This is a genomic window from Dawidia soli (assembly GCF_018598185.1).
In the GTDB taxonomy this organism is placed as follows: domain Bacteria; phylum Bacteroidota; class Bacteroidia; order Cytophagales; family Cyclobacteriaceae; genus Ohtaekwangia; species Ohtaekwangia soli.
On record NZ_JAHESC010000004.1, the window covers coordinates 1 to 57,671 of the forward strand.

Consider the following 57,671-nt stretch of genomic DNA (forward strand, 5'->3'; position numbering starts at 1 on the left):
GCTGTAGTCCATGGCAATTTGTTTGCCGGGCGCGGATACGGAAATCGTGAGGCCGTTGTTCGTCTTGCTGTTCCAAAATTCGGAAGTGCTGCTGCGCACACCGTAGGTATCGCGCTTTTTGTTAAACAGGTAAAACCAGGCGAGTCCGCCGTAATCCTGGTAGGCGCCCTCCCAGGTGTTGATGCGGTCGAAGGTAAATACGGGCGAACCGATGTCTTCGGCCGTTACGGGCTTTGATGTTGTTCGGTCGATATCGAACCGGATATTGTCGTGGGTCACGGTGAACTTCCAGGTTTCCTGGATGGACAGGTCTTTGTCACCGTAGGCGATTCCATTCACGGTAACGGTATTGCCGGTCGTCGCCACGGAAGGTTCTGACGACAGTGACAACGTTGTGTACTGTGCGTTCCTTGTCCGAAGCATGGAGTAGACGCCGGCATTGTGCTGTATTACATGTTGCCCGTTGACGGTGAGCTGCGTCACAGTTGCCTTTTTATCATAGTCCAGCGTAAGGGAGAGTCTCCCGTTGCCAAACGTGACCTTCTTTGCAGCCGCGTCGTTCTTGATCGTGGGCTGTGCCAACACTGTACCACACACACCGATGCAGAACATCAACAGGATAAAACAACGCATCATCAAATTCCATTTTTTCATATACATATCCGATTTGTTACGCCCTTACAGGGCCTGCCTTCATTTTATACTACGGAACCCAGGCCTCCAGCCTGGGCTATTATATTACGCCCCATCAGGGCTATTCTGCATCTGGCGCGAGTCTCAGCCCCGCCTCGGGGCGAAGACTTGTGCCTATCACCGCGCCGGTCTCCAGACCGGCATATCACCCCAACCGATAACGCATGCACTACCCTACGGCTATACCATCCGCCATCCACACGCTAACAAACCTGGTTCACCTCAATATTGAGCAACGCCCCCAGCTTCTTTATTTTAGAGGCGATGTGCCCCACCCCCACCGCGCAATGATGCGCGGGACCATAATTATTCCAATCTTCCACAAACCTCCGGGCACCGATGGAAAATCGATAGCGACTATTGGTGTTGCCGATCTCCAAGATAGGACCCGGCACGGACTCCCCTTCTGCGCATAGCAGCATAAGGGTGCCGTCGGGTTTTTCCACCACCGACAGCAACGTAACCGCCCCGTGCTTTACCGACATCTCCACCGACAGGCCCTTGCCCACTTTGCCGTGGTATACATACAACGGTCGCACCTTGGTTTTACCCTCGGCGATCTGGATGTGACCGGGACCGTCATGGCCCATTAACACAATATCGTCGCGATAGTCCACGGCGTAATATTCCGTAAACGATCCGCCGACGTTAAACGAATCCATGATCTTCATGGCCTGCGCATTTTTCACTTCATACTCGCCGGCCACGGGAATGCCCCGCGCCGTAAGCAACGAATTGCCGAGAATGACCGAGCTCATGGTATCTTCGTTCGCGCCGTTGCCCGTGCCTTTGTGGTAATAGGCCATCGACCCGAGCTTATGTTTATCCACGAGTATATCCAGCGCAAGCGACGTCTTCGCGGCCCGCGCTAATTCTTCACCGGCACAATCGGCTTGCACGTCAAACGCTTCTTCAAAATACCGTACTCGTTCCGCAATCTGCGCGGCCGGCACATGCTCGCGTAGCGACGAAAGCTCATCTACCTCGATGATCTCGATGTGCCCGCCAAAGGTGGCGCAGTGCAGCGTCAGGTTGGAGTATATATCGAGCATACCACCATAATAATTTCCCATCAGCCCCAGGCGGTTATGGCTCATGATGTGTACCACGCGCGCGGCGTCTATCCAGTCGCCGATCTCGTTCCAGGCATGCGGATCGTCGTGCAGCATGCCGGTGACCTGGAAGAATAATATATCGGATCGCCGGAATACACTGGCAAGCTCCGGCACGGGACATGCCGAACAGTACGCCAGCCATTCGCCCGTCATCTTCGTCCGGTCTTTCAGGCCATTGAAGTGCTTGTAGTCGATCGATGCCTCCGGCGACAGGTTCAACACGATCACGGGCACTTTGGCCCGCTGCATGACCGGCAACACGGTGGACGACAGGGCATAGGTAGTGACGTATAAAAATATCACGTCGACATCTTCCCGCCTGAACCGGTGACCACAGGCTACAGCCTTCTCGGGCGTATCGACCAGGCCCAGGTTTACCACCTGCGCGCCATAGCCGGCCAGTTTGTTCTTTACAACGTCTACATAACCTTCCAGTCGCTCGCGCAGCCCCGGAAACTGGGACCAATAGGCTTCAAGCCCGATACCAAACAATCCCACTTTAAAGGGGTATTCCGTTTCTTCTATCATCTCAGCTTCAACTATTAAAAATGGTTTTGTTCCACCGTAACAGGCCCCAGCAGTCCGGACGTAAAAAGCGGGTCGTCTTTGCTATAATGCCTGAACGTACTGAAGGTATAGCGCCCGCTTGTCCTGTTCGTTTTGTTTACCAGCCACGCAGGCCATTGATCGTGCTGTATGCCATCGTCCGGCAGCTGCTCATCGCCGATCAGCCGGTTGGGCCACAGGTTCACGACGTCTATCGCCAGCGTGTTGCGTCCGTTTCGCACAACATCGCTGATGTCAACTTTCCACGGGGTTGTCCACACAGTCCCTACTTCCTTGCCATTCAGCCGAACCCGGGCCATGACGTGCACCTCCCCTAAGTTCAGAAACAATTTAGGGTCTTTATTCCATTTTGTGTTGACCGGCAGATCAAATGTTTTGGTATACACCGCAAGGCCTGAATAATACTTCACCCCCTTCTCCGGTCGCTGTGTCCAGTCCACCAACCGATCGAACTGCACCGCACCCGGCCCGCCCCACACCGTATCAAAGGAAACATGCCAGGGGCCTGAAAGCGTCGTGACAGCTGTTACCGTCGGAAAGTTCTTGCCCTTCGACACGCGTGTCGTGCTTCGCTTATCAAACACTATAAAATAACTCTGATAGGGTTCGAATTGCACCGGAACAAGGGTCTGATGTTCTTTTCGGGTATACTCCGGCAGGTCATAGGTCTTGCCGGTTACAGGATCCCACAAGGATGGCACACCGCTGTCTGTTCTGAACACAGCATCGGTCTGCACCCGTTTGTCGGTGCGGTTTGACACGAAGTAAATATCCCACGCTTCTGACGTACGGTGTGTATACCGTACGGCGTCGCCAGCGTTGAAATCCTCCGGTATACCCATCGCGTCTACGATCCGCGCGGTCACGTCATAGCGGGGGTACAGGTTGTCTGTTTCAGCATGTACGTTGCCACCCCAGACGATCTTTCCGTTGCCGTACCGGCGCTCGGTTTGTGTAGCGGGTATGGTGGTCGCGCCCCAAAGCTCCACCGCCAGGGATCTTACCGTGGCATCGCACTGCGGATAGCCCGATAACCCCGGCGCCCGGCGTGGCGGAGTTCCTACCACCGTCGCACCGGCTTCCACCAATGCCTTGATCTTTTGTAGCAACGCCGGGGTCATGGTTTCCCAGGCAGGAAGTACCAGCACGCGATAAGACGCGCCCCCGGGGAATATAACCTGATGATCTTTTACAACCGCACTGTAGAGTTGACCCGGCGAGCAGGCATCGAAATTATACCCCTTCCGATCGGGCATGAACGCATCGCCCGACAACGCCGACGCTGGCGCACGAAATACATGCGGTGCATTTTCGGGGGTGAGGTATAAAATATCTGCCACGGTCCTACCCTGCCGTAACATGTGCTGACAACGCGCCACGTACGTGTGATAGGCGTCGGCCAGTGGCCACCACGTTTGGTTCCGGTTCCACTGCACACCATATGGACCCATGGTCATGCCGGGCTTTAAGGTCTCCGCCAGGGGTTGGTGCTGAAAGGTATGGTAGTAGTATTTGTTGATGCCGGCAGCAAATGCCCAGTCGCCCTGGTTTTTCATGGACGCCGGATGTTGCCGCCAGCCATCCACCGCGGTAAAGGCTTCCGCCGCCACTACAGCCTGTCCGTTGACATGCGCCAGCGAGGCTGCCTGCAGGCAACTGAAGGCGGCGTTGTAGCCACCGGGACTCCAGAACTCGCACATGGGCACGTCCGCCACCGCGCCGAGCTCCAGGTCGGCTGTAGGATTCATATCATACGGCTCGATCGACAACCCCAGACCATGCCGGTGGCTATAGTGCTTCAGATGCTTCGCATGGTTCTCTACGATCAATTCCTGCGACGTTTGCCGCAGGTCCCACAAAAAGCGCTCGCTCACCTCCAGGCTCCCGACCACCTTGCCGGCATACACCGGGTAATATAACAACGGGTCATATCCGCGGCGTTTCTGAAACTCCGCCCGGAACCTGTCGCTCCAGTTCTGCGCGCCCATCTCCCAGCTGTCCATGTGCAGCATGGTCAATCCACCACGCGTGGACTTGCTTCGCGCACCGATCTTCTGCAGAAGCGCGCCGGTAAATGCCTGCAGGTGTTCATGGAGCGCCGTCGTGTCGAACTTGTCACACTCAAAGCCCAGCCCCGGCAAGGGTGCCGGGCGCGTAGCCGAGCCGTTATTGCGCCGGCCAAACCGCATCACCAGCCACTTGCCAGGCGGCGGCGTCCACGACAGTGTGCCGTCGGCCGCCATCTTGCCGGTAAGGTCTATGATCTGGCGCGTATCGATCGCCACACCGGCCGGCAGCATCGGGTACGTTGCCGGGGAGGACAGGTACTGTTTGACTCCTGCCTGCGAGGTATAGGGCGCACGATAATACAGAGCCTTTTCATCTACGTCTGCCAGCGTGTAGGCCGCCGGCGCCGGGAAGGCCAGCACGGCGACATCTTCATAAAAGTCCCGCCATTGCTTTTTCAATTCCGGTGTGAACACGTCTTCACCAAAAAACGGTCGCTTGGGCAGAGGTACCGGCAGTATGATCGGCTTCTTTGCGCTGCCGTCAACTTCCATGCTGCTGCTCACCAGGTGCTGCATAGACTGCGCTGGCGTTACCCAGGGCCCGCCACTGCCCGTCCAACCCGGACCGACACCCAACGTCATCTCGATGCCCAGGCGTTCGCATTCGTGCACCGCATGCGCAAACAAGGTCTTCCACTCCTCACTCAGAAAGTCGACCTTACCTCGCGGCACACCTACATTTACTTCCAGAAACAACACACTGCCGATGCCCTCCTGCTTCATCGACTCGAGGTCCGCCGTCATACCTTCTTTCGACAGGCTGCCGTCCATAAAATACCAGTATACACCCGGACGGGCATCGTCAGGCGGATGAAGGAACTGCGCACGCAACGTCTGTAGTGTTGTGGCCTGCTCCCGTGCATGAAACCCGAGCAGCAACACAACAAAAATAACAACAACGCCACCGGACAGGTAAAGCGACTTTTTATACGATGGTCGAATCATAGGTATACAGACACTGCTTACAATTCAACAACAGCCACTGAAAACGGCTCGAGTACAATTTTTCCACCTGTCACCTTCGCGCTGCCGGGGGGATTTTCGCCGGTGGTCACATCTACATAGCGGATCGTCGTCGCCGCCGTTGCTTGCGGCAGCGACATCTCCACACGCGTATTCTTCTTGTTGATCAGCAGCAAGCGTTTGCCATTTACACCGACGAACCCCTGTGCAGCAACACCCGGTACGTTTGAGTTCGTTTGCACCAGTTTGTCGCCCTTGTGGAAATGATCGATCAGCAGCTTTAATACCCAATACCGGGCATTCCCATTTCCATTTTCCCAGTTTACCATGCTCACATCCGGAAATTGCGTGGGATACCCCACCAACTGCGACTCGCCCACCACGTCGATGCCCATTTTTGTCAACTCCAGAAAAAGATGCGCATACAAGGCGCCGGCCAGGTTCCAGTAATGATTGTCGATCGGCCCCGACACTTCGGGACTACGCAAGATCACCCCCAGCTCGTTTATCATTGTAAAACACTGCGGCGCCAGCCGCTTGCGGATATTCTCAATATATCGCACACGGTCTAAAAAAGCATCTGCCTTTTCAAAGAATGTATACTGACACGCCTCCAGTGTTTGACCCTCGAACGAAGGCGACGAATAATGATGGTACGAGATTCCCTCTACGGTAACCCCGCGCGTATGGTTCCTGGCGTTCAGAAAATATTCAAAGTAAGCCGGGTTGCTGGTAGACGCCACCGATATACCGACAAACTTCGTTTCCGGAGAGATCTTTTTCAGCTCCGACACGATGGCATCGTACATGGCCGTATACAGCGGTGGCGGGATGTTGTGCTCCAGGTCCGGTTCGTTGAGCACCTCCCAGTACGGAATCTTGTAGTGATGTCCTGACCTGTGAACCTTTCCCAGCTCATCGGTAAACCCACCCTGGGTGTACCAGCGAAAAACCCGGCTATAGTAGTCCGTTAGTTCCTTCATGGAAGGGTCCCGAAGTTTTGTTCCCTGGTTGTAACGCCAGGTGGGCTTATAGGCATCTTGCGGATACGCTACTGGCTTATCGGTCTCCCACATCCAGGCGGGCGTTGTGCTGAAATTAATAACGACAGGATGCCCCTGGGTCGCCTCCATAACAGCATGCATCGTGCTGTCCAGGTACGTAAAGTCCCAGAACGTTTGTGTCTTCGTGGGCGGAGCCAGTTCGGCGACCGCCATTTTAGGATACGGAAACCACGGCACATACCGCAGGTAGTCAGCCTGCAAGTCTTTCAAGAGCGCAAATACTTGTTTGTGGATCGGCGAACCGGGCCGCACCATGGGGTTCTCCACCAGCTGTAGCGTGGGCGTCGTGTTGGACGTGAGCACGGTTTTGTCCCACGCGACGGTGACCGTAGGTTGTGCCTGGCTCACCACAGGCAGCAAAGCAATTGCCAGCAGTACCGGCAGCATAACGTTGTATGTTCTCATAACTTTTGGATTGATACCATGGGTACTAATTATAACCGGTATTTTGCGACAGCTTGGTATTAATCCGCCGCTCGTTGGCGGGAATCGGAAACAATACTTCGTAAGGACTAAACTGATAGTCGCCGGGTGTATAAGGTATACCTCCCCGATCCGTCGTGGGATTGCTTTTCTCAACCGCCGCATAGGCATTCAGAAACTCCGCCAGCGCCTCGGGCGTCTTCGTTCTTTTCAGGTCGAACCACCGGTGGTTTTCAAACGCAAGCTCTACCCGCCGCTCGTGCAGCACCGCCGCCCGGAACGACACTTCATCCAGCCCGCTCAGGTCGTCCAGGCCCGCGCGGTCGCGCACGGCGTTCAGGTAATCGTATGCCTCCTGCGTGGGGCCTTTTGCATCTTCGTTGATGGCTTCCGCCAGCATCAGCAGCACATCCGCGTAGCGCAACACAGGCCAGTTATCGTTCGTAACACCGCGAATGGTGTGCGGGTGATTGTATTTGTTGATAAACGGCACGGGTACCCATACGTCAGATTGATTATAGTATCCTTCTTTCAACGACGCATCTTTGCGTAGGTCGTCGGGCTCGTACGCCGCAATCATATCGCGCGACGGTATATTCCACCCGCCACCGTTTTGCCCGGGAAAATGGATGACCGATCCGTCCGAATACAACGGTGCAAACGTATAGATGAAATTGCTTCCCTCGCCTTGTGTATTGTCGCCCTGAAATTGTATCTCCCAGATCGACTCGGCATGGTTCTTATGTTGAGGATCAAAGACGTCAGCATAGTCCGTCAACAGTGAATAACCCAACGTCGTAACCCGGCGCAGCGTGGTAATCGCCGCACTGTACTCCTTGCGCGTCAGTTGTACCTTGCCCAGCAACGTCAGCGCCGCACCCTGGGTTGCCCGGCCTGCGCTGGCTGCATCATATGTCGCAGGCAGCGCGTCAATGGCAAAGCCGAGATCGCCGAGAACCAGCTCGTACACCTGATCGACCGGTTGCCGCTCGTATGCGTACGCTTCCGAAGGCGTCACCAACGGTTCGGTAATAATAATGACCTCGCCGAAATACTGCACCAGCAGAAAATAATAGTACGCGCGAATAAACCGCAGCTCGCCTTCGTATTGCTTTTTAAGCGCCGCATCAAAGGTTGCCGCCGGAAGCTTGGACAGTGTGGTATTGATATTTACCAGCGACAGGTAAATGCTGCTGTACAGGGTAGCGATGTTGAGTGTACCCGAGTTGACCTGCCAGAACTCCAGCGCCTCGGTATCGGGCCCCTGGCCGCGGTCGCCGGTATTAAAATGCAGCGTGGTGTTGTCCGTAATAAATTCGTTGTACAGCCACTGGCTGGAAATAATGCCCTGCAGCTGTCCGTAAACACCGTTTACGGCTTGCCGCGCCTGGGGTTCGGTTTTATAAAACCCTGACGCCACCAGCGTGGCCGGATCAGTCTTATTGAGAAAGTCGTCGCCGCATGCTACCAGGCAAAGCGTGACCACGATTACCACTATATTTTTCATATCGCTGAGATGGTTAGGTCATTGGAATTTGATGCTGGCCCCCACGGACAGCGTACGGGGCAAGGGATAGGCTTCTTCGTCAAACCCGGGTTGTGTACCTTCACGAATGTTTACCTCGGGGTTGCCACCGGGATAGTCGGAAATCAGGAACAGGTTGTCGGCATTCACAAACACGCGGATGCTGCTGAACACCGGGACTTTCGGAAGGGTATACCCGATGCTGACGCTCCGCACCCACAGGTGGCTGGCATCATGCACATAGCGTGAATTCGACTCACGCTCCCACTTCCAGGTGTTGGACGTGGGGCCGACTCCGTCGCCACGGTCGGTGTTGGAACGCCACCGGTTTACACCGGACTGCAGCACGTTAAACACACCGTCCATGTTCATGGTCGTGGACTCGATGTTGCGATACAGGTCGTAGTTTTGCGCGCCGGTAAAAAGGATGTTGACGTCAAAACCTTTGTAGTCGCCGCCCAGCGTCAGCCCCCAGGTGAAGTCCGGATTGGGGTTGCCGATCTCCACCATGTCGCGATCGTCCGATGCATAGGAGATCACCCCATCGTTATCCTTATCCAGGTACCGGTATACCCCGGGAATGGCACCATCTTGTGTCGGCGCCGCGGCAATCTCTTCTTCGGTATTAAAGATGCCCAGTACTTTATAGCCGGTAATGATACCAATCGGCCGCCCTACACGCGACACGCTGTGGCCATCGTAAAACCCTCCCTGCCAGATCGCATCGTTACCTCCGCGAATAGCGAGAACCTTATTCCGGTTAAACGAGATATTAAAACTGCCGCGCAGGTTGATTTCATTCACACGGGTCCGATAATCCAGTCCCAGCTCCAGGCCCTTATTTTCTACTTTACCAATGTTGGAGAATGCGTTGTTGAACCCGGCAATGGCAGGTATCTGCACCGACAACAGCATGTTGTCGGTGGTGCGATGGTAAAACTCGGCCAGCAACGTCAGCTTATTGTCAAATAACGACAGGTCCATGCCCACGTCGGTTTGCCGCGACTGCTCCCACCCCAGGTCGGCATTGGCAAACGACCCCAGTATCTTTCCGTTCGCCAGCGCATTGCCCAACACATAGTTGGAAGACACCATCGCGGCCAGGCTGGGGTAATTGCCGATGTTGTTGTTACCCGTCACACCAAAGCTTGCACGCAGCTTCAGGTCGGTAAGCCACGATAGCTTCGGCATAAACGATTCTTCGCTCACACGCCAGCCCACCGAAGCCGCCGGAAAGCTGCCCCACTTGCTGTTGATGCCAAAGCGCGAGCTGCCCTCACGACGAAAGGAACCCGAGAACAGATACTTGTCTTTATAGGAATAGTTCACCCGACCGAAGTACGCCAGCAAGCTCCAGCTGGCTTCGTCAGACGCTACGTCGCGTGTTTTGGCGGCATCGAGTATACGCACGATGTCGTCGGCAAAGGTATTGCCCGTACCTAGGATCGACTTCTCGGTATACTCCTGTGCGGTATACCCCGCCAGCACTTCCACAGAATGATCGCCCACGCGATGGGAATACGTCAACAGCTGGTCGGCCGCTACGTTGTTGGACTTGAAGTAGTCCTCCACCTTCGTGGCAGGCTGCGGCGGTGGCTGACTGAACCCGCCCCCTGCGAGCGTGGACGGCCTGAACTCCATGCGCTCGTTGTTGACAAGCGTGGCACTGACCGATGTCCTGAATTTAAAATGTTTCAGGAATGACAACTGCACATAGCCGTTCGTCAGGAGGTTGGTCTGTGTCAGGTGCCGGTCCATTTCATATAGCTCTTGCACCGGGTTGGCCGTGCCGAACACACCATTGGAGCCGCCGATATAGGCATTGAACGATCCGTCATCATTATATACCGGGTAGCGTGGGTCGGCCCACAATGCCCGGCCTACCAAGCCGTCGCGGTAGTTGGTGCTGGCATAACGCTCGGTAAAATTGGCGCCTGCAATGTTCCACCCCACGGAAATAAAGTCGTTGACGTTGCCTTCCATGTTGGCCCGCACGTTGTAACGCTTCAGGCCGGTCTTCAGAATAAGCCCTTCCTGGTTCAAATACCCCGCCGAGAGATAGGACCGGAACTTAGCCCCACCCACGGAAGCACCCATGGTATAGTTTTGAAACAGGGCGTTCTGGTTGGTAATCTCTTTCAGCCAGTTGGTAGAATACCGGGTCTGCTCGGGGTAGCGAAACGCTTCCGGAATTTCGGAGATATCGGGCTCGCGGTTCTCGTTGTAGCGGATCCGGTCGATAAAACTCTCCTTCTTGAATTGCGCGAACTCCACGCCGTTCATCATCTTGGTGCTGCGCGAGGCCGGCAGCGACTGGATGCCGGTGTTGATATCGAAGGTCAGGCTTACCTGGCCGGTCTTGGGCGACTTGGTGGTGATCAACACCACACCGTTCGAGCCACGGGCACCGTAGATGGCCGTAGACGCGGCGTCTTTCAGCACCGTAATACTTTCAATGTCGGAGGGATTGAGGCTTTGGCCGATGGCCGTGCCGACCGGAAAGCCATCGACCACATAAAGCGGCGCACTGCCGGCCCCCAGCGAGCCGACACCGCGAACGGTCACCTCCATTTCGGCACCCGGCCGCCCCTGCGTTTGCCGCACTTGTACACCGGGCGCCTGGCCCATCAGCAAACGTCCGGCATTGGCCGCCGGAGGATTGCCGAGTGTGCGCATGTCGATAACCGACACAGCCGACGTGATCTCTGCTTTGCGCGCGGTACCATACCCCACCACGACAACCTCTGTGAGCGTCTTCTCGTCTACCGGCAGACTAACGTCCAATACCGTTCTGCCGCCCACACGTACTTCGCGTGTAGCATAGCCGATGGCCGAAAAGACCAGCACGCTGTTGGCGTCTGGCACTTCAATCGCGTATTTGCCGTCGCTGTCGGTGGTGGCGCCGGCGGTAGTTCCTTTGATAATGATGTTGACACCGGGCATCGTCACAGCCGCGGTGGAGTCGCTCACGGTGCCGGTAACAATTACCTGCGCCTGGGCGGCAAACGGCAAATACAGCATCGCCGCCAGCATGAACGGCACACGGTGCTTCCATAGAATAGTCGGTAGAATTCTTATGTTCATAGGTAGATGGGTTTGTCCTTTTTGATTCCGACAATGCCGCTTTCGCCGGGCAGCGAAAAAGCATTACCGAAGCCGTTGCTACGAACGCCTTTTAGCATGCCGGATAATAAACATGCGGATGCTATGGTTTCAATCGTTATAAGTCTATAGCTTCATGCAATCGTTCGTAGTTTCACCTGTGTAAAGTGAGCGTAAAGCCGCCTTACAAAACATGAATATTTTGATTATCCATTTATCCTTTTTGCTTAACAGCCATGCCGGAGATTTACCGCAAATACCTGAACGACCCGGAAAACGGAACGGAAGACCAAAGCGATTGGGGCATTTCCGTGCTGACCGTGGGACACAACATTCACAAGGCTAATACACACTATCCCGACAAATCGCATCCGAATGCGTACTACTTCAATTGGGAGGAAGGTAGAACATTGAAAGAGTTTCAGCTGGTATATATCTCCAACGGGAATGGCGTTTTTGAATCGGCCTTGTCAGGCACAACCGTGGTGGAAGCCGGCACAGCCTTTCTCTTATTTCCGGGCGTATGGCATCGCTTTAAACCATCGGAAGAAACCGGGTGGGAAGAATTCTGGGTGGGCTACCGGGGCAGCTACGTGGACTATCTCATGGCACAACCGTGCTTCAAGCCCGCAGCCCCCTTCATTCAAATCGGCATGAGCGCTGAGCTGATGAGCGTATTCATCAAGCTCATCGAAACCGTAAAATACGAAGGCGTGGCCTACCGGCAGTTCTCATCGTGCCTCATCAGCCAGCTGCTCGCCATTGTATATGCATCGGCCATCAACAGCGACGCGCAACGCCAAAACCAAAACAAGATCATACACCAGGCACGCTTCCGGATACATGAAAACGTAGATAAGAATATCAACCTCGAACAGCTCGCCAAAGAGCTCGGCGTCAGCTATCCGTGGTTTAGACGGGTCTTCAAAGAAATCATGGGCGTATCGCCAGGCCAATACCACATCAACCTGCGCGTAGAGAAAGCCTGCACGCTTTTACTGGAAACGGATCTCACCGCCGCCGAAATCGCCTTCCACCTCGGCTTCGAATCGGAGTTTTATTTCTCCCGGATCTTCAAAAAGAAAGTCGGGCTCCCGCCCAAAAAGTATAAACTCAAATCAACAACACAAACACCCCCCAAGCCCTGAAAGGGCGCAACAAATCAGCCCAGGCTGAAGCGCCAGCGAAGGCCTGGGTAAACAACACAAACACCGCATCTGGCGCGAGTCTTCCGACCGAAGGGAGGGCGACTTGTGCCTACCACCGCGTCTGCCCCCTGGCGGATTACGCCGGTCTCCAGACCGGCATATCACCCCCACCCATGCTGAATGTCAAGCCCTTCGGCTATACTTGCCACTAAAACTCCCGCAACAACGCATGCGCCCTGCGCAGCTGTCCGATCAACCGTGCCGACTCTTCAAAGTCGAGTGTCTGCTGGCCGTCAGAAGCTGCCTTCTCGGGCTCCTGATGCGTTTCGTAGATCACACCATCCGCACCGGCCATAACCGTGGCCAACGCCACCGGTGCCACAAACTCGCGTATACCGATGCCGTGCGATGGGTCTGCCACCACGGGCAAATGTGTCTTTTCTTTCAGGATCGGAATAGCATTGATATCCATGGTATTTCGGCTCGCCTTCTCATACGTACGAATACCCCGCTCGCACAGGATCAGCTTCTCGTTACCGGCAGCAAATACATACTCAGCCGAATAGAGCAGCTCCTCAATAGTGCCCGATATACCGCGCTTGATCATGACGGCTTTGTCTACCTTACCCAACTCGTCCAACAAATTGAAGTTTTGGGTGTTGCGCGCACCGACCTGAAATACGTCTACATAGTCGTGCATCTCGGCAATCTGGCTTACCTGCATTACTTCGCTGATGATCTTGATGCCGGCCTTGCGCGCCTGCGCATACCACATCTTAAGCCCGTCTATACCCAGCCCCCGGAAAGCATACGGCGAGCTGCGCGGTTTAAATACACCACCGCGCATAATGCGCACACCGTTGCCGACCAGGTGCTCAATGACACCTTGCACTTGCGCTTCGTTTTCGATCGAGCATGGTCCGGCCATCACGGCAAGTGAACCGTCGCCGATCACTACGCCATCGCCCAGGTCGACGACCGTCTTCCCGACTTTCCACTTGCGTGACACGAGCTTATAGTCGTCGGACACGCGGTGGATGTCGGCAATGCCTTTCAGGTGGCCCAACCGACGGATGTCAAATTCGGCTTTTCCGATGCCAATGATATAGTGACCCCGTTGGGTGGTAACTTCAGTGTGTTTATAGCCCAGGTCCTTTACCTGCTGCAGAATGGTTTCCTTTTCGGGCGTGGTGACGGTGGATGTCAGTTGGATGATCATACGCGTGAGGGTTGTTTGATGCCTTCGATAAACTGGCGAATATCGGCTTGCAGGTTGGTTGACGACTTGAGCAAATTGATAAAGGCGCTGCCGATGATGGCCCCCGCGCCGTGCGCCGCCGCGCGGCTGAAGGTATCGCGGTTGGAAATACCAAAGCCGATCAGGAACGGATTGCTCAGCTTCATCTTATTGAGCTTATCGAAATAGGCCAGTTGATCGCTGGTAAAGTCGCTCTTAGCCCCGGTGGTGCTGGACGCCGCCACGGCATAGATAAAGCCTTCGGTAACAGCATCGATGCGGCGAATGCGCTCGTCGGACGTTGTAGGCGAAATAAGGAACGTGTTGCAAAGATTGTTCTGCTCGAACAGCGCTTTGTACTCCTCCTCATATTCATATACAGGCATGTCGGGCAGAATGAGTCCGTCGACACCCGCCTGGGCGGCATCGACGATAAACTTCTCGACACCGTATTGCATAACCGGGTTGAGATAGCCCATCAGGATAATGGGAATATTGACTCCCTTCCGGCGGATGGTCGCCACCTGCTCCAGCAGCAGCTTTACGTTCATGCCGTTGTCGAGCGCTACTTTGTTGCTTTGCTGGATCGTCGGCCCATCGGCTACCGGGTCGGAGAACGGTATACCGATCTCGATAATGTCGGTGCCGGCGGCAGCCAACGCTTCGGCAATGGGTACCGTGTCGTGCAGCGCCGGAAAGCCGGCGGTATAAAATACGTTGAGTATATCTTTTTTCGTGGTGGCGAACAGGGAGGTGATGCGGTTTTTCATGGTAGTGGTTGTGGTTGCGTTGGATGGAAGTGAAACATGGAGTGTACAGCGGGCACTAGTACTTACCCCATCGGATATAGGTCTCCAGATCTTTATCACCCCGTCCCGATAGGTTCACCACCACAACATCGTCGGAAGCAAACTCAAACTGCTTCAGGGCCGCCAGCGCGTGCGCCGACTCGATGGCCGGAATGATACCCTCCAGGCGGCCCAGCTCGATGCCGGCCTTCATCGCTTCGTCATCGGTCGCGCTGACAAACTTCACGCGGCCCACGTCAAACAAATGCGCATGCATAGGGCCGATGCCGGGATAGTCCAGACCGGCAGAGATGGAATACGGCTCGATAACCTGGCCGTCTTCGGTCTGCATCAGCAAGGTCTTGCTGCCATGCAATACACCGGGTTTGCCCAGCGCGGTCGTGGCCGCGGACTCACCGGAATGAATACCATGGCCCGCGGCCTCTACCGCCACCAGGTTTACATGCTCGTCGTTCAGGTAATGATAGAACGCCCCGGCGGCGTTAGAGCCACCGCCGACACAGGCGAACACATAGTCCGGAAATGGATTGCCCACAGCTTCCTCCAGCTGCTTGCGCATCTCTTCGCTGATGACGGACTGGAACCGGGCCACCATGTCCGGATACGGGTGCGGGCCTACCACCGAGCCGATGATATAGTGTGTGTCCGTGGGGTTATTGATCCAGTGACGCATGGCCTCGTTGGTGGCATCTTTCAACGTCTTGCTACCGCTGGTAGCAGGCACCACGGTGGCACCGAGAATACGCATGCGCTCTACGTTCGGACGCTGGCGTGCCATGTCCACCTCGCCCATGTATACAATACACTCCATGCCCATCAGGGCACATACCGTAGCGGTAGCCACACCGTGCTGACCGGCGCCGGTCTCGGCTATGATCTTTTGTTTGCCCAGGTGTTTCGCGACCAGGATCTGCCCGATAGTATTGTTTACCTTGTGCGCACCGGTGTGGCACAGGTCTTCGCGTTTGAGGTACACATGCGCGTTGCACGCTTCCGACAAGCGCTTGGCGTGGTAGAGCGGCGTGGGACGGCCCACGTAATTGCGCAGCAGGTCGTCGAACTCGCGGCGGAAGTCCTCCTGCTGCAGAATGTCCAGGTACCGGGTGCGCAGTTCCTCTACGTTGGGATAAAGCATTTCCGGAATATAGGCTCCGCCGAAGCGGCCGTAGTAACCGCGGTTGTCTACTGCATATTTCATAATCTGCTGTTTTTTTTCAGTTCTTGTATCAATCCAATATCCTTTTGGCCGGGCGCTGTTTCCACCCCGCTGTTTACATCCAGTGCATACAGGTTCAGGCCTTCCAGCGCCAGGGCCGCGCCCACATTCGCCGGCGTCAGACCACCGCTGAGAAAGAACGGCACCTGTTGATCATAGCGGCGCAGCACCGACCAGTCAAACGTCTGCGCGTTGCCACCGTATAGTTTCCCCTTCGTGTCGAAGAGGAAATAGTCGGCTGCCTCCCGGTAAGGACCGGTGCTGGTGAAATCAAAGTCGTCGCCGACGGAAAACACTTTGATCACTTCCAGGCCCGCGGCCCGCACTTGCCGGCATACCTCCACCGACTCGTGCCCATGCAGTTGCAGCGCATTCAACCCCACCCGCGCGGCAGTTGCCAGCATCGTCTCGGCAGTGGCATTCACAAACACGCCTACCTTCTTAATCTCCGCCGGAAAACCCGCGGGTAATACAAACCCCTCTCCGACAAAGCGCGGCGACTTCTCGTAAAAGATAAACCCCATGTAGGCTGGGCAAAGGGCCGCCACCTGCAGGATGTTATCGGCATCGCGCATGCCACATACCTTGAGTTGTGTGGTCGGGCTCATGGTGTTCAGGCGCGGGCCGTTAATTGTTCTATAAATTCCAGCGCCGCCTTTTCGGGCCGGCTGTGTTTCATAAAGTTCTCGCCCATCAGAAAGCCTTCATACCCCACTTCCCGCAGAATGCTGATCGTCTCCGGCGAGGAGATGCCACTCTCCGACACCTTCACCACCGACGAGGGGATCATCGGCGCCAGGCGCCGGGAGACTTCAATACTTACCTCGAACGTTTTGAGGTTACGGTTGTTGACACCGATCATGTCTGCGCCTACCTCCAGGTTTTGCTGCAGCTCGGCCTCGTCGTGCACTTCCAGCAACACCTCCAGGCCCAGCGAGTGGGCCAGGTCTGCGAATGCTTTCGACTGCAACGGCGTCAGCACGGCGGCGATGAGCAGAATAGCATCGGCTCCGATCGACTTGGCTTCGAGGATCTGATACTCGTCTATCGTAAAGTCTTTGCGGATGATGGGACAGAAGTTAAACCGACGGGCCAGCGTCAGGTCTTCGTTCGCCCCACCGAAGAAGGGTTTATCGGTCAACACCGACAACGCCGAGGCTCCCGCCTGCATATAACCGATCGTAGTACGCTCTACCGGTGCATGGGCATTGATAACGCCCTTGGACGGCGACTTGCGTTTAAACTCGGCAATGATGCCCGACAGGTCGGGACGCTGTATATACTTGCGCATCGACACCGGCGTAGAACCAAAGTACAGGCTCTTTTCCAACAGCCGCACGGGATACAGCTCCTTACGCTCGGCTACTTCGAGTCGCTTTTCGGCGATGATCTTATCGAGAATATTCGGGGTACTCATAGTATTCGCGGTCGTTACGGGGTTACTAATTTTTTAAAAGACGCCAGGGCTTTGCCCGACTTCAACGCTTCGGCTGCACGGTCCAGTGCTGCGGGCAGACCTGCTGCCTGGTTCGCGGCATAGAGTGCCATGCCGGCGTTGGCCGTCACCACCGCATGCTGCGCAGCGGTGCCCTTGCCTTCCAGCACACGCATAAATACCTGCGCGGCTTCTTCTACCGTGTCGCCCCCTTTCAGGTCGGCAACCGTTAAGCGTGGCAAACCTAAGTCCGCCGGCGACCCTACACGCTCGCCACGGTTGGAGAAGTATTTGAAGTCGCCGGTAAGCGAGATCTCATCATACCCATCCAGCGAATGCAGGATCACAAACTGCTTGTCGGTGTTCTGATACAGGTACCCATACTGGCGTGCCAGCTCGAGACTAAACACACCCACCAGCTGACGCGTCGGGAACGCCGGGTTGACCATCGGGCCGAGCATATTGAAGAAGGTCTTCACGCCAAGCTCCTTGCGTATGGGCGCCACGTTCTTCATGGCCGGGTGGAACAGCGGCGCGTGCATGAAGCAGATATTGGCGCGGTCCAGGCTTTGTTTGAGTGTATCGATGTCGTTGGTGAACTTGTAACCGAAGTACTCCAGCAGGTTCGATGAACCGCTGACCGACGACACGCCGTAGTTGCCGTGCTTGGCCACGGGCTGCCCCGCCGCCGCGACCACAAACGACGACAGGGTCGAGATATTAAAGGTGTTCTTGCTATCGCCGCCGGTGCCGCAGACGTCGATCACCGGTGCGTCGAATTTCACCGGCAGGCAAAGCTCCAGCATGGCGTCGCGAAAACCCTGCAGCTCGTCTACGGTAATGTTGCGCATCATATATACCGTCATAAAGGCAGCGATCTGGCTGAGGTTATACTGGCCCGACGTCAGGTCTATCAGCACCTGGTGGGCGGTTTCCCGGGTAAGCGACCGGTGGTCGATCAGTTCGGTAAGGATATGTTTCATCGCTGTCGGGATTAATGTTTTAACCAGTTTTCGATCATCTTCGGTCCCTCCGGGGTCATGATCGACTCGGGGTGGAATTGTACCCCGCGCACGTCGTAGCGCGCGTGGCGCAACGCCATGACCAGGCCTTCGTTGTTCACGGCGGTGATCTTCAGGTCGGGCGTAAAGCTTTCGGGCATGACCGCCCACGAGTGATAGTGCGTGGCCTGGAAGACCGGCGACACACCGCGGAACATATACTCGTCCGTTTCCTTCACTTCCACCTGCGAGGTGACGCCGTGCAGTACGCGGGGTATGTTGTACAGGTGGGCGCCATAGACTTCGCCGATGCCCTGGTGGCCGAGGCATACGCCCAGGATACTTTTCGAACGGCCGTATTCGCGGATGACATCTTTCATAATGCCGGCTTCGTCGGGTATACCCGGACCGGGCGACAACAGGATCTTGTCATACTGTTTGACCGCCTCTACCGAGATCTTGTCATTGCGTACGATGTCGACCGCATACTTCAGCTCGCGAATGATGTGTACGAGGTTGTACGTGAACGAGTCGTAATTATCGAGTACCAGTAATTTCATTTCCGTAATTTCTTAGCGTGTTACATCATATCTTTTCAGCCATCAGCACAGCTTTGCGCAGGGCCGTCAGTTTATTGTTTACCTCTTGTAATTCGCTTTCCGCCTGCGACTTCGACACCACACCGGCGCCAGCCTGGTAGATCAGGTTGTTGTCCTGGCTCAGGAACGTGCGGATCATGATGGCGTGGTTGAACGAACCGTCAAAGCCCATAAAACCAATGGCCCCGCCGTAATAGCCGCGGTTGCCGTGCTCATATTGGTTGATCAGCGACATGGCCATGTGCTTGGGCGCTCCCGACAGGGTACCGGCCGGAAAGGTGTCCGCCGCCATACGGATGATCGACGCGCCGGGCGCCAGCGTACCCGTTACTTTCGACACCAGGTGTATGACGTGCGAGTAATATTGGATCTCTTTGAACACCTCCACCGTTACCTGCGAAGCGTTGCGGCTCATGTCGTTGCGGGCCAGGTCAACGAGCATGACGTGCTCGGCATTTTCTTTTTCGTCGGCCGCCAGGCGCTCGGCAATGGCCGCATCTTCCTGGTCGTTGCCCGAACGGCGGAAGGTACCGGCGATGGGGTATATATGGGCTTTGCCCGACTTTACCTGCAGCTGCGCCTCGGGCGATGAGCCCATCAGCTTAAAGTTGCCGTAGTCGAAGTAAAACAGGTACGGCGACGGGTTGATGGAACGCAGCGCGCGGTATACGTTAAACTCATCGCCTTTAAACCCGCACTGGAAGCGGCGCGACAGCACGATCTGGAATACATCGCCGCGGTAGCAGTGCTCCTTTCCCTTCTCCACTACTTTCAGGAATTCTTCATCGGTGAAGTTGGATTCCTCCCCGTTGACCAGCGAGAACTTATAGGTAGAGAAGCGGCTGCTGAAGATGATCTGCTCGATGCGGTCAAGCGTCGAGCTGGGTTGCTGATACGCGTGCTCGAAGAGGCTGAGCTCGTTGGAGAAGTGATCGACGACGATGATATACCGGTAGAATTTATACAGGATATCCGGAATCGTACGGGCTTCGTCGCGGCCTACGTGGATGTCTTCATAGAATCGCACGGCATCGTATGCCATATACCCGAAGAGGCCCGCGTTGGGATACTTGGTGCTGACAGACGGGTCTACATCGAAGGTGTTGCGGAATTCCTCCAGCTGTTGAATGACATTGTCGCGGCCGGCATCGTGTTGTTTGACGGTGCCGTCCGGGTATTGCACCTGGATGCGGCCCTGGTGTACCTGGAAGGAAGCGATGGGGTCGCAGCAGATGAACGATAGGCTGTTCTCGTGCCCGTGGTAATCGGAGCTTTCGAGCAGGATGCTGCCGGCGAACACATCGCGCAGCTTGAGGTAAATGTTTACCGGCGTGAGCGTGTCGGCCAGTAATTTCTTTGCGTACGTAGTGAGGTTATATTTCATAATCGGCAGAAAAAAAAGAAGGCCTGCTGTGTGAACAGCAGGCCTTCGGCGTTATGGTATCTACATAGTTTGGCTGCTCACATATCGTGTTTAGATATATGCCACCACCAAGCTATGTTGTTAAATTTCTTCATGTTATTCTATAGGCAATCCTATTCCGCTTTTTTCTTGGCGGCAGTTCTTTTAGGTTTTGCAGCAGCGTCAGACGCCACAGCGGCCGATTTTTTAGAAGCGACTCTTTTGATACGCGCTTTGATGGCTTCCTTGTTTCTGGAAACACCAAAGGAACCCTTTGTACGTTTACCTTTTGCAGTTTTTTTATCTCCTCTTCCCATTATTGTGAGCTTGTTTGGCTTATTTGGTCGGCAATGATAATAAAGTCCGACAGGATTCCAAAATGGAAGAAGGATTTTTGAATTATTCTTTGTCCTCGTCCTCAATTTTGAGGAGGGAATCGATCAGGCGGTTCACCGAGTCCTGGAAGTCATTCACACCGGTCTCGGGCACCTTGTTCGCAGGGCCGCCTTTTTCGGGTGCCCGCTCGATCATCCGGTCGATCTGTGCCTCCGGCACCGACATGACCGTCGCCCCCGGATAGAAGTTCCGGAGCCGCACCAGGATCTCAAACCCCTTGATCTCGGCCTCCGAAAAGATGATCAGGTCGGGCTGGTCATCGGTCAGAGAGAACTCTTCCGTATGAAAGCCGCGCACTACATAACCCTCCATTTCCAGGTTACTTTTGATATCCTGGTTCTGAAGTTTTTTGCCCACTAACCAAACCGTTTTTGTTACCGTTTCCATGTGCTTTATTCTTTGAACTACCGGCATATACGGCAAACGACATGCCACCGGTTTTGAAATCTCTTGACTTTTAACTAAATGCCTCTTTACGGATTAAAAAAACGATTGTTGGGCCTTAGCCATTTTAAGATGTTTTTAAGGTCGTGTGTCCGCAAACGGGGGTGCAAATGCATATTTACGGATGGATCAGCGTCCGGGCTTCGGGCTAAAAGAGGGCTTTCAGGGGGATTACCCGTATCATACCCGTATCAAAGCCCTACATTACCCGTATCAAAGCCCTATCAAAGCCGTACCGAAGCTGTGCTTAAGTGTTGAAAACGCTATTTTGGAAGGGGATTTCCACTTCCCGATTTGAGAAAACTTCCCTTTAAAGCACGACAGTCTTAGAGCGCATTTGTTGATGCTGGGCTGGTTCTGGCGCCGGTCTTTAGCCCGCTTCGGGCGGAGACCGGTGCCACGTATGGTGCCGGTCTCCTGACCGGCGGGCCAGGTGCGGGCACTATCTATGCTTCGCAACTTTTTCAATAAGGTATCCCTGGCTTTGCTATAAGGATGGATATATATGCCTATAAGTACGTTATCGCTTTGGGATAAAGTTTAAAATAAGAACCCCAACCGCAGATACACCATATTCCCATCCTTGCTGAACGCCATCTCCGTAGACAACACCGCCAGGTTGAACGGCGTGAACCAGATCCCGCCGCCGGCGCCCTTATGCCATACAGACGAAGTGCCGTCGGTCGTGCTGGGATCCTTGCCGGTGGAATCTTTATACCACACGCGGCCGATGTCGTAGAAGCCGTTGATCCCGAACGACGCGGGGAACAGGTAGGAACGGAAGCTGGCCAGCTTCAGGCGCACCTCGTTGTTACTGTAAAAGTCGCGATCGCCGTAGAAACGGGTCTTGCGATAACCGCGCAGCTCCGTGCGACCGTCAAGGATCTGCGCCTGGTAGATCTCGTAGTTGCCGGTGTTGATCCCCCCTCCTACACGCAACGCGAACGTAACACGGGCCGGGATGCGGAAGGACTGATAGAACGACAGCGTAGCATTGTGCGACGTGAAGTTGTGCGCGTTCGCTTCGATGCCTTTCATAAACACCGACGACTCCGTCAGCAATACACCCCGCGTAGTCACCACCGGGTTGTCGCGTTTATCGATGCCCCACTGCACACGCCCGCCGACAAACTGCTTATCTACTTCAAACAGCGGCTCGTCCAGTGTCTTGGCATATTCGCTGATAAAACGCGGAGTCTGTTTGGGGGCTTCGATCTCCGTACGCTGATACGCCGGGCCGATGCGAAAGTAGCCGATCGATCCCAACGGCCGCGTGAGCAGGGCCTGGAGCTCGACTTGCTGCAAGCGGAGGCGATAAAAATCGATCGGGTTGTTCAGATCCTGATCCGCCACGATGGGGTTGTCGTCGATGTCGTCGTCGTAAACGGACTCGTTACCCCAGCCAAAGAAGTTGTTGACAAAGTTCGGGGCCTTCACGTCAAAGTCCAGCGCGATACCCCACTTGCCGAACACTTGCTGAAAACGCCCGTCATACCGGAAGTTATAGGAGCCCGTAAGGGGCGCATAGCTCGCCAGGAAGATGTGCTGGCTGGCATACGGCAGCTTGCGGAAGCCATGCGTGGTGAACAGGAAACCACCCCCGATAAACAACCCGTCGTCATAGTTATAGTTACCCGTCACAAGCGGCGCCAGGCGCGGATAACGAAAAGCCTTACGATCATACAGGTTCACGGCCGGGTTATACGACCGCGCATCGTCCAGGTCCTTACGCGCGCCAAAGGTCATGCCCGACACCAGGTCGTAGGCCTTGTGTGCTTTCAGCAACCCGCCGACCGAAGCGGTGCTCGTCACAGAGTCCTGACCGTCGCCGCCGATGATCCGGACCAGTATACCGCCCTTGCCCTCGCCGCGCAGGTCGAACACATCGTCGCCGCCCTGACCAAAGAGCCTTACTTCCTTGGTCTCGCCCCGCAGGAAGAGGCGGTCGTAGAGTTTATCCGTACGCTCGCCATCCTTGTTGATCTTATACACGTTCACCTGCACGTCGCCGTCGGGCCGGTGCTCCACATCAAAGTACTCGCGCTTGTCGGAGCCGGCCACGTCTACTTCCTTCGCCAGGAATTTATAGTGCGCCAGCGCATACTCCGGCAAGCGATCGCGACGCGCCTTCATCTTGCGCGCGATCTCCACGCCGTGCAGTGCATAGATCGAGGGCGGGAATTGTTTCACCGCTGAGTCGATCACCGCGTCGGTCAGCTGCTGCTGCAGCTTCCGGGCTTCCGCGATCCACTCGGCCGAAGTAGTCTCATTCAAAAAGCTCCGGTCGAAATAGCGGCCGTTGAACATAAAGCCCGGCACCCAGTTTACTTCTTCGCGGAAGCCTTCAAATTTCGGCAACGCCCAGCGGCGGCTCCAGACCTTCGCCAGCGCACCGTCGCTGGCAAAGAAAGCCTGGTCGCGGTCGCGGGGTATAGGGCGGTAGATCTCCGCCTTCTTCTCCTTGAACTGCGCCCAGCGCCATTGGTCGTCGTGACGGTCCCAGTCGCCGATGACAAGGTCGAACAGACGCGAGTGCATCACAAATTCCTGGTCCACCACGTTGTCGTTGTCTTTGGCCAGGCGGCCCAACAGCTTGTCGTAGCTGATGATCTTATCGGCGTTACCGAAATGTGGCTTGTCTTTAGCCTCTCCTTCCGGGCGTTCTTCAAACAGTGCCAGCGTGTTGGCGAATTCCTTGCGGTATATCCCCAGGCGAGGGTCGTCGGGTATATAGACCAGCTCGGGATGGGTATGGTATACGCCGGCGGCCCTGGCCAGCGGTGCAATGATGAGCGCACCATACGGGTGCGAGGCTGAGATCTGATCTTGTACCAGGTCCTGCGCAAATGTGTTCTGCAGCATTTCGGGCACGGCCTTCGCCGGGAATTTCTCCACCGAGCGCAATGTATATTGTTCGCCTTTCGAATTCTCCAGGCGCAGGGAAAGCGTTTGCATGCCGCCACCCTTTTGTACGATCGTCAGGCCACCGGCCTTGGTGCCGATGTCGAACACGGGCACGTCGAGGTCTTGCTTCCATTCGGCACGGTAGTTCTCGCCGAGCATCTTTTTCTTGAACCTGCCGGCCTCGTACTGATCGCTGGCATGTACCCGTACCGTTTTAGAGAAGTCGGGCAGGTTGCCGGCGTCCGCTGTGAGTGCCGCCGGAGGGGCAGGCACATCGATGTGGTATACCGGGGCCTGCTGGCCGGTCTGGTAATAGTCTACCGCGGCCGCGCCGTTGTCGAGGACGTCGACCTTGACAAAGCCCAGGTGGGGAGAGACAAATTGAGCGTAGCCCTTCTTTTTAACATTAGTAGCCTTGGAGCCGGCACCGCTCACAATATAATGCACGCTGTCTTTCCGGCTATACTGTAAATTGTGGTCGTGGCCGCTGACATACAGCGTGTTCGGATACTTTTCCAGCAACGCCGACAGCAGGCGGACGTAGCGTTTGTAATAGGGGTGCGCAGTGTCCTGGATGTTGCCGAACACCTTGCGGTACAGCGGGTACAACGATCCCACCACCGGCATAGGTATATACAGGCTGTGGTTCAGATCGTACAGGGGAAACAGGTGGTCTTTCCAGGTAAAGACACCGCCGTGCTCGCCATAGGTATACAACGGGTGGTGCGCTGCTACTAGGATACGTTTGTGCTGGTTTCGTAAAAATATGTCTTCCAGGCTGACCAGTACCTCTTCCGGGCGTTTGGCGGCGCAGGGACTGTCGTCGCCGGAAGGCTTATCCCAGGGGTGGAGGAACCACTGCGAGTCGATGATGACCAGCGTTACCCGGTCGTTGATCGCTATTTCCACGGGCCCGGGGCAGCCGTCCTGGGGGACGAAATGCACGGCCGGGTTATGCAGAGAGTCGATCCAGGCTTGCTGGTGCAGGAGCTGCTCCCAGCCGGCGCTGCGACCGCGCTTCCAGTCGTGGTTGCCGGGTATGAAGTACATCGTCGCGTTGAAACCGTCCAGCAGGCCGATCTGGTCGCGCAGGATCTTTTCGGCTCTTTCGCGGGCGCCGTCGTTTACATCCGGCATGCCTTTGGGATATACATTGTCGCCCAGGAAAATGGCTGTGGCGGGTACCGAGGGGTCATGGTGCGTTTGTAGCAGTTCCTGCAGGCCGTTGCCGGAAATGGTCGGCTCGCCGGCATCGCCGATAAGGTAAAAGCTTGCCTTTTTTTGCTGGGCAAACGCGCCCGGAAGCAAGGAGAGCGATAGAATGGAAAAAAGAAGGAGACGTTTTATCATAAACTATACAAATCGTGCGTTGAATTGTACGTGGTATACCTGCCGGGTTTCGATTATCATCGCCCTTATCGTGCTGATAATCTGATATTTTTCAGGCATCAAACTAAACACAAATTTTCTTAGTTTTAAGTTTAATCTACCGAATTAGTTGTAGGTTTAATGCATTGAAAAGAGCATGGTTGAGACAGAATTGGTACGCAAAGCCCGGGAATATGCGGAGGGAGTGCTCGGTGAAAAGCTTCCGGCGCACTTCGTGTTCCACAACCTGCGGCACACCCGCGAGGTCGCTGCCGCCGCGTACGAGATCGGGCGGGCTTCCAACCTGACGGACGATCAGCTCGAAACCGTGCAGGTGGCCGCCTGGATGCACGACATCGGCTACCTGTATGGCTGCGAGCACCACGAACGCGACTCGGCCAGCACGGCCGTCAAATTCCTGCGCGACTGGGGCGCCTCCGACGAAAAGACCGAAGCCGTACAACGCACCATCCTGGCTACGCGCATGCCCCAAAACCCGCAGGACCTGCTGGGCCAGGTACTCTGCGATGCAGACCTGCAGCACCTGGCCAAAGGTGACATCGCCGAGCGCGGCCAGTGCCTGCGCCAGGAGATCGCCATTGTAAAAGACATACACTTCAACTCCGACAAACAGTGGCTGGAGTATAATCTCAGCTTCCTGAAAAATCACGAGTATTTTACCGAATACGGCAAGACGGTATTACAACCGCTGAAGAAGAAGAATATTAAACGCTTGAAAAAGGAATTGCACCCCGAAACCGAAGAAGGAAAAAACAACGACAAGGATAAGGACAAGGACCTGGAACGCGAAATCGCCAAGCTGCGCAAAAAGCTCGAAAAACGCGAACGTCCCGACCGCGGTATTGAAACGATGTTCCGCACCACGTCGGAAAACCACGTGACGCTGAGCGGCATGGCCGACACCAAGGCCAACATCATGATCTCGATCAATACCATCATCCTGTCGATCGTCGTGAGCGTCTTGCTGCGCAAGCTCGAAGACTTCCCCCACCTGCTCGTGCCCACGCTGATGCTGGTCTTTACCTGTCTCATCACCATTGTACTCGCGATCATCTCCACCCGGCCCAACATCGCCAAAGGCGAGTTCACCCGCGAAGACATCCACAATAAAAAAACCAACCTGCTGTTCTTTGGAAACTTTCACAGCATGTCGCTGCCCGACTACGAGTGGGGTATGCGCGAAATGATGAAAGATTACGACTACCTGTATGGCAGCATGATCAAAGATATCTATTTCCTGGGCAAGGTGCTGGCGCGCAAGTATAAGTTCCTGCGCCTGTCGTACACCGTGTTTATGTTCGGGTTTGTCGCGTCGAACATTACGTTCCTGCTCGCGACGATGCTATACTATCAGCCCTATTCTATCCGCGATCTGCTGACGCCGTAGGCATAAACACAAAAGCCACACAGTCCTTGGGTTTGTTACCCTGGTTGGGAAACCGCATCCATTGCCGCAGTACCCCCTCCTCTTTCAGACCCGCCTTGCGCAGCACCTGCAACGATGCGCCGTTCTCCGTATCGACATAGGTGCCGAGGCGGAACACACCGGGTTGGGCAGAGAGCCGGGGCATCATCTCGCGGCAAACTTCCGTGGCGTAGCCCTGGTTCCAGTAATGCGCGCTGAAGATATAACCGAACTGCAGCTTGCCGTCGTCGTTCATCGCCCCAAAGCTGCCGATCAGTCTATGATCCGAGCGCAGGCGAATGGAATACGAATAGTCGATGCCTTCATACCAGCCCGACACCGCGTACCGCAGAAAGGCCCGCGTATCTTCCACCGATTGATGCGTGGGCCACGACATATATTTGGTCACGTCGGGTTTGCTGGCGTAGGTATAGAATATTTCTTCCGCATCTTCGTACCTTAGCCGTTGCAGGACAAGCCGGCTGGTAAGGATACGTTCGGGCAAGTCCAGTCGAATCATAGCTCAAAGAAAAACAGAATGGCCAAAGGCAGCAATATCGTACACCAGTATTTCCGGAAAGAAATGGAGGGCCTCACGATCCTCGTGCGCGTGAACCCGATCCAATATACGGGCACGGAAATCACGATCCAGGAAGGGGGAAACGAAATGCGCGAGCTGGAATTTGACGAAGAGATCTTCGAAGACCTGAAAGCCGACGGGTTTACGGCGTCCAGCGCACTGGAGTTCAACTTATACCTGAACGGACTGGTATAGATCCGTCAGTTGGCGGATCCTAGCCGGCATAAGCCGTGCGGATGCGCTCCGCCACCTCGGCCAGTTGCTCCTGGGTAGGCTTCAGTTTTTCGCGTGAGAAATTAACATCGCCCATGGTGTTCATGGGGATGAGGTGTACGTGGGTATGCGGCACTTCCAGGCCCACCACGGCTATGCCGATGCGCAGGCACGGCACCGCACGCTCGATGGCAGCGGCAACCTTTTTGGAAAAGAGGTGCAGCCCGGTAAAGGTCTTGTCGTCGAGCTCGAAGATATAGTCCACTTCCTTCTTCGGCACCACCAGCGTATGGCCCATGACCAACGGGTTGATGTCGAGGAACGCGATATAACCGTCGTCCTCAGCCACAATGTGGCCGGGTATCTCACGGTTGATGATGCGGGTAAAGATGGATGCCATGCGCGACGACCGTTGTTATGCGGAAATGTCAGTCACTTCAAACTCGATCTCGCCGGCGGGCGTCTTGATCTTGGCAGTCTCGCCTTTCTTCTTTCCCAGCAGACCTTTACCGATGGGTGACATCGTCGAGATCTTACCGGCTTTCAGGTCAGCTTCTTCTTCGGATACCAATGTATAGGTCACGGTCGCACCGTTCTTGCGGTTCTTGATCGTTACCTTCGACAGGATCGACACCTTGGATGTATCGATATTATTTTCATCGAGCAGGCGCGCATTGCCTACAAGGTCTTCCATCTGGGCGATCTTCGCCTCCAGGTGGCCTTGTGCATCTTTCGCGGCGTCGTACTCGGCGTTTTCACTCAAGTCTCCTTTGTCCCGGGCTTCGGCGATCTGACGGGCTATATCCGCCCGGCCTTTCGACTTCAGCTCGCTCAGCTCATTCCTCAACTTGTCGAGGCCCTCTTTCGTGTAGTAGGAAATTTTCTTGCTCATGGCATGAAATAATTCGTGGTCACTATAGAAAAAAAGAAAACAACGACCCCGTCTCCGGGACCGTTGCTGATGCAAAGGTAATACTTTATTGTTGGTATCCAACTATCCGTTTGGATCAGGCTCCGACCAATTGCGGAAGATTTACTTTGATTTGCTCTAAAATGTCGTCGTCAAACTTGGCCAGGTACAGGGTTTTGGCCTTGGATAATTGCTCGAGCGTAAGCCCCTTGGCCCCGCGCAGATCGGCTTTATAAAGACTGGCGTTCTCAAAGTCCGCGCCCATCACATAACAATTCTTCAGGTCCGCCTCCATTAAGAAGGCATTGTTAAAATTCGCCTTGATCAGAAAGGCATTTTCAAAGTGCGCCTTGATCAGGAAGGCATCTTTAAAATTCGCACCGCTGGCATACGCTCCGCGCAGAATGGCCTGGTTGAGGTTGGAGTTCTCAAAGTTCGTTTGATTCAACCGCGCGTTCTCCAGGTTCGACTCGATCAACGATGATTGCGATATATTCGCCGAGTTCATGTTCGACGAAGCCAGGTTTACATAGTTCAGGTTGGTGCGCGGCAGGTAACAGTTCACCAGGTTGATCTCGTGTATCTTGTGGCGGTTGAGACGCTTGATATTACCCACCGTTCGGAACGCCGCTTCTTCCGACTCCCACAAACGAAAGTCGTCGATCTCGTCTTTATAGGTGCGGATGCGCTGGCGGATCTCGCCGTTCTGGTTCAACCAGAAGATCAGGATACCGATCACCGCGATGTCGAAGATCATACCGTGTGCTTCGGCAAGCACTTGCTGAATAAAGGTGTCGAAGTCGCGGATATAGTATTGAAGACTGAGGCTGATCACGATGATCGTCACAGATACGAGTACGAGCGCAGAGGTCAGCAACGGCTTTTCAATAATGGAATTGAAAAACTCGCTCAACTTCTTCGTTCTTTTCTCCAGAAAACGCATCGAGAGTGGCTCTAGTAAGAATTTAAAATAGCGATTAAAAATTAATGCGCCAATTTCAGCGCCGCTATTTTCTGTACCAAAGCTACGTTAATTTTTACGTGCGACTCATACGTCCAGCCTGCAATGTGGGGGGTGAATATTACATTCGTTTTTCCTATAAGTGTATCGAACGCCTGTTGCTGGGTGGGTGTGAGCGTGGAGAGCTTTTCGTTCTCCAGCACATCGAGCACCGCACCGCGCACCTTTCCTGTTTCCAGGGATGTGACCAGGTCTGTAAGCGATACGATTTCGCCGCGGGCTGCATTTACCAGGATGATCTTCTTTTTAAAACGGTCGATATAGGCGCGCGACACCAGGCCCTTTGTCTCACGCGTCAGCGGTATGTGCAAGCTCAGGATGTCGGCCTCGTCCACAATCGCTTGCTCCGTAACTTCCTGGCAAACGGCGTCGGAAAATCCTGTTTTATACTTATCGTACGCCAAAACATTACATCCGAAGCCGGCCAGCCGGCGCGCAAACGCCTGGCCCATGTTGCCGTAGCCGATGATGCCCACCGTCTTGCCCATGATCTCTTCGCCTCGATTGCCTTCGCGGTCCCACACCTTGTTCCGCACCTGCTGGTCGGCCCGCGGAATGTTGCGCATCAGCGCCAGCAAAGCACCGACAGTATATTCGCCTACGGCATCGCGATTTCCTTCTGATGCATGCAGGATATGTATACCTTTTTCCGTAAGGTAGTCCACATCGAGGTTATCGATGCCCGCACCCGCGCGGCCGATGAAACGGATACTGGGGTTTTCCCCTAAAAGATCGCGATCGATCGTCGTTTTGCTGCGTACGATCAGTCCGTCGTAACCTCCCTGTTTCAGTTTCAGGTTGATCTCGTCGCGTGTGATCGCGGGTTGGTAGTCTATGTCCCAGCCGATTTCCGCCAGCATCGGAAACAGGCTTTCATGCATAGAATCTACGACAAGGCATGTAGGAGCGGCCATTAGAGCATGAGGTGTACCGTAAAGAAATAAACTGTTAATCCCAGCAGGTCGTTGGTAGTCGTGATAAAAGGGCCCGCCGCCAATGCCGGGTTGAATCCAAAGCGATTTAATATCAGGGGTGTAACGGTACCGATAAACGACGCAAAAAGCACCACGCTGAAGAGCGCAATCGACACCACGGTGGAAAGTCTGTATTCACCAAAGAGCAGCACGTTGGCGCCGAGTACCAACAACGACAGGACTACCCCGTTGAGCAGGGCCACAAAGAACATTTTGATGAGACGCTTCCACAATCCTTCGTCCACAAAGTCGGGGTTGGCAAGGCTTTGCACCACCAGCGACGAGGACTGGATGCCCACGTTACCGCCCGTGGCCTGGATCAGCGGCGTAAAGAATGCAATGGCCGTGACGCGCGACAGCTCGGCTTCGAAGAGTCCCATGAACTTGGCATTCATCAACCCGCCAAAGATCCCGATGAGCAACCACGGCAAACGCGCCCGCGTATTGCGCCAGATGCTGTCGTCCTCTTCAACGTACTCGCTGATACCCGACATGATCTGACGTTCCTCTTCCGCCTGTTCGGTAATAACGTCCACTACGTCGTCGATCGTGATGCGCCCGACGAGGTGGCCTTGTACGTTGACCACCGGTACCGATTCGAGATCATACTTCTTCATCACCTCCGCTACTTCCCAGTCTTCCATGTAGGTTTCGACCGAGATGATATCTTCCTCGTAGATGTCGGCGACAAGCTTGCGCGCGTCCGAGATGATCAGATCTTGTAACGCTACTTTACCCAGCAGCTTTTCGTGATCGTCCACCACATAGACGGCATAGAACCGCGATACGTTTTCGGCCTGTTTCCGGATCTCGTCCACGCATTGCACAACCGTCCAGTTGACATACGCACGGATCAGCTCTTTCGCCATGAGGCCCCCGGCGACGTTCTCTTCATACCGCAGCAGGTCGGTTACCTGCATGCGCAGCTCGGCGTCGAGGAACGTGATGACTTCTTCGCGCTCTTTTACCGGCAGCTCGTGCAGAATGTCGGCCGTGTCGTCGGACAGCAGTTGGTTGAGGAAGACGGCCAGCTCTTTGGGCTGGTATACCTTGAGATATTGCTTGCGGATGTCGGGGTCGAGTCCGCGGATGATCTCCGCCTGCAGGTCGATGGAGACCAGGTCGATGATGTATTTGGAATCTTCGGGCTGGAATTCGTACAGCAGGGCCGTTATGTCTTCGGCCTTCACACCGTCCAGCACTTTGCGGATAAAGGGGTCGTCGTGTTCATCCAGCGCCAGCTGCACGCGATCACGAAACTCCTTTGTCAGCTCAAATTCCAGTACTTGCTGCTCCACGGCTTTGCCCGATTAATTGAGTGAGATGTACAAACTCTTCCACGGAGAGTTGTTCGGCGCGTTTGTCGAGTATCTCCAGGGCCGAAATTTCGGCAGGCAAAGCTAGAGGTTTTAGGGCGTTGCGCAAGGTCTTGCGGCGGTTATTGAACCCCTGCTTGACCACCTGCACAAACAGCTTTTCATCACACGCCAACGCCTGTGTCTGGTTTCGCTCCAGCCGTATCACGGCCGACATCACTTTCGGCGGCGGCGTAAAAACCCCGGGTGGAACTTTGAACAGGTAGGTGATGGTATAATACGCTTGCAGCAGCACGCTGAGGATGCCATAGGTCTTACTGCCGGGCTTCTCGGCAATGCGGTCGGCCACTTCCTTTTGCAACATGCACACTACCTGCCGCACGCGTTGCCGCTCGGCAAGCACACGAAAGAAGATCTGCGACGAGATGTTATAGGGAAAGTTACCGATGATCGAGAACGACCCCGGAAAGATGGTGCGCAGATCGGTCTCCAGAAAATCGCCCGACACAATACGGCCGCGTAACGACGGGTAATGCTCGCCCAGGTATTGCACCGAGTCGCGGTCGATCTCGATCACCTTTAAGTCGATCGCGGCATTCTCCTGCAGGTATTGGGTCAGCACCCCCATGCCCGGCCCGATCTCCAGAACGGCCTCGCCCGGGGTGGTCTGTAAAGCGTCAACAATGCGTTTGGCAATGCCCTGGTCGTGTAAAAAATGCTGGCCCAGGAACTTCTTCGGCCGGACCTTATTCGTCGGTGTACGTTGCATGCAGGGGTAAAGGTACGGGGTTACCGCGGCTTGGCCGGTTAGCGGATAACGGATTTTTTTCATTAAATCGCAAAGAATTGATTTTTTTACTGCATGAGTACAGCGCAAAAACCCCGTATCGGAATTACCCTGGGCGACCTGAACGGTATCGGCCCGGAGGTCGTGATCAAAGCTTTAGGTGACAACCGGCTGCTGAACCTGGTCACGCCCGTGATCTACGGCTCGGCCCGGGTCATTACCTTTTACAAGAAGCTGCTGAACATCGAGGAATTCAACTATACGCAGGTGCGCAACAAGGGGCAATTTGCCCCCAAAAGTATCAACGTGGTGAACTGCTGGGAGGACACGATAGAAGTCAACCCCGGCAAGGCCACTCCCGAAACGGGCAAGGCATCGCTCACGGCCTTACAGCAAGCCTGCGAGGAGCTGAAGGAAGGGCTGATCGATGCGCTGGTCACCGCGCCCATCGACAAACACTCCGTACACAGCGAAGCCTTTCCCTTTAAGGGCCATACCGAATATTTGACCCAGTTCTTTGGCGCGCAGGAAAGCCTCATGTTTATGGTGAGCGACAGCCTGCGTGTAGGGCTGGTGACCGAGCATATCCCGGTAAAGGACGTAGCCGCGGCCATCACCAAAGAGCGGATCGAAGCCAAGCTGCGGCTGATGGAGCAGTCGCTGCGCAAGGACTTTGGCATTACCAAGCCGCGCATTGCCGTGCTCGGCCTCAACCCGCACGCCGGCGACGGCGGCCTGCTGGGGCAGGAAGAAGAGAAGATCATCAAGCCGGTAGTGACCGAGCAAAAGAATAAAGGCAAGCTGGTGTACGGCCCCTACCCCGCCGACGGTTTCTTTGCCGCCGGCAGCCACAGCAAGTACGACGCAGTGCTGGCCATGTACCACGACCAGGGCCTGGTACCGTTCAAAACCCTCGCCTTTGAGCAGGGCGTCAACTTTACCGCAGGATTATCAATTGTCCGCACGTCGCCCGATCATGGCACGGCATACGCCCTGGCCGGTAAAAATCACGCCGACGAAAGCTCCCTGCGGCATGCCATTTACCAGGCCCACGATATTTTTAAACACCGAAATGAACCGTCCACAGAAAAATAAGATTACTCGAGTCGGCGTTTCAAACATTTGACCGACCGGCCCGGCATTATTTTTAATATTAACTATATTTGATCTTCAAGTATTAGTTGAGATGGATATTGTCACTAAAAAGCAACTGAACATACTTATTCAACTGGCTGAGGCCGACAAGCATTTCGCCAAAATTGAACGGGAACTGATCTTCAAGATCGCCCGGGAACGCAAATTCCCCGAAGAGGTCGTGCTGGAGCTGATCCGCAACCCGGAGCCCATCGACTCCCTGGGGGCGTTGTCCATGGAGCAAAAATTCGACTATCTCATGTCGGCGGTACAACTGGTCTTTGTGGACCAGAACGTATTTGAAAGCGAGATCATTTTCAGCAAAAACATCGCCATCAAGCTGGGCTTTAAGAAAGGCGTCATCGACTACTTCATCGAGCATTACGATACCAAGACACGCGAAGAGTTTCGCGAGATTGCGATCCGCGACTTCCTGAGCTAACCTTTTTTGTGCCCAAATACCGCCCTGACGGCCTCAAAACCGCCCTTTCTGCACCTTTTCTGAAATTGTCTACCCCCTGCGGTGCAGATTATAATTAATTATCCTAAATTTGCCGACTAATTTTTAAAACGCCATTTAGGCCTTGTTTTGGGAATTTACAGTGTCAATATCATTGGCCTGAGTAACACAAAACACCTTTTCGAATACGAGATCGGTGATGCGTTCTTCAGGGAATACGGAACAGAGCAGGTTTCGCAGGGACATTTCCATGCGGAAGTGACACTGGACAAACACGAGACGTTCATCGCCGCGGAGTTTGTTTTGAAAGGTGCGGCCAACCTGGTGTGCGACCGCAGCCTCGAGCCCTTTGAGTTTCCAATTGAAAGCCGTCAGTCGATCGTTTTCAAGTTGGGGGACCGCGACGAGGAGATGAGCGATGAGATCATGATGATCCACCGGGATACGGCAACACTCGAGTTGGGCCAGTACCTGTACGAGTTTATCGCCCTGGCGATACCGATGAAAAAGCTCCACCCGAAGTTTCAACAGGAAGAAGCGACGGACGAGGATGAAGATGAAGCGGAAGGAAAGATCGTCTATACGTCAGAGACCAAAAGCGATGACGACGAGACCGACAACGACAATAACGACGGCGATGCCATCGACCCCCGCTGGGACATATTAAAGAAATTAAAATAAACTGTTTTAGACTATGCCGAATCCGAAGCGAAAAACCTCGAAAACCCGCCGGGATAAGAGAAGAACACATTATAAGGCTACTGCCAAGCAGTTGGCCGTGTGTCCTACCACGGGAGAAAATCACCTTCCTCACCGTGCTTACTGGCACGAAGGCAAGCTTTACTACAACGGTAGAGTGGTGATGGAAAAAGAAGTTCTGGCGTAATTGCATGAACGGGCCGATACTCGGAAAACATCCGTTCGTCCACCTTCGGGCGACGTGTGTCATGCCGGGTAAGGGTCTGTGCTATGCACCCTTCTCAGGAGATTACTAACGAATATAATCCAATGCTCGATGCCCCCGGCACCGGGCTTTTTCTTTTTTAACGTATTTCTATGACAAGAATAAGAGCAGCGATCACCGGCGTAGGCGGATATGTTCCCGAATATATCCTCACCAACCAGGAACTGGAAACCATGGTCGACACCAGCGACGAGTGGATCACCACCCGCACCGGTATTAAAGAGCGGCGCATCTTGAAAGGCGAAAACCAGGGCGTTTCGGTACTCGGCATTGCCGCTGTGAAAGACATGCTGGCAAAAACAGGAACAGACCCCAAGGAGATCGACTGCGTCATCTTTGCAACCGTAACCGCGGACATGACGTTCCCCGCGACGGCCAACATCGTGGCCTCGGCGGTCGGTGCGACAAATGCTTTTAGCTTTGACATGGGCGCTGCCTGCTCCGGCTTTCTCTACGGCCTCTCGGCAGGCGCAAGCTATATCCAATCGGGTATGTATAAGAAAGTCGTGGTGATCGGCGGCGACAAGATGTCGGCCATCATGGACTACTCCGACCGTACCACCTGTATCATCTTCGGCGACGGCGCAGGGTGCGTACTGCTCGAGCCTACTACCGAAGAGGTAGGTGTCATGGACTCGATCCTCAAAAGCGACGGCGCCGGCGAAGCATACCTCCACATGAAAGCCGGAGGTAGCCGCATGCCCGCGTCACACGAGACGGTAGACAAGCGTCAGCACTTTGTATACCAGGAAGGCTCGGCGGTATTTAAGTTTGCCGTGACCAACATGGCCGATGTCTCCGCACAACTGGCCACCCGCAACAACCTCAACGCCGACAATATCAATTGGCTGGTGCCGCACCAGGCCAACAAACGCATCATCGACGCCACCGCGCAGCGTGTAGGCATTACGGAAGACAAGGTGATGATGAACATCGAACGTTATGGCAACACCACGGCCGGCACGATCCCGCTGCTGCTGTGGGACTACGAAAAGCAACTCAAAAAAGGTGACAACCTGTTGCTGGCAGCCTTCGGCGGAGGCTTTACGTGGGGCGCCGTCTATGTAAAATGGGCCTATAACAGCTAAAACACTTGCAGGCTGCAACACGCGGCGTACTCCCGCTCCGGCGGGCGCCGCGTGTCGCAACTTGCATTTACTCAATGTATTTGTAACTTAACGACCTAATTTTTTTTTATGGCAACTGTATCAGACCTGAGCAAAGGAAATTTCATGCGCTATAATGGCGAAGTGGTGCAGGTGGAAGAGCTCCAACACCGCACGCCAGGCAACCTCCGCGCATTTTACCAGATCAAGATGCGCAACGTGCGCAATGGTAAAGTGGCAGAGAACCGTTTCCGCCCGGGCGACGAGGTAGAGATCCTGCGGGTCGAGACCAAAGAATATCAATACCTGTATGCCGACGGCGAAAGCCTGGTATGCATGGATAAAGAAACGTTCGATCAGATCTACCTGGATAAAGCGCTGCTGGGCGACTCAGTAAAATTCATCAAAGAAGAAGTGACTTTGCTGATCGCGTTTGAGAACGGCGAGACGGCTATTACCGCCGAAGCCCCCGCACACGTGGTGATGGAAGTTCAATATACCGAACCCGGTATGCAAGGTGATACCGCCACGCGCACGCTGAAACCTGCCACATTGGAAAACGGCGCAGAGATCCGTGTTCCGCTTTTTGTAAACACTGGTGACAAGATCAAGATCGAGACTGCCACTGGTGCCTATGTAGAACGAGTAAAAGAATAATTGGAGCCATGAGCAAAACCCGTGCAACCAAAACCCCTGCAAAGTCAGCCGCTAAACCCCAGCCTGTGCGTGCAGAATCCGGTTCATCGAACCAAACCATGCAGACATCTGAGATCCGGGACCTGATCGACTTTATATCTAAGACAGGCCTCAACGAAGTCAACATCGAAACCAAAGAGCTGAAGCTCCACGTAAAACGTGAGCCCGATCAGAAGGTATTTAAATCTACCCCGGTGATCGCTCCTACGGTAGCGGCAGCGCCCGCTACGGCGCCGGTTTCACAGCCCGCGGTGGCCCCCGTATCGGCGCCGCGCGCAGAGAAGGCAGAAGCCCCTGCCGCCAGCGGCAAAAACACCATCGACATCAAGTCGCCAATGATCGGTACGTTCTACCGCTCGTCCAACCCGGAAACACCTCCTTTTGTTTCGGTCGGCGACAAAGTATCAAAAGGACAGACCGTCTGCATCATCGAAGCGATGAAGCTGTTCAACGAGATCGAGTCCGAAGTATCCGGTACCATTGTAAAAGTGATGGTGGAAAACTCCTCGCCGGTAGAATACGACCAGGTTCTCTTCGTAGTAGAGCCGGATTAATTCAGTTGACTGAATCAAGGTTCAAAGCCAACGCCACACTTCTTGTGCCGTGCGTGACGCTTTGAACCTTGCATTTTTAACCTAGAACGCAGTAGAATACTATGTTTAAAAAAATTCTGATAGCAAACCGCGGCGAGATTGCCCTGCGCGTTATCCGTACCTGCAAGGAAATGGGTATCAAAACGGTGGCGGTATACTCTACGGCCGACCGTGAAAGCCTCCACGTTCGCTTTGCCGACGAAGCGGTTTGTATAGGTGATGCCCCCAGCAAAGATTCATACCTCAACATACCGCGGATCATTTCCGCTGCCGAGATCACCAACGCCGACGCGATCCACCCGGGCTACGGCTTCCTGTCGGAGCGCGCCGAGTTCTCGGCCATCTGCCACGAATACGGCATCAAGTTCATCGGCCCCACGCCGGCCATGATCAACGCCATGGGCGATAAGTCTACGGCAAAAGATACGATGAAGCGTGCAGGGGTACCGACCATTCCCGGTTCGGACGGTCTGCTGGAGTCCGTCGAAGAAGGGATGCGCCTCTCGAAAGAGATGGGCTACCCGGTCATCGTCAAGGCTACTGCCGGTGGCGGTGGCAAAGGTATGCGGATCATCAACAACGAGTCGGAATTCCAGAAGGCCTGGGACGACGCGAAACGCGAAGCCGCCGCCTCCTTTGGCAACGACGGCCTGTACCTCGAGAAATTTGTAGAAGAACCCCGTCACATCGAGATCCAGGTGATGGGCGACCAATACGGTAAAGTATGCCACTTGTCCGAACGCGACTGCTCGGTACAACGCCGTCACCAGAAGCTCGTGGAAGAAACTCCTTCGCCCATTATCAGCCAGGAGCTGCGCGAGCGCATGGGGGAAGCCGCCATCCGCGGCGCCAAGGCCATCAACTACGAAGGTGCCGGTACGATCGAGTTCCTCGTGGACAAGCACGGTAACTTCTACTTCATGGAAATGAACACGCGGATCCAGGTAGAGCACCCGATCACCGAAGAAGTGACCGACTACGACCTGATCAAAGAACAGATCAAGTCCGCGGCAGGTGTGCCGATCTCGGGTACGAACTACTACCCAAACCTGTTTGCAATGGAGTGCCGCATCAACGCCGAAGATCCGGCCAACGGCTTCCGTCCTTCACCAGGCAAGATTACCAACCTGCATATACCGGGTGGCCACGGCATTCGCGTGGACAGCCACGTGTACGCTGGCTATACCATTCCGCCCAACTACGACTCGATGATCGCCAAGCTGATCGTGAGCGGCCAGTCACGCGAGGATGTGATCACCCGCATGAAACGCGCCTTGAGCGAGTTCGTGATCGAGGGCGTTAAAACCACGATCCCCTTCCACCTGGCGCTGATGGACAACCCTACCTTCCGGTCGGGCAAGTTCACCACCAAATTCCTGGAAACATCGTTTGATTTCTCTGTGCTGAAGTAACCGTCAGCATCCTTTGAAATAATGCCCGGAAGACGGCCACACGCTGTTTTCCGGGCATATTTTTTTTATCCTCCCTCCCTCACAGTATTCACCAATCCCTGTATCCCTGCAGGATCACATTCCGTTAACGTCCGGGAACAGCGGCGAATCGGATTAATCCGTATTTTTACATGTCTATAGTTCGTTTTACCATGCAATCCTCAGAAGAAACCCTCTCCGGCTGGGGCAACATCCCGCACGTTGCCAGCCAGGTATTTTACCCCCAAACCGCGCGCGACATCCGTACGGCCCTGGATGCCGGCAAGATCCTGCCGCGGGGCCTCGGCCGCAGCTATGCCGACCAGGCCACCAACCGCGCGCATCACATCCTGAAAATGGAGAAGATGAACCACTTCCTCGCCTTCGACGCCGAAAAGGGCGTGCTGCAATGCGAAGCCGGCGTAAGCCTGGAAGAGATCATCGACCATTTCGCCCCACGCGGCTGGTTCCCCCTCATTACACCGGGCACCAAGTTCATCACGATCGGCGGCGCCATCGCCAACGACGTACACGGCAAGGCGCACCACGCCGACGGCTCGTTCGTAAACTGTGTGTATGACTTCACGATCCTGCTGGCCAACGGGGAGATCGTACGCGCCAGCCGCGACGAAAACGCCGACCTGTTCTGGGCCAACTTCGGCGGCCTGGGCCTGCTCGGCACGATCCTGACGGCCACCCTCCAGCTGCGCAAGATCGAAACCACCTACTTCGTACAAAAGGCCGTCGCCGCCCGCAACCTCGACGAGATGCTGGCCGCCATCGACGTGAGCGAGCAAACCTATACGTCATCCGTCGCCTGGATCGACTCCATGGCCAAAGGCAAAAACCTCGGTCGCGGCGTCTTAACCATGGGCAACCACGCCCTGCTCAAAGACCTGCCGCCCAAGCTGCGCACCAACCCCCTGAAGCTCGGCAAGAAAGCCAAGCTCTCGGTGCCTTTCTACCTGCCCAGCTTTACCTTGAACACACTCACGGTAAAGATCCTGAACACCGCCCTCTACATCATGCAGAAGAACGGCGCGCCGATCGCGCACTATGACAAATTCTTCTACCCGCTGGATATGATCAACAACTGGAACCGTGGCTACGGCAAGCGCGGGTTTATTCAATACCAGTTTGTATTACCGATGGAGCGTGGCCCCGAAAACATCCGGAAGATCCTGACCGAGATCACACAAAGCGGCTGCGTACCCTTCCTGAACGTGCTGAAGAAGTTCGGCAAAGGCCAGGGTGGCTTGCTGTCGTTTCCGTTTGAAGGCTACACATTTGCCATCGACTTCCCCATTACAAAACAGCTAAAGCCATTCACCCAAAAGATGGACAAAATGGTGCTGGACATGGGCGGACGGATTTACCTGGGCAAAGATGCCTACCTGGACGAACCTACGTTCAAGGCCATGTATCCACAACACAAAGACTGGCTGGACATCAAAAAGAAATACGACCCTCGGGATGTGTTCAGCTCGGATTTATCGCGAAGGCTGGGCCTGGCGCAAGTCTGAGCGAAGCGGTGACTTGTGCCTAAACGGCAGGCAGTTTGCAACTGCCGGGGGGAGATAAAGGCAGGTTGTCATAGACTTATCATAGTGATATCATAGACTTGTCATAGTGATGACATAGTACTAAAGACTGGAATATGACCCTGTCGGTGCTTGCTTTAGACCCGGCAAAAGCAGGATCACCAGAACTACTGCTAGCGACGGTCTCACGACCGTCTTCGCCCGCAGGGCGTATTCAGCCCCATGCTACCAAAGACTAACCATTACATTTGATAAAACCAGTATGGATGTGTAAAGTAAAAGACGGTCGGCAGACCGTCACCATACACAGCACCGGTGATACGCCTGCGCTCCGCAGGGCGCAACACCAGCCCCAGCAATGCAAAAAGCCCGACAACGTCGGGCCTTTTATTATTTCTTAGCCTTCTTCTCTTCCTTCGGCCGCTCCTCCACCGCCTGCTCCAGTTCACTATACCACTGCTCGCCGTACTTCCGGATCAGCGGCGCTTTCAAAAATTTATACACGGGAACTTGCAGCTCTTTGCCCAGCGCGCAGGCCGGCGAGCAGATATGCCACTTATGATAATTCAGCGCCTCGAAGTTCTTCTTCGCCGTAATGCGAATAGGATACAGGTGACACGAGATCGGCTTCTTCCACGAGATCTTCCCATCCAGGTAAGCCTGCTCGATGCCGCATTTCAAAATTCCCTGCTTATCGTAGATCGCATAAACGCACTCGCGGCCGTCAATTACGGGCGTACACAAGTCACCGTCGTCGTCGGTGGTGTGTGTGCCCAGCTTTTCAATGACGCGGATGGCGTCTTTGGTCAGGTAGGGTTTCACGACGGGGTAGATCTCTTCCAGGATCGGAAGCTCATCGGCATCCAGGGGGGCGCCGAAGTCGCCCTCCACGCAGCACGCACCTTTGCATTTGTCCAGGTTGCAGACAAACTCTTTTTCCACGACATCGTCGGAAACCAATACTTCGCCAATCTTGATCATGACGCAAAGATACTGAAAATCAGTTTACCTGCCGAAGGCAGGCCAGCCACTAAAACAGCTCGGTCTGGTCGCTGCTGTACACGCTGTGCTGGATCACTTTCGTGGAATACTTGCGGGAAAAGAACCCGACGTAGTACGCCGGCACCTGCATCAGCAGCGAGCCTTGCCTGCCGTCAGGCAGGCCGACCGGGTGTGCGGACAGGGCCGTGTTGAGGCCGAGCATCAGCATGTTGGTCTGGTACAGGCGCACAATGTGTTTGTAGAACTGGGCGTTGCTGCTAGTGGTGGCCAATCGGTGCAGGTCGCCTACGCCGAGAAATCGTTTGAGGGTGGCGGCGTGCTCGTCGTTGTAGTAGGAATAATTCATACGATCGTTCAGCGGCCAGATGAAGGGCATGATGAAACTAAAATTCAGCGCGGCGAGTTTATCTATTGTCGCAAACGGTACACGGAACGAAAACGGATCGACCAGGCACACGACAGCCACTTTGCCCCCACGGATATTTTTCGGAAGCACCGCCTGCAGGGCCTCCACCGCCTCGGTGGGGTCGCAGTCCAGCACGGTTGTGTTCCGGTCGCGGAAGCGGCCCGCCAGGCGGCTGCGCAGCGCATGCGCCTGTGTGGGGTCCGGTTCACAGAAGATCCATTGCGAGATAGGCCATTGTTCGGCCATCAACGTAAAGGCAGCGCCGGGAAAAACCTCTTTCTGATGGCCGTGCGAGTACAGGCCGCTGCCCGCACACAGGTCGACGACGATGATCTCGCCGGCGCGGCCGGCAACATGCCCGATGAATGATTGGACGTAACGTGTGATAACCTGAACCTTTACTTTAAACCAAGGCTCGGCAGCGGTGATACTCAATCCGTCTTTATACTCCACACATTGCGTGTTTTTTTCAAAAATACAGAAGGACGAATTTCCTTAAAAGGATGTCCGTCTTTAATGTTTAATTTGCGCTTTGAAATTATGAACGAATACCTAGATACCCTCAACGAACCTCAACGCGAAGGCGTGCTCACCACCGAAGGCCCCGTCATGCTCATTGCCGGCGCCGGCTCCGGCAAGACCCGGGTGCTGACCTTTCGCATCGCATACCTCATTCAGGAAAAAAATGTTGATCCGTTCAGCATCATGGCGTTGACCTTTACCAACAAGGCTGCGAAAGAAATGCGCGAGCGTATTGAAAAGGTCGTCGGCAGCGATGCCCGCAGCCTCATGATGGGTACCTTTCACTCGGTGTTCTCGCGCATTCTTCGCGCAGAGGCACACCACCTGGGGTATCCCAACAACTTTACGATCTACGATACCGACGATGCCAAGCAATTGCTGCGCACTATCATCAAGGAAAAAGGCCTGGACGATGCGATCTATAAAGTCAACACCGTGTTGAGCCGCATCTCGGCGGCCAAGAACCGGTTGATCAGCGCGGAAGAGTACCTGCGAAATGCAGAGCTGATGGGGGATGACGCAGCCAACATGCGGCCCGAGATCGGCGCCATCTACAAAATATATACCATGCGGCTCTTCAAATCGGGCGCCATGGACTTTGACGACCTGTTGTTCAACACCGACAAGCTTTTCAAAGAACACCTTGACGTGCTGAACAAATACCAGCAACGCATTCAATATCTGATGGTGGACGAGTTTCAGGATACTAACCTCTGCCAGTATTATATCATTCGTAAACTCGCCGCCGTGCGGGAGAACGTTTGCGTGGTGGGCGACGATGCGCAAAGTATCTACGCCTTCCGCGGAGCCGACATTACCAACATCCTGAACTTCGAACGCGACTACTCCGACCTGAAGGTGATCAAACTGGAGCAGAATTACCGCTCGACCAGCAATATTGTACAGGCCGCCAACTCGGTCATTAAGCGCAACCGCGCGCAGCTGCCCAAGAATGTGTGGACCGCCAACGAAGAGGGCAAGCTCATCGAGCTGATCAAAGCCGTATCCGACAACGAAGAAGGCCGTCTCGTGGCGACGTCGATCTTCCAGGAGCGCATGCAGCACCAGATGAAGTACAGCGATTTTGCGATCTTATACCGCACCAACAGCCAGTCGCGCGCCCTGGAAGAATCGCTGCGGCGCATGAACATCCCCTACCGCATGGTGGGCGGCCTGTCGTTCTACCAGCGCAAAGAGATCAAAGACCTGCTGGCCTACCTGCGTTTCACCATGAACCAGCAGGACGAGGCTTCGTTCCGACGCATCATCAACCTGCCCAAGCGCGGTATTGGTGACGCCACGGTCGATAAGATCGTGGTGGCCGCCAACGACCACGGCGCGCCCCTGTGGGACATCGTGCAGAACGTTACGCCCTTTGTGGGCGGGCGTGTGGCCGGGCCGATCGACGACTTTGTGGCCATGATCAAACGCTTCGCGCTGGAGATCGAACGCAAGGATGCATACGATGCTGCCTTCGAGATTGCGAAGGGCTCGGGCCTGTTGCGCGAACTGTACGAAGACAAGACCGTAGAGGGCCTGAGCCGCTACGAGAACGTGCAGGAATTGCTGAACGCCATCAAGGAATTTACCGACGACCCGGAGCGCCAGGACAAGAGCCTGGGCGCCTTCCTACAAGAAGTATCGTTGCTGACGGGACAGGACGAAGAGAAGGATAAGGATCCGGACAAGGTCACGCTCATGACCATCCACATGGCCAAGGGGTTGGAGTTTAAATATGTCTACATGGTGGGCATGGAAGAAGACCTCTTCCCCTCGCAGATGATGATCAACAGCCGCGCCGACCTGGAAGAAGAGCGCCGCCTGTTCTACGTGGCCATTACGCGGGCGGAGAAACGCCTGTTCCTCTCGTATGCGCTGTCGCGCTACCGCTTTGGCCGCCTGAAGAACTCCGAGCCCAGCCGCTTCCTGGACGACATCGACCCGGCCTTTATCAAGGTCAGCAGCAAGTTCAGCAGCGTGGTGGAGTCTACCCCACCCCCCAGCCAGTATGCCAAAAAGCTGGTGTCGGGCATTAGGAAAACCGTCACATCCGCGCCGCCGACGCGCCCGGTGACCTACAAGCCACCGGCAGACTTTGTACCCGGCGATACGTCTAAGCTGCAGGTAGGCATGCGGGTGGAACACCCCAAATTCGGCCTTGGCACGGTTTTACAAATGGATACCTCCGGCGCAGACCGCAAAGCCAGGATCGGCTTTAAGGACATCGGCGAGAAGACCCTGCTGCTGAGCTTTGCCAAGCTGCGCATTATCGAGAATTAGCCGGCAAGCCTACCGCAGGTAGGCCCTGGAAAGAGCCCAGGCCCAGGTATTTTACTTTTGTGAAATATCCGTTACCTTGCGGTTAAAATATAATTTACCTGAAGGGACCGGATCCATTGCCATTTAACTTTTACCGGACACCCTGAGCAATCGGCGCCTGATCTCATTAATTAAATTTTGGTAACCCCGCCCGGCCCCTGCCGGCGGAAGCATAGATAAAAAAAACTGTATGATAGGAGAATATAACACTTCCCGTCCCCACATCATTTTGAAAGAATACGGCCGCAACGTACAAAAGCTTGTGGAGTACATCCGCCGTCAACCCGATAAGCAAAAACGTACCGAGCTTTCGTATACCCTGATCGAGCTCATCAAACAACTCACGCCCTCCATCAAGGAGCAGGGCGAAGATCCGCAGCGTATGTGGGACGACCTCTATATCATCGCCGACTTCGATCTCGACGTAAACAACCCATACCCGGTGCCTGACCGCGAGACGGTGTTCAAGAAGCCGCTGCGTGTAGAGTATCCGAAGAACAACGTGCGGTTCAAGCACTATGGCTCCAACATCGAGAAGCTGGTAAAAGAAGCCCTGAAGAAAGAAGACCCGCAGGAACGCGAAGACGCGATCATCTACCTGGGCAAGCTCATGAAGACCTTCTATGCCAACTGGAACAAAGAACCCCTGGATGACTCGGTGATCCTGCGCGACATCCAGATGATGTCGGGCGGTGCGTTGAACATGACCATCGACAAAGTACGCGAAGACAACCTCTTCGAGAAACTATACAAGGAACGCAAAAAGGTTCGCCCGCAGGGTGGCAGCAGTGGTAACCAGAACCACCCGGGCCATCAAAGCCATAACCGTCAGGGTGGCGGCGGTCACAACCGTCCCTTCAACAAGAACCGTGGCAATAACAACAACAATTTCAAGCGCAGAAGAGACCAATAGCCAATAGACCAGAGCGTATTCCATGAGCATTTTCAAGATACGGGGTGGAAAAAAACTGAAAGGTGAGATCACTCCCCAGGGTGCTAAAAACGAAGCACTGCAGATCCTGAGCGCCGTCCTCCTGTCGCCGGAGCCTATCACGATCCACAACATTCCTGATATTGTCGATGTTAACAAGCTGATCGAACTGATCGGCGACCTCGGCTGCAAGGTCGAACGCCTCGGCAACGGCTCCTGCCGCTTTACTTCCAATAACATCAACACGGCTTTTTTAGAGACCGACGAATACCGCAAAAAGGCGGCCGCCCTGCGCGGGTCCGTCATGCTGCTCGGCCCGATCCTGGCCCGCTTTGGCAAGGCCAGCCTGCCCAAACCGGGCGGCGATAAGATCGGCCGTCGCCGCCTCGATACGCACTTCCTGGGCTTCCAGAAACTGGGCGCCAAGTTCAACTTCGACGCCAGCGAGCACCTCTTCCACATCGACGCCAGCGAGCTCCGCGGCTGCTACATGCTGCTGGACGAAGCCTCTGTCACCGGCACGGCCAACATCGTGATGGCAGCAGTACTGGCCAAAGGCACCACCACGATCTACAACGCGGCATGCGAACCCTACCTGCAACAGCTTTGCCTCATGCTCAACCGCATGGGCGCGAAGATCGGCGGTGTAGGCTCTAACCTGCTGACCATTGAAGGTGTCGGCAAGCTCGGAGGCACCGAACATACCATGCTGCCCGACATGATCGAGATCGGCAGCTTTATCGGCCTGGCGGCCATGACCCAATCGGAGATCACCATCAAGAATTGCCGCATCGACATGCTCGGCATCATCCCGGACATTTTCCGGCGCCTGGGCATCAAGCTCGAATTCCGCGGAGACGATATCTATATCCCTTCCCAGGAGCGCTACGAGATCGAGACGTTCATCGACGGCTCTATCCTGACCGTAGCCGACTCGCCGTGGCCGGGCTTTACGCCCGACCTGATCAGCATCGTGCTGGTGGTTGCCACGCAAGCCAAAGGCACCGTGCTCATTCACCAGAAGATGTTTGAAAGCCGCCTGTTCTTTGTCGACAAGCTGATCGACATGGGCGCCCAGATCATCCTCTGCGATCCGCACCGCGCCAACGTCATCGGCCTGGATCGTAAGCAGGCGCTTAAGGGCATCAAGATGTCGTCGCCCGATATCCGTGCCGGTGTGGCCCTGCTCATCGCCGCGCTGTCGGCGCCGGGTACGAGCGAGATCTCGAACATCGAGCAGATCGACCGGGGCTACCAAAACATCGAAGGCCGCCTGCGCGCCATCGGCGCGGACATCGAGCGTGTCGGCGGTAACTAAGAAGTCTTATTTTTCGCGGCATTATAAGTCTATGCGGATGCCTACCGGGCAGTGGTCCGAGCCCAGATATTCATTGTAGATGGCGGCTTCCTTGACCTTGTCCATCAGCGACTCGGCTACCAGGAAGTAGTCGATGCGCCAGCCCACGTTTTTCTCGCGGGCCTTGGTTACATAATCCCAATAGGTATACTTCACCTGCTCGGGGTAGAACCGGCGAAAGGTATCGACAAACCCGGCTTCCAGCAGGCGGGTGAAGCCGTCTATTTCGCGCTGGGTATAGCCCGCAGACTTGTTGTAATTCTCCTTTGCCCGGGCAATATCGATCGCCTGGTGCGCCACATTCAGGTCACCGCAGACAATGACGGGCTTGCGGCGGCTGAGCCACTGTAAATATTCGGTAAACTCTTTATCCCAACGCTCGCGGTAGTCCAGGCGGGCCAGTCCTTCGCCGGAGTTGGGCGTATAGACCGTCACGACAAAATAGGTGGCAAACTCCGCCGCGATCACGCGGCCCTCCTGGTCGTGCTCTTCCAACCCCATATCGTAGGACACCTGCATCGGCTCTTCCTTCGTCAGGATGGCGGTGCCCGAGTAGCCCTTGCGGGCTTTGGATGAATTGACGTAGACGTGATACCCGGGCAGCAACTCCAGCGCTGAGCGCACTTCTTCCACAGCGGCTTTGGTCTCTTGGAAGCAAAGAATGTCCGGATCCATCTGCTGGACATCTTTCAAAAAGTCCTTTTTGATGATCGAGCGGATGCCGTTTACGTTCCAGTTGACAAAATGCTTCATGCGGATTGGTTTTCGGCCTCAATGTTAAGAAAGTTCACCGGGAAGTTTCAACGAAAACGGAGAAAGTGCCGGGGATGACCAGTCAAGGCAGATTAGAATGAAAGGTTTTCGATAAACCAAACGATAACGTTCGTCAATAAGCACACTAAATATTAACCAAAAACCTGATCATCAGTAAGTTGACATTATTTTATAATAATATTCGATTACTTTTTAGTGTTTTTTATTAAATTTGGAAACTATGAACAATCAAAAAGATGTTCTAGAACCGTGAAAGCAAGTAACTCACATATCATTAAATCCTCCACCGGTAAAAAGTCGATGGGCTCAATCCTCATGAAATTGGTTGAGGATAAGAAAGATATTGAGAAAAAAATTCTTGCTGGTGATTACTCTGGCTTAAAAAAGCAGCATAAGCTTGTCCAGCCAATATGAGGTTTCTCTTTTCGAAGGAACTTATCAATTCATAACAAAGAATGGCATCCAATACGTCTGCACCTTTAAGGACGTAACTGAGAATTTTGACGACTTTGATATAAAGCATTGTCGTATTCATATGTTTAATTTGACAAACATATCCATAGGCGCCCTTCCGCCGTTGGACAGTCGTGTGGGCGTGACCGTGACGTGGATTCTTTCAGAGTTTTTTAAAGGCAATGATGATGTAGTAATATATGTTGCCGACACAAAGGACGGCAGACATGAGAAACGTCGTCAACGATTTGACAGATGGTTGCGCGACTATCCTATTGCAGGCGTGGTGATCGATAATTACACATACCAAAATCTTTTAGCCGGGATTATTAGGAAGGAAACCGAACTGCACAAATTGATTTCGGATGAGCTTAGGATGAGATTTGATAAAATGAAAGAGGGATATTAGGGGAGTTAATTTGCCTCCTAAACGGAGGGATAACGGCCCTTCACTATTACAAATTCTGACAGCCCCCAGGAGTGTACGAAATCGGAAAGGAAAAGAAACTAGTGCATGCAACGAGGTAAAAACAGAAAGCCCTGTGCGGTGGCACAAGGCTTTTCTATATCGTAAAAGGTCAGGGTCTGCTTATTTCTTAGCAGCCTTTGCTTTGAACTCTTCTTTGATCGCTTCGATGTCAACGTTCTTGATCACCGGCTTGGCGTTCTGGATCTTCAGCGACTGGCGACGCACAGCCGATTTAGCCTTATCTTTGCGGTTTTTTCTCTTAAGTCTGGTTACTGCCATGGCACTTATTCTTTAAAAGGAGCGCAAAAATAATCCTCTTTTCCATTCCAACCAAGAAATAATCGTAATTATCCTGGCACACCCCGTATTGGCAGCCCGGGGTCTTCCGTTCCTGAAAATCCTGGTTAGCTTTGCGGCTTAGAATTTTATGGAAAAACCCACATTACCTAAAGGAACACGCGATTTCGGTCCGGCCGTGATGGCCAAGCGGCAGTTTATATTTAACACCATCCGCCAGGTATTCCAAACGTACGGCTTTATGCCCCTGGAGACCCCCGCCATGGAAAATTTGTCGACACTGACCGGCAAATACGGTGAGGAAGGCGATCAACTGCTGTTCCGGATCCTAAATTCGGGTGACTACCTCAAAAAAGTGGACGAATCCGCTCTCTCCAGCCGCGAGCTACGCAAAATAACACCGGCCATTTCCGAAAAAGGCCTCCGCTACGACCTGACGGTGCCTTTTGCCCGCCACGTCGTCATGAACCGCAACGACATCGCCTTTCCTTTTAAACGCTATCAAATGCAGCCCGTATGGCGCGGCGACGCACCCCAGCTCGGCCGTTACCGCGAGTTTTACCAGTGCGACGCCGACGTGGTGGGTACCAACTCCCTGCTCTGCGAAGCCGAGATTATTCTCATGATCAAAGAGGTGTTTAAGGGTCTTGGCATTACCGATTACAGTATCAAGATCAACCACCGTGGCGTACTGTCAGGCATCGCCGAGGCAATTGGCGCACAAGACCGCGAGACGGCCTTGTTTGTGGCCATCGACAAGCTGGACAAGATCGGTGTTGATAAGGTCAAAGAAGAACTGCGTCCGAAGGGCTTTTCGGAAGAAAGCCTGACGACGTTATTTGAATTGCTGGAAGTAAAAGGCTCTACGACGAACAAGATCGCATTTCTGTACGACCGTTTTGACGGTAACGAAACGGGCCAAAGGGGTTTACGCGATCTGCGCGAAGTATTGAATCTGCTGCAAAGCTATAACGCCGACGATACACACGTGGAGTTCGACATTGCCCTCGCCCGCGGCCTGAGCTACTATACCGGCTGCATCTTTGAAGTAAAGATTCACAATGTCGGTATCGGCAGTGTGAGCGGCGGTGGACGTTACGACAATCTGACCAAGGCCTTTGGAGATAAAGAAAATCTGTCCGGCGTAGGCTTTTCCTTTGGCGTGGACCGCATCTACGATGCCATGGAAAAACTCCAACTGTTTCCCAAAAATACCATCGTATCGTCTAAAGTACTGATATGTCATTTTGACGATGCCTCGCTGCAGCATGGGCTCGGTGTATTGGCGAAGTTGCGTGCTGCCGGCATCGCATCCGAGATATACCCTGACCAGAAGAAGATCAACAAGCAGCTGGACTACGCAAACAAAAAAATGATACCCTTCACGTTGGTGATCGGCTCGGAGGAGATGACCAGCGGCCAGCTGGCCTTTAAGGATATGGAGAAAGGCGAGCAAGTGAAAGCCACCGTCGACGAGGTCATCGCCAGGCTGCGCTAACGCCACCCCTACGCCCATCAACCAACCAACCCATGTCCGTTCATTCCTTATCCGATAAACCCCTCACGCTCGACGATCTCACAGCAGTACTTCATGGCCGTGTGACCGTCGAGCTGCCGGCGCACACCCGCGAAAAGATCGCCCGCTGCCGCGCATACCTCGATCAAAAACTGGCAGGCTCGCAGCAGGCGATCTACGGTATCAATACCGGCTTTGGCTCGCTGTATAACAAAAACATCTCGCACGACCAGTTAGAGAAGCTACAGGAGAATCTCGTGAAGTCGCACGCCTGCGGCACCGGCCCCGAAGTGCCGGAAGAGATCGTCACCCTCATGCTCTTCCTCAAGGCGCAGTCGCTGGCCTATGGTTACTCGGGCGTACAGGTCATTACCGTCGAGCGTATTATAGCGATGTATAACGAGCGTGTACTGCCCGTGATCTATGAGATGGGCTCCCTCGGCGCATCGGGCGACCTGGCGCCCCTCGCGCACTTGTCATTACCACTCTTGGGCCTCGGCGAAGTACAACACAATCATACCCGTTTATCGGGCGAGGCCGTGAACAAGCTCTTCCGGTGGCAGCCCATTGCTTTTGCTGCAAAAGAGGGGTTGGCGCTGCTCAACGGTACACAGTTCATGAGCGCCTATGGCACCTGGTGTGTGCTGCAGGGGCAACGTTTGTTGCACCTCGCCAACCTGATCGGCGCATTGTCGCTCGACGCTTTCGACGGACGCATCGAGCCGTTCCTGCCCTCCGTACACGCCATCCGCCCGCATGCGGGACAGCAGTCTGTCGCGGCGGCAATACGGGCTTTGCTCACCGGTAGTGACCTGATCGCGCAGACAAAAAAACACGTACAAGACCCGTACTCCTTCCGCTGCATGCCGCAGGTACACGGCGCCAGCGCCGACGCGCTCGCGTATGTCACGCAGGTGATCCTGACGGAAGTCAACAGCGTTACTGATAATCCGAATGTCTTTCCCGACGACGATGCCATCATCTCGGCGGGTAACTTCCACGGCCAGCCGCTGGCCCTGGCGCTCGACTTCCTGGGCATCGCCCTGGCCGAGCTCGGCAACATCTCCGAGCGACGTACCTACCAGTTGATCGCCGGACTGCGCGACCTGCCCAATTACCTGGTGGCCAACCCTGGTATCAACTCCGGACTCATGATCCCTCAATATACCGCGGCCTCGCTCGTCAGCCAGAACAAACAGCTTTGCACACCGGCCTCGGTAGACTCCATCGTGTCGTCCAACGGGCAGGAAGACCATGTCAGCATGGGGGCGAACGCGGCCACGAAAGCGTACCGCATCGTCAACAACCTGTATTCCATTCTGGCCATCGAGCTCATCACCGCAGCCCAGGCGCTGACCTTCCGCCGGCCACTCAAAACTTCGCCGGCGCTGGAAGAATTCGTTCATACTTTCCGCGCGGTAGTGCCGTTTATAGAAGATGATCGCATATTGCATGACGATATTAAAAAAGCGGAGGGTTTCCTCCGGGATCTGCCGCTGAAAACGAACGCATGAAGGCACCGTCGCTCATCTTTACCGCACTGCTCGCACTCCTGGTCACACACGTAGCCGTGGCCCAGGTGCCCAGTGACAATGGTAAATTTACGGCCGACGCCGCGAAAGGATGTGCCAACCTGGTCGTCCGGGTCACGAACGCCTACTGTGTCACGGAATCATGCTCGTACCAGAAGATCAAGAACGGCGTCGTGGTGCAAACCGGTGAGTTTGACAATGCCAAGGCCGGCTTCGATACCGTGCACTTTCCCTCCTCCGGCACCTATATGTTGTCCATTGTCGTCGGCACGACGGGCGTAAACAACGACGAGATCCGCATAGACGTATCGCCCAACACGCCACCCGACCTGGAAGCATATTCCTGCAACGGCGGCAACGTATTTGTGCGGGTGCTCACCTCCACCTATCCGTTCTATGTCTTCGACTATGCCGACGGCCCGCCGGTCACAAAGCCGGCGATCAGCGCCTTCGACATTCACACCTATGTACCGGCCCCCGCTACGCCCACACCGCGCACGGTAAAGGTGACCGGCAGCAACGGCCCCGGCGCCAACGACGCAAGTTGCCTTGCCAAAACTGCTACCGTAACCGTTGCCAATACCCTGCCCGCGGCCGATATCCGGCGGGTGGAAGTGCTGGATCCCGGCTCGTCCGTGAAAGTAGATTTTGATACCGATCCTTCCATTCAATACCGGTTTATGGTGGCGACTAACAACGCCACGGGCTTTCAGCAATACGCGCAATTGTATAGCGACCAGGCCACCACCATGACCCAAACACTGGCCAACGTTCCGGCCCAGGTGAATTACTACTGTTTCCGGGTCAATACCTATAATCCGTGCGACAACGTCGTGGCGGCCAGCTCACCGGTCGTGTGCAGCCTCAACCTGACGGCTACTGCCCAAAACAACGAGAACGACCTTACCTGGTCGACCGCCGTGGCCAGCGCCGGTCACCCGCTGACCGGCATCACCATCACCAGGAACGACGCGGCGCTGCCTAACGTAGCCCCTACCCCTGCGGCATATGCCGATACCGACGTCACCTGCCGGGAGCCATACACCTACCGGCTCACCGGCCACTATACTGGTGGCGCACAAAGCCTCTCGCTCCCGAAAAGTGTCACGGCATTCTCGAACAACATTCCCCCGGCCATTGCCGACATCAGCGCGCAGGTAGACGGCACCAGCGTCACGCTCACCTGGCCCGAAGTAGCGGTACCGGCGTCGGCATTTTCCCTGGTGAAGACCGTGAACGGCGTACCCGGCGCGGAGGAGGAGTTTACGACGCTTCCGTTTATAGACCCGGCCTATGCTGCGGCGACGCCTACGTGCTATCGCGTGACCTATACCGATCGGTGTGGTAACACCAGTCTGCCCAGCCCCGATGCCTGCCCGGTGCAGCTCACCGGCAGCCTGCGGCCCGATAATACCGTCGACCTGGCATGGTTGGCCTATAACGGCTGGACGTCGCCCGTTAGCACCTATATCGTGAACCTCTACGACGACCAGGGCAACCTGGTGGAGAGCACCGACGCGGGCAACGTCACCACGTTTACGGAGCCTCACACGCAGAATCCCGACATCCAGGTCTGCACCTATGTCATTACCGCCCGGGCCGCCGACGGCACCCTGGATCCCTCGGTTTCCAATATCATTACCCTGATCAAAGCCCCGAACCTCTATTATCCGACCGGCTTTACACCCAACCGCGACGGCACCAACGACACCTTCCGTGTGTTCGGGCAGCGCTACGTGGTGAGCTTTGAAATGAAGGTCTTTAACCGCTGGGGCGAGATGATGTATAGTACCGGCGACAAAGATGATGCCGGCTGGGACGGCACCTACAAGGGCAATCTGCAGCCAGAGGGTACGTATGTCTTTACCGCGACGGTCGTAGACCGGGCCGGGCGTACGTTCGAGAGATCCGGCGCCTTCTATCTGCTGCGAAAGAAGTAGGCTATCGTCAATCAATTCATACCTTTGCCGCCAGATAACAACCCGTAATCCATACAGCTATGTTTGACATGATGAAAATGATGGGCAAGATGAAGGAAGTTCAGGCCCGTATGAAAGAAGCCCAGGATAACCTCGTCAATGTACGTGCCGAAGGCGATGCCGGCGCCGGCATGGTGAAGGCCACTGTCAATGGTAAAAAACAGCTCGTGGCGCTGGAGATCGACCCTTCCCTGCTGAAAGCCGATGACCGTATCATTTTGCAAGACCTGATCATCGCCGCCGTCAACAAGGCTGCCGGCGAAGCCGAAGTAAAGGCCAAGGAAGAGCTGCGCAAGAGCACCGAAGGGCTGCTGCCGAATATACCGGGTGTCGACCTTAGCAGCCTGATGGGATGAGCCGGACTGCCGTTGTCATTCTGAACTATAACGGGGCCGCCTACCTGCGTAAGTTCCTGCCCGCTGTCGTGGCGTGTTCGCCCGAAGCCGAGGTTATTGTTGCCGACAACGGCTCTACCGACAATTCCATTGAAGTATTAAAGCGCGAGTTTCCCGGTGTCAGGCTGATCCTGTTCGACCAGAATTATGGCTTTTGCGGCGGCTATAACCGGGCGTTACGACAAGTGACCGACGCCGATTACTACGTGCTGCTCAACTCCGACATCGAAGTTACACCAGGGTGGCTGCCGCCGCTCATCCGCTTACTCGATACCAACGCCGGTATAGCGGCGGTACATCCCAAGATCCTTTCCTATCATCAGCCCAGCCTGTTCGAGTATGCCGGCGCCGCCGGCGGGTATATCGACGCCCTGGGGTATCCCTTCTGCCGCGGCCGGATGTTCCAGGAGGTGGAGACGGACAGCGGCCAGTATAATGATCAGCGCCCGGTGTTCTGGGCGACCGGCGCATGCCTGGTGATCCGGGCGGAATTATACCATCAATTTGGGGGCTTGGATGAGGACTTCTTTGCACATATGGAAGAGATCGATCTCTGCTGGAAACTGCAGCGCTCCAACCACCAGGTGTACTACTGCGGGCTGAGCACTATCTATCACGTTGGCGCCGGCACGTTGGGCTATGACCATCCGCGTAAGACGTACCTGAACTTTCGAAACGGGCTGTCGCTTATCCTGAAGCACTTCGACACGACCGAGTTAGTGTATAAATTCCCTGTGCGTCTGGCCCTTGACTGGCTGGCGGCGGTGGTGTTCCTGGCCCGGCGCAAGCCTGCTAACGCAGGGGCCGTGCTGCGGGCGCATGTACATTTTCTGCGCCGGTTCGGTCGCGACTGGCGCAAGCGCAAGGCCCTGCGCGGCGCCTACCCGTCGTATCCCCGCACGGCGGTATATCCGGGATCCATCGTTTTCGACCATTATATCCGCCGAAAGTCTCCCCGGGTATAGTTATTGCTACCGGTAAAGCTATCGAGGATCGAGGGTATTACCGCTGGTAACGCTTATTATCCTTTCCTAACTCAATAGTCCCACACAGGCTTGCGCTTACGCAAATGCTTGCGCATGTTCATGATAAAGGCCAGGGAAAGGTAAATGATCAGCGGTGATCCGAATGTGATAAAGGAAGTGTAAATAAAGAAAAGTCGTATGCTCGAGGTGGCCACACCGATCTTCTCGCCAATGTGCGTACACACGCCAAAGGCCTGTCGTTCAAAGAAATGCTGGATTTTATCGGTTAATTGCCTCATATTGCCTTCACTTTTAGAACTTCAACGTGGAAAAAGTTGATTTGTCGAACAAAAATCCGGCTTACAAATATAACGCGCTGAACGCTTCTTATGATCCATGCCGATCTTATTTTTTTGAGTATAATTGCAAAAAAATACACATAAGTATAGTTTTGCAACCTGTTTAAAATCAACTAATAAACTAAAATCCAATGAGAAAAGTAGTTTACTCATTTCTGGTCGTCGGTGCCTTTAGCCTCGCGGGCTGCACGCTGCCCAAGATGGTGAAAATGGCAAAAGAACAACAGCTGACTGTGACCCCTAATCCGCTGGAAGTTCATAAGGATACAGTTGCCTACGAACTGGCAGCAAACCTGCCCGTAAAAATGCTGAAGAAGGGTACCACGTACACCGTCAACAGCTTCTACAAGTATGGCGAGCAAGAACTTGCGCTGGATCCTATACCGTTCAAGGCTGAGGACTACCCGAACGCCGCAAAAGAGCAGCCGCGCGTAACAAAGAGCTTTGCATTCCCTTACCAGCCTGCGATGAAAGTAGGTACGCTCGAAGTAGAGGGTGTTGCTGCAAAAGGCTCTAAGTCGAAAGCCACTGCACGTATGCCGATCGCTACCGGCGTGATCACTACTTCCAAATTGGTGAAGCCCGTATATTTCGCTGCATACGCTGGCCACGGTTACAACAACCAGGAAGAACTTGTTCCGGTTGTTATCCCTGACTTCATCTTCGAACAAGGCCGTTCTGTACTCAGAACCTCTGAGATCAAGAGCCCTAAAGGCAAGCAACTCGATGCCTTCATCGCTTCGAAGAACGCTACCCGTACCGTAACCATCACCGGTACTCACTCGCCTGAAGGTGCTGAACGTATCAACAGCAAACTGTCTCCGGAACGTGCTGCTGCGATCGAGAAATTCTATCGCGCAGAAATGAAGAAGTACGACTACAAAGGCAAAGCTGACTCGATCCAGTTCATCCTGAAGCCCGTTATCCAGGACTGGGCTAACTTCAAAGTAGAACTCGAAAAGTACACCGGCATCACCTCGGAAGAGAAAGCAGAATACCTGAACATCATCAACGGTGGCGGTACTTTCGAAGACCAGGAGAAACAATTCAAGTCGCTGAAGACGTACAAGAAAGTTTTCAAAGACGTATATCCGAAACTGAGAACAGCCAAGACCGAGATCCTGGTTGTAAAAGAGAAGAAAACAGACGCTGAGATCTCTGTTCTCGCGAAACAGATCGCACAAGGCTCTACCAGCGCCGATACCCTGTCACAAGAAGAGCTGCTGTACGCCGGTACACTGACTCCTTCCCTGGAAGAGAAAGCCGCTATCTACGAAGCCGCTACCAAAAAAGGTACCAGCTGGGTAGCCCACAACAACCTGGGTGCTGTATACATCGCACAAGCCATCGAAAACTCGAGCAACGCTGCTGCCCTGGCCGACAAAGCGCAGGCTCAGCTGGACCTCGCTTCCAAGATCAACGACGCCCCGGAAGTACAAGCCAACCTGGCTTCTGTAGCGGCCCTGAAAGGCAACGCATACGCTGCTTACACGCACGCTGCTAAAGCTGCCGGTGGTCTGACAGGCGACAACGCTGCCGGTATCAACGGTGTAAAAGGCTACGCTGAGATCGTTAAAGCACAGTACGCTGCCGCAGTAAGCTCTGAGTCTAACGCTACAGACAACGCTGACAACCTGTTCAACAAAGGCCTGGCGCAAGTCCTGAACAAAGACTATCAGAACGCCCTGACTTCTTTCAAAGAAGCTACCAACAAAAACAGCAACCTGGCGATCGCGTACTATGGCGCGGCTGTTGCCTCTGCCC

51 protein-coding genes (1 of these 51 running past the window's edge) are annotated in these 57,671 nt (G+C 54.7%); 22 read left to right on the forward strand and 29 right to left on the reverse strand.

Translation table 11 applies throughout. From position 1 onward, the window contains the following. The 6 genes from KK078_RS03595 to KK078_RS03620 all read right to left on the reverse strand — a co-directional run. Positions 1-654 (reverse strand): hypothetical protein (locus tag KK078_RS03595; protein WP_254088876.1); only part of this gene is annotated, 654 nt, incomplete at its 3' end. A gap of 242 nt (positions 655-896) precedes the next feature. Next, on the reverse strand, positions 897-2,336 hold the full coding sequence (locus KK078_RS03600; protein WP_254088877.1) for an arabinose isomerase: 1,440 nt from the start codon (positions 2,334-2,336) through the stop codon (positions 897-899). Between the two features lie 14 nt (positions 2,337-2,350). Continuing rightward, the gene (locus KK078_RS03605; RefSeq protein ID WP_254088878.1) at positions 2,351-5,389 is read right to left on the reverse strand and encodes a glycosyl hydrolase; all 3,039 of its coding nucleotides are present in this window, start codon (positions 5,387-5,389) and stop codon (positions 2,351-2,353) included. 17 nt (positions 5,390-5,406) lie between these two features. Then, positions 5,407-6,876 carry a hypothetical protein gene (locus tag KK078_RS03610; protein ID WP_254088879.1) on the reverse strand — a complete coding sequence of 490 codons (1,470 nt, stop codon included), beginning with the start codon at positions 6,874-6,876 and terminating at the stop codon, positions 5,407-5,409. A 25-nt stretch (positions 6,877-6,901) separates the two neighbouring features. Beyond that, positions 6,902-8,401: a RagB/SusD family nutrient uptake outer membrane protein gene (locus KK078_RS03615; RefSeq protein WP_254088880.1), complete on the reverse strand. Its 1,500-nt coding sequence runs from the start codon at positions 8,399-8,401 to the stop codon at positions 6,902-6,904. Between the two features lie 18 nt (positions 8,402-8,419). After that, positions 8,420-11,503: a SusC/RagA family TonB-linked outer membrane protein gene (locus tag KK078_RS03620; RefSeq protein WP_254088881.1), complete on the reverse strand. Its 3,084-nt coding sequence runs from the start codon at positions 11,501-11,503 to the stop codon at positions 8,420-8,422. A gap of 254 nt (positions 11,504-11,757) precedes the next feature. Between KK078_RS03620 and KK078_RS03625 the strand changes: the two genes are divergently transcribed. Next, entirely contained in the window at positions 11,758-12,669 is a 912-nt protein-coding gene (locus tag KK078_RS03625; RefSeq protein ID WP_254088882.1) for an AraC family transcriptional regulator, read from the forward strand. A 208-nt stretch (positions 12,670-12,877) separates the two neighbouring features. Here KK078_RS03625 and KK078_RS03630 read toward each other — a convergent pair whose 3' ends face one another. The 11 genes from KK078_RS03630 to KK078_RS03680 all read right to left on the reverse strand — a co-directional run bounded on the left by KK078_RS03630 (position 12,878) and on the right by KK078_RS03680 (position 25,462). Beyond that, positions 12,878-13,888: a bifunctional 3-deoxy-7-phosphoheptulonate synthase/chorismate mutase gene (locus KK078_RS03630; RefSeq protein ID WP_254088883.1), complete on the reverse strand. Its 1,011-nt coding sequence runs from the start codon at positions 13,886-13,888 to the stop codon at positions 12,878-12,880. Next, the gene (gene trpA / locus KK078_RS03635) at positions 13,885-14,676 is read right to left on the reverse strand and encodes a tryptophan synthase subunit alpha (protein ID WP_254088884.1); all 792 of its coding nucleotides are present in this window, start codon (positions 14,674-14,676) and stop codon (positions 13,885-13,887) included. The genes KK078_RS03630 and trpA overlap by 4 nt, the downstream gene beginning before the upstream one ends. A 55-nt stretch (positions 14,677-14,731) precedes the next feature. Beyond that, positions 14,732-15,913, reverse strand: coding sequence for a tryptophan synthase subunit beta (trpB, locus tag KK078_RS03640; RefSeq protein ID WP_254088885.1), 1,182 nt, complete (start codon positions 15,911-15,913; stop codon positions 14,732-14,734). Continuing rightward, complete coding sequence (locus tag KK078_RS03645) at positions 15,910-16,539, reverse strand: phosphoribosylanthranilate isomerase (protein WP_254088886.1); 630 nt, start codon at positions 16,537-16,539, stop codon at positions 15,910-15,912. The genes trpB and KK078_RS03645 overlap by 4 nt, the downstream gene beginning before the upstream one ends. A gap of 5 nt (positions 16,540-16,544) precedes the next feature. Further along, complete coding sequence (trpC, locus tag KK078_RS03650) at positions 16,545-17,348, reverse strand: indole-3-glycerol phosphate synthase TrpC (protein WP_254088887.1); 804 nt, start codon at positions 17,346-17,348, stop codon at positions 16,545-16,547. A gap of 14 nt (positions 17,349-17,362) precedes the next feature. Further along, positions 17,363-18,349 carry an anthranilate phosphoribosyltransferase gene (gene trpD, locus KK078_RS03655; protein ID WP_254088888.1) on the reverse strand — a complete coding sequence of 329 codons (987 nt, stop codon included), beginning with the start codon at positions 18,347-18,349 and terminating at the stop codon, positions 17,363-17,365. Between the two features lie 11 nt (positions 18,350-18,360). Beyond that, complete coding sequence (locus KK078_RS03660) at positions 18,361-18,927, reverse strand: anthranilate synthase component II (protein ID WP_254088889.1); 567 nt, start codon at positions 18,925-18,927, stop codon at positions 18,361-18,363. 25 nt (positions 18,928-18,952) lie between these two features. Continuing rightward, the gene (locus tag KK078_RS03665) at positions 18,953-20,350 is read right to left on the reverse strand and encodes an anthranilate synthase component I family protein (RefSeq protein WP_254088890.1); all 1,398 of its coding nucleotides are present in this window, start codon (positions 20,348-20,350) and stop codon (positions 18,953-18,955) included. Between the two features lie 152 nt (positions 20,351-20,502). Then, complete coding sequence (locus tag KK078_RS03670) at positions 20,503-20,685, reverse strand: 30S ribosomal protein THX (RefSeq protein ID WP_254088891.1); 183 nt, start codon at positions 20,683-20,685, stop codon at positions 20,503-20,505. A gap of 82 nt (positions 20,686-20,767) precedes the next feature. After that, entirely contained in the window at positions 20,768-21,151 is a 384-nt protein-coding gene (locus KK078_RS03675) for a hypothetical protein (RefSeq protein WP_254088892.1), read from the reverse strand. A 597-nt stretch (positions 21,152-21,748) separates the two neighbouring features. After that, positions 21,749-25,462: a BamA/TamA family outer membrane protein gene (locus tag KK078_RS03680; protein ID WP_254088893.1), complete on the reverse strand. Its 3,714-nt coding sequence runs from the start codon at positions 25,460-25,462 to the stop codon at positions 21,749-21,751. A 175-nt stretch (positions 25,463-25,637) separates the two neighbouring features. Between KK078_RS03680 and KK078_RS03685 the strand changes: the two genes are divergently transcribed. Next, positions 25,638-26,888: a Pycsar system effector family protein gene (locus KK078_RS03685; RefSeq protein WP_254088894.1), complete on the forward strand. Its 1,251-nt coding sequence runs from the start codon at positions 25,638-25,640 to the stop codon at positions 26,886-26,888. Here the strand turns inward: KK078_RS03685 and KK078_RS03690 are convergent. Beyond that, positions 26,863-27,426: a GNAT family N-acetyltransferase gene (locus tag KK078_RS03690; RefSeq protein ID WP_254088895.1), complete on the reverse strand. Its 564-nt coding sequence runs from the start codon at positions 27,424-27,426 to the stop codon at positions 26,863-26,865. The two genes, KK078_RS03685 and KK078_RS03690, sit on opposite strands and share 26 nt — an antisense overlap. 18 nt (positions 27,427-27,444) lie before the next feature. Between KK078_RS03690 and KK078_RS03695 the strand changes: the two genes are divergently transcribed. Next, positions 27,445-27,681 carry a hypothetical protein gene (locus tag KK078_RS03695; RefSeq protein ID WP_254088896.1) on the forward strand — a complete coding sequence of 79 codons (237 nt, stop codon included), beginning with the start codon at positions 27,445-27,447 and terminating at the stop codon, positions 27,679-27,681. Positions 27,682-27,700: 19 nt separating this feature from the next. Here KK078_RS03695 and KK078_RS03700 read toward each other — a convergent pair whose 3' ends face one another. From KK078_RS03700 to rsmA, 6 genes are all read right to left on the reverse strand, one after another. Next, complete coding sequence (locus KK078_RS03700; RefSeq protein ID WP_254088897.1) at positions 27,701-28,099, reverse strand: HIT family protein; 399 nt, start codon at positions 28,097-28,099, stop codon at positions 27,701-27,703. A 15-nt stretch (positions 28,100-28,114) separates the two neighbouring features. Continuing rightward, positions 28,115-28,591 (reverse strand): transcription elongation factor GreA, encoded by a 477-nt coding sequence (gene greA, locus KK078_RS03705; protein ID WP_254088898.1) that lies wholly within the window; start codon positions 28,589-28,591, stop codon positions 28,115-28,117. A gap of 115 nt (positions 28,592-28,706) precedes the next feature. Continuing rightward, on the reverse strand, positions 28,707-29,552 hold the full coding sequence (locus KK078_RS03710) for a pentapeptide repeat-containing protein (RefSeq protein ID WP_254088899.1): 846 nt from the start codon (positions 29,550-29,552) through the stop codon (positions 28,707-28,709). A 41-nt stretch (positions 29,553-29,593) separates the two neighbouring features. Further along, on the reverse strand, positions 29,594-30,544 hold the full coding sequence (locus KK078_RS03715; RefSeq protein WP_262898588.1) for an NAD(P)-dependent oxidoreductase: 951 nt from the start codon (positions 30,542-30,544) through the stop codon (positions 29,594-29,596). Next, a complete protein-coding gene (mgtE, locus tag KK078_RS03720) occupies positions 30,544-31,902 on the reverse strand; it encodes a magnesium transporter (protein WP_254088901.1) in 1,359 nt (452 codons plus the stop codon). The genes KK078_RS03715 and mgtE overlap by 1 nt, the downstream gene beginning before the upstream one ends. Next, positions 31,877-32,689 (reverse strand): 16S rRNA (adenine(1518)-N(6)/adenine(1519)-N(6))-dimethyltransferase RsmA, encoded by an 813-nt coding sequence (gene rsmA / locus KK078_RS03725; protein ID WP_254088902.1) that lies wholly within the window; start codon positions 32,687-32,689, stop codon positions 31,877-31,879. Before rsmA ends, mgtE begins: the two co-directional genes overlap by 26 nt. 93 nt (positions 32,690-32,782) lie before the next feature. Here rsmA and pdxA point away from each other — a divergent pair, with 93 nt between their 5' ends. From pdxA to KK078_RS03770, 9 genes are all read left to right on the forward strand, one after another. Further along, positions 32,783-33,802, forward strand: a complete 1,020-nt coding sequence (gene pdxA, locus KK078_RS03730) for a 4-hydroxythreonine-4-phosphate dehydrogenase PdxA (RefSeq protein WP_254088903.1) — start codon at positions 32,783-32,785, stop codon at positions 33,800-33,802. Positions 33,803-33,893: 91 nt separating this feature from the next. After that, on the forward strand, positions 33,894-34,283 hold the full coding sequence (locus KK078_RS03735) for a TerB family tellurite resistance protein (protein ID WP_254088904.1): 390 nt from the start codon (positions 33,894-33,896) through the stop codon (positions 34,281-34,283). Positions 34,284-34,430: 147 nt separating this feature from the next. Then, positions 34,431-34,982, forward strand: coding sequence for a YceD family protein (locus KK078_RS03740; protein WP_254088905.1), 552 nt, complete (start codon positions 34,431-34,433; stop codon positions 34,980-34,982). A 13-nt stretch (positions 34,983-34,995) separates the two neighbouring features. After that, on the forward strand, positions 34,996-35,187 hold the full coding sequence (gene rpmF, locus KK078_RS03745) for a 50S ribosomal protein L32 (RefSeq protein ID WP_254088906.1): 192 nt from the start codon (positions 34,996-34,998) through the stop codon (positions 35,185-35,187). A 170-nt stretch (positions 35,188-35,357) separates the two neighbouring features. Further along, positions 35,358-36,353, forward strand: a complete 996-nt coding sequence (locus tag KK078_RS03750; protein ID WP_254088907.1) for a beta-ketoacyl-ACP synthase III — start codon at positions 35,358-35,360, stop codon at positions 36,351-36,353. 108 nt (positions 36,354-36,461) lie between these two features. Beyond that, complete coding sequence (efp, locus tag KK078_RS03755; RefSeq protein WP_254088908.1) at positions 36,462-37,028, forward strand: elongation factor P; 567 nt, start codon at positions 36,462-36,464, stop codon at positions 37,026-37,028. Positions 37,029-37,126: 98 nt separating this feature from the next. After that, positions 37,127-37,621, forward strand: coding sequence for an acetyl-CoA carboxylase biotin carboxyl carrier protein (gene accB, locus KK078_RS03760; RefSeq protein ID WP_254088909.1), 495 nt, complete (start codon positions 37,127-37,129; stop codon positions 37,619-37,621). Positions 37,622-37,722: 101 nt separating this feature from the next. Then, a complete protein-coding gene (gene accC, locus KK078_RS03765; protein ID WP_254088910.1) occupies positions 37,723-39,072 on the forward strand; it encodes an acetyl-CoA carboxylase biotin carboxylase subunit in 1,350 nt (449 codons plus the stop codon). Positions 39,073-39,263: 191 nt separating this feature from the next. Then, positions 39,264-40,613: an FAD-binding oxidoreductase gene (locus KK078_RS03770; protein WP_254088911.1), complete on the forward strand. Its 1,350-nt coding sequence runs from the start codon at positions 39,264-39,266 to the stop codon at positions 40,611-40,613. 408 nt (positions 40,614-41,021) lie between these two features. Here the strand turns inward: KK078_RS03770 and KK078_RS03775 are convergent, their stop codons facing one another. Both KK078_RS03775 and tcmP read right to left on the reverse strand, forming a co-directional pair. After that, positions 41,022-41,612, reverse strand: coding sequence for a DUF3109 family protein (locus tag KK078_RS03775; RefSeq protein WP_254088912.1), 591 nt, complete (start codon positions 41,610-41,612; stop codon positions 41,022-41,024). Positions 41,613-41,661: 49 nt separating this feature from the next. Beyond that, positions 41,662-42,492: a three-Cys-motif partner protein TcmP gene (tcmP, locus tag KK078_RS03780; RefSeq protein ID WP_254088913.1), complete on the reverse strand. Its 831-nt coding sequence runs from the start codon at positions 42,490-42,492 to the stop codon at positions 41,662-41,664. A gap of 87 nt (positions 42,493-42,579) precedes the next feature. Here tcmP and KK078_RS03785 point away from each other — a divergent pair, with 87 nt between their 5' ends. From KK078_RS03785 to murA, 3 genes are all read left to right on the forward strand, one after another. Beyond that, positions 42,580-44,841 carry an ATP-dependent helicase gene (locus tag KK078_RS03785; RefSeq protein ID WP_254088914.1) on the forward strand — a complete coding sequence of 754 codons (2,262 nt, stop codon included), beginning with the start codon at positions 42,580-42,582 and terminating at the stop codon, positions 44,839-44,841. A gap of 229 nt (positions 44,842-45,070) precedes the next feature. Next, positions 45,071-45,793: a DUF4290 domain-containing protein gene (locus KK078_RS03790; protein WP_254088915.1), complete on the forward strand. Its 723-nt coding sequence runs from the start codon at positions 45,071-45,073 to the stop codon at positions 45,791-45,793. A gap of 22 nt (positions 45,794-45,815) precedes the next feature. Beyond that, positions 45,816-47,129 carry a UDP-N-acetylglucosamine 1-carboxyvinyltransferase gene (murA, locus tag KK078_RS03795; RefSeq protein WP_254088916.1) on the forward strand — a complete coding sequence of 438 codons (1,314 nt, stop codon included), beginning with the start codon at positions 45,816-45,818 and terminating at the stop codon, positions 47,127-47,129. Between the two features lie 21 nt (positions 47,130-47,150). Here murA and KK078_RS03800 read toward each other — a convergent pair whose 3' ends face one another. Next, positions 47,151-47,921: an exodeoxyribonuclease III gene (locus tag KK078_RS03800; protein ID WP_254088917.1), complete on the reverse strand. Its 771-nt coding sequence runs from the start codon at positions 47,919-47,921 to the stop codon at positions 47,151-47,153. A 418-nt stretch (positions 47,922-48,339) separates the two neighbouring features. Between KK078_RS03800 and KK078_RS03805 the strand changes: the two genes are divergently transcribed. Then, positions 48,340-48,804 carry a DUF6169 family protein gene (locus KK078_RS03805; RefSeq protein WP_254088918.1) on the forward strand — a complete coding sequence of 155 codons (465 nt, stop codon included), beginning with the start codon at positions 48,340-48,342 and terminating at the stop codon, positions 48,802-48,804. 180 nt (positions 48,805-48,984) lie between these two features. Here the strand turns inward: KK078_RS03805 and KK078_RS03810 are convergent, their stop codons facing one another. Further along, a complete protein-coding gene (locus KK078_RS03810) occupies positions 48,985-49,143 on the reverse strand; it encodes a hypothetical protein (RefSeq protein WP_254086846.1) in 159 nt (52 codons plus the stop codon). Positions 49,144-49,291: 148 nt separating this feature from the next. Here KK078_RS03810 and hisS point away from each other — a divergent pair, with 148 nt between their 5' ends. The 5 genes from hisS to KK078_RS03835 are packed head-to-tail and all read left to right on the forward strand — an operon-like array spanning position 49,292 to position 55,548. Continuing rightward, a complete protein-coding gene (hisS, locus tag KK078_RS03815; RefSeq protein ID WP_254088919.1) occupies positions 49,292-50,659 on the forward strand; it encodes a histidine--tRNA ligase in 1,368 nt (455 codons plus the stop codon). 32 nt (positions 50,660-50,691) lie between these two features. Further along, entirely contained in the window at positions 50,692-52,191 is a 1,500-nt protein-coding gene (gene hutH / locus KK078_RS03820; RefSeq protein WP_254088920.1) for a histidine ammonia-lyase, read from the forward strand. Further along, the gene (locus tag KK078_RS03825) at positions 52,188-54,149 is read left to right on the forward strand and encodes a T9SS type B sorting domain-containing protein (RefSeq protein ID WP_254088921.1); all 1,962 of its coding nucleotides are present in this window, start codon (positions 52,188-52,190) and stop codon (positions 54,147-54,149) included. Before hutH ends, KK078_RS03825 begins: the two co-directional genes overlap by 4 nt. 59 nt (positions 54,150-54,208) lie before the next feature. Continuing rightward, on the forward strand, positions 54,209-54,544 hold the full coding sequence (locus KK078_RS03830) for a YbaB/EbfC family nucleoid-associated protein (RefSeq protein WP_254088922.1): 336 nt from the start codon (positions 54,209-54,211) through the stop codon (positions 54,542-54,544). Then, positions 54,541-55,548 (forward strand): glycosyltransferase family 2 protein, encoded by a 1,008-nt coding sequence (locus KK078_RS03835; RefSeq protein ID WP_254088923.1) that lies wholly within the window; start codon positions 54,541-54,543, stop codon positions 55,546-55,548. The genes KK078_RS03830 and KK078_RS03835 overlap by 4 nt, the downstream gene beginning before the upstream one ends. A gap of 71 nt (positions 55,549-55,619) precedes the next feature. Here KK078_RS03835 and KK078_RS03840 read toward each other — a convergent pair whose 3' ends face one another. Next, on the reverse strand, positions 55,620-55,847 hold the full coding sequence (locus tag KK078_RS03840) for a PspC domain-containing protein (RefSeq protein WP_254086840.1): 228 nt from the start codon (positions 55,845-55,847) through the stop codon (positions 55,620-55,622). Positions 55,848-56,038: 191 nt separating this feature from the next. On the opposite strand from KK078_RS03840, the gene KK078_RS03845 reads away from it, so the two are divergent. After that, positions 56,039-57,671, forward strand: the 5' portion of a protein-coding gene (locus KK078_RS03845) for a tetratricopeptide repeat protein (RefSeq protein WP_254088924.1). It continues 140 nt past the right edge of the window; the window shows 1,633 of its 1,773 coding nt (coding positions 1-1,633); it begins with the start codon at positions 56,039-56,041; its stop codon lies beyond the right edge, outside the window.

Coding starts and splice junctions, on each gene's coding strand:
- KK078_RS03775 (WP_254088912.1), bottom strand. CDS start 41,612: ATGATCAAGATTGGCGAAGTATTGGTTTCCGACGATGTCGTGGAAAAA.
- KK078_RS03690 (WP_254088895.1), bottom strand. CDS start 27,426: ATGATTCGACTGGACTTGCCCGAACGTATCCTTACCAGCCGGCTTGTC.
- trpA (WP_254088884.1), bottom strand. CDS start 14,676: ATGAAAAACCGCATCACCTCCCTGTTCGCCACCACGAAAAAAGATATA.
- KK078_RS03735 (WP_254088904.1), top strand. CDS start 33,894: ATGGATATTGTCACTAAAAAGCAACTGAACATACTTATTCAACTGGCT.
- KK078_RS03645 (WP_254088886.1), bottom strand. CDS start 16,539: ATGAGCCCGACCACACAACTCAAGGTATGTGGCATGCGCGATGCCGAT.
- KK078_RS03710 (WP_254088899.1), bottom strand. CDS start 29,552: ATGCGTTTTCTGGAGAAAAGAACGAAGAAGTTGAGCGAGTTTTTCAAT.
- KK078_RS03685 (WP_254088894.1), top strand. CDS start 25,638: ATGGTTGAGACAGAATTGGTACGCAAAGCCCGGGAATATGCGGAGGGA.
- KK078_RS03665 (WP_254088890.1), bottom strand. CDS start 20,350: ATGAAATATAACCTCACTACGTACGCAAAGAAATTACTGGCCGACACG.
- trpD (WP_254088888.1), bottom strand. CDS start 18,349: ATGAAACATATCCTTACCGAACTGATCGACCACCGGTCGCTTACCCGG.
- KK078_RS03840 (WP_254086840.1), bottom strand. CDS start 55,847: ATGAGGCAATTAACCGATAAAATCCAGCATTTCTTTGAACGACAGGCC.
- hisS (WP_254088919.1), top strand. CDS start 49,292: ATGGAAAAACCCACATTACCTAAAGGAACACGCGATTTCGGTCCGGCC.
- pdxA (WP_254088903.1), top strand. CDS start 32,783: ATGAGTACAGCGCAAAAACCCCGTATCGGAATTACCCTGGGCGACCTG.
- KK078_RS03825 (WP_254088921.1), top strand. CDS start 52,188: ATGAAGGCACCGTCGCTCATCTTTACCGCACTGCTCGCACTCCTGGTC.
- hutH (WP_254088920.1), top strand. CDS start 50,692: ATGTCCGTTCATTCCTTATCCGATAAACCCCTCACGCTCGACGATCTC.
- KK078_RS03680 (WP_254088893.1), bottom strand. CDS start 25,462: ATGATAAAACGTCTCCTTCTTTTTTCCATTCTATCGCTCTCCTTGCTT.
- KK078_RS03610 (WP_254088879.1), bottom strand. CDS start 6,876: ATGAGAACATACAACGTTATGCTGCCGGTACTGCTGGCAATTGCTTTG.
- KK078_RS03675 (WP_254088892.1), bottom strand. CDS start 21,151: ATGGAAACGGTAACAAAAACGGTTTGGTTAGTGGGCAAAAAACTTCAG.
- KK078_RS03620 (WP_254088881.1), bottom strand. CDS start 11,503: ATGAACATAAGAATTCTACCGACTATTCTATGGAAGCACCGTGTGCCG.
- KK078_RS03800 (WP_254088917.1), bottom strand. CDS start 47,921: ATGAAGCATTTTGTCAACTGGAACGTAAACGGCATCCGCTCGATCATC.
- KK078_RS03700 (WP_254088897.1), bottom strand. CDS start 28,099: ATGGCATCCATCTTTACCCGCATCATCAACCGTGAGATACCCGGCCAC.
- KK078_RS03630 (WP_254088883.1), bottom strand. CDS start 13,888: ATGATCATCCAACTGACATCCACCGTCACCACGCCCGAAAAGGAAACC.
- rpmF (WP_254088906.1), top strand. CDS start 34,996: ATGCCGAATCCGAAGCGAAAAACCTCGAAAACCCGCCGGGATAAGAGA.
- KK078_RS03615 (WP_254088880.1), bottom strand. CDS start 8,401: ATGAAAAATATAGTGGTAATCGTGGTCACGCTTTGCCTGGTAGCATGC.
- KK078_RS03790 (WP_254088915.1), top strand. CDS start 45,071: ATGATAGGAGAATATAACACTTCCCGTCCCCACATCATTTTGAAAGAA.
- efp (WP_254088908.1), top strand. CDS start 36,462: ATGGCAACTGTATCAGACCTGAGCAAAGGAAATTTCATGCGCTATAAT.
- trpC (WP_254088887.1), bottom strand. CDS start 17,348: ATGAGTACCCCGAATATTCTCGATAAGATCATCGCCGAAAAGCGACTC.
- KK078_RS03670 (WP_254088891.1), bottom strand. CDS start 20,685: ATGGGAAGAGGAGATAAAAAAACTGCAAAAGGTAAACGTACAAAGGGT.
- accC (WP_254088910.1), top strand. CDS start 37,723: ATGTTTAAAAAAATTCTGATAGCAAACCGCGGCGAGATTGCCCTGCGC.
- trpB (WP_254088885.1), bottom strand. CDS start 15,913: ATGAAATATGCAGTAGACAACCGCGGTTACTACGGCCGCTTCGGCGGA.
- KK078_RS03750 (WP_254088907.1), top strand. CDS start 35,358: ATGACAAGAATAAGAGCAGCGATCACCGGCGTAGGCGGATATGTTCCC.
- accB (WP_254088909.1), top strand. CDS start 37,127: ATGCAGACATCTGAGATCCGGGACCTGATCGACTTTATATCTAAGACA.
- murA (WP_254088916.1), top strand. CDS start 45,816: ATGAGCATTTTCAAGATACGGGGTGGAAAAAAACTGAAAGGTGAGATC.
- KK078_RS03785 (WP_254088914.1), top strand. CDS start 42,580: ATGAACGAATACCTAGATACCCTCAACGAACCTCAACGCGAAGGCGTG.
- KK078_RS03770 (WP_254088911.1), top strand. CDS start 39,264: ATGCAATCCTCAGAAGAAACCCTCTCCGGCTGGGGCAACATCCCGCAC.
- KK078_RS03810 (WP_254086846.1), bottom strand. CDS start 49,143: ATGGCAGTAACCAGACTTAAGAGAAAAAACCGCAAAGATAAGGCTAAA.
- KK078_RS03605 (WP_254088878.1), bottom strand. CDS start 5,389: ATGATTCGACCATCGTATAAAAAGTCGCTTTACCTGTCCGGTGGCGTT.
- KK078_RS03600 (WP_254088877.1), bottom strand. CDS start 2,336: ATGATAGAAGAAACGGAATACCCCTTTAAAGTGGGATTGTTTGGTATC.
- KK078_RS03625 (WP_254088882.1), top strand. CDS start 11,758: ATGCCGGAGATTTACCGCAAATACCTGAACGACCCGGAAAACGGAACG.
- greA (WP_254088898.1), bottom strand. CDS start 28,591: ATGAGCAAGAAAATTTCCTACTACACGAAAGAGGGCCTCGACAAGTTG.
- KK078_RS03715 (WP_262898588.1), bottom strand. CDS start 30,544: ATGGCCGCTCCTACATGCCTTGTCGTAGATTCTATGCATGAAAGCCTG.
- KK078_RS03695 (WP_254088896.1), top strand. CDS start 27,445: ATGGCCAAAGGCAGCAATATCGTACACCAGTATTTCCGGAAAGAAATG.
- KK078_RS03835 (WP_254088923.1), top strand. CDS start 54,541: ATGAGCCGGACTGCCGTTGTCATTCTGAACTATAACGGGGCCGCCTAC.
- KK078_RS03830 (WP_254088922.1), top strand. CDS start 54,209: ATGTTTGACATGATGAAAATGATGGGCAAGATGAAGGAAGTTCAGGCC.
- rsmA (WP_254088902.1), bottom strand. CDS start 32,689: ATGCAACGTACACCGACGAATAAGGTCCGGCCGAAGAAGTTCCTGGGC.
- KK078_RS03660 (WP_254088889.1), bottom strand. CDS start 18,927: ATGAAATTACTGGTACTCGATAATTACGACTCGTTCACGTACAACCTC.